Source organism: Dolichospermum sp. LEGE 00240, from assembly GCF_015207875.1.
Lineage (GTDB): Bacteria > Cyanobacteriota > Cyanobacteriia > Cyanobacteriales > Nostocaceae > Dolichospermum > Dolichospermum gracile.
Window position 1 is genome coordinate 1 of the sequence record NZ_JADEVZ010000014.1, and the last position, 57,671, is coordinate 57,671.

49 protein-coding genes and 2 pseudogenes (1 of these 51 running past the window's edge) are annotated in these 57,671 nt (G+C 36.8%); 20 read left to right on the forward strand and 31 right to left on the reverse strand.

Features of this window, described 5'->3' with window-relative positions:
- A partial coding sequence (locus IQ226_RS06695) for a transposase (protein WP_193893673.1) occupies positions 1-311 on the forward strand: 311 nt, incomplete at its 5' end.
- Positions 312-586: 275 nt separating this feature from the next.
- Here IQ226_RS06695 and IQ226_RS06700 read toward each other — a convergent pair.
- Both IQ226_RS06700 and IQ226_RS06705 read right to left on the reverse strand, forming a co-directional pair.
- Entirely contained in the window at positions 587-1,012 is a 426-nt protein-coding gene (locus tag IQ226_RS06700) for a type II toxin-antitoxin system VapC family toxin (RefSeq protein ID WP_193893676.1), read from the reverse strand.
- Positions 1,009-1,398 (reverse strand): type II toxin-antitoxin system HicB family antitoxin, encoded by a 390-nt coding sequence (locus tag IQ226_RS06705; RefSeq protein WP_193893679.1) that lies wholly within the window; start codon positions 1,396-1,398, stop codon positions 1,009-1,011. Before IQ226_RS06705 ends, IQ226_RS06700 begins: the two co-directional genes overlap by 4 nt.
- A gap of 127 nt (positions 1,399-1,525) precedes the next feature.
- On the opposite strand from IQ226_RS06705, the gene IQ226_RS06710 reads away from it, so the two are divergent.
- Complete coding sequence (locus IQ226_RS06710; RefSeq protein ID WP_193893682.1) at positions 1,526-1,960, forward strand: Imm30 family immunity protein; 435 nt, start codon at positions 1,526-1,528, stop codon at positions 1,958-1,960.
- 347 nt (positions 1,961-2,307) lie between these two features.
- On the opposite strand, the gene IQ226_RS06715 is transcribed toward IQ226_RS06710, so the two are convergent.
- From IQ226_RS06715 to IQ226_RS06750, 9 genes and pseudogenes are all read right to left on the reverse strand, one after another.
- The gene (locus tag IQ226_RS06715; RefSeq protein WP_193893685.1) at positions 2,308-2,649 is read right to left on the reverse strand and encodes a hypothetical protein; all 342 of its coding nucleotides are present in this window, start codon (positions 2,647-2,649) and stop codon (positions 2,308-2,310) included.
- Between the two features lie 205 nt (positions 2,650-2,854).
- Positions 2,855-2,992, reverse strand: a pseudogene (locus tag IQ226_RS24960) (recombination protein RecR); the annotation flags it as partial.
- Positions 2,993-3,000: 8 nt separating this feature from the next.
- A complete protein-coding gene (locus IQ226_RS25870) occupies positions 3,001-3,081 on the reverse strand; it encodes a hypothetical protein (protein ID WP_370567095.1) in 81 nt (26 codons plus the stop codon).
- Between the two features lie 63 nt (positions 3,082-3,144).
- Positions 3,145-3,744 carry a tRNA-(ms[2]io[6]A)-hydroxylase gene (locus IQ226_RS06725; protein ID WP_193893688.1) on the reverse strand — a complete coding sequence of 200 codons (600 nt, stop codon included), beginning with the start codon at positions 3,742-3,744 and terminating at the stop codon, positions 3,145-3,147.
- 205 nt (positions 3,745-3,949) lie between these two features.
- The gene (locus IQ226_RS06730) at positions 3,950-4,711 is read right to left on the reverse strand and encodes a sterol desaturase family protein (RefSeq protein ID WP_193893691.1); all 762 of its coding nucleotides are present in this window, start codon (positions 4,709-4,711) and stop codon (positions 3,950-3,952) included.
- A 148-nt stretch (positions 4,712-4,859) separates the two neighbouring features.
- The gene (locus IQ226_RS06735) at positions 4,860-6,407 is read right to left on the reverse strand and encodes a mercuric reductase (protein ID WP_193893694.1); all 1,548 of its coding nucleotides are present in this window, start codon (positions 6,405-6,407) and stop codon (positions 4,860-4,862) included.
- Positions 6,408-6,548: 141 nt separating this feature from the next.
- Positions 6,549-7,232 carry a TVP38/TMEM64 family protein gene (locus IQ226_RS06740; RefSeq protein WP_193893697.1) on the reverse strand — a complete coding sequence of 228 codons (684 nt, stop codon included), beginning with the start codon at positions 7,230-7,232 and terminating at the stop codon, positions 6,549-6,551.
- Positions 7,233-7,241: 9 nt separating this feature from the next.
- Positions 7,242-7,928: a TIGR04283 family arsenosugar biosynthesis glycosyltransferase gene (locus IQ226_RS06745; protein ID WP_193893700.1), complete on the reverse strand. Its 687-nt coding sequence runs from the start codon at positions 7,926-7,928 to the stop codon at positions 7,242-7,244.
- A gap of 249 nt (positions 7,929-8,177) precedes the next feature.
- Positions 8,178-8,408 (reverse strand): DUF6737 family protein, encoded by a 231-nt coding sequence (locus IQ226_RS06750; RefSeq protein ID WP_193893703.1) that lies wholly within the window; start codon positions 8,406-8,408, stop codon positions 8,178-8,180.
- Positions 8,409-8,608: 200 nt separating this feature from the next.
- Between IQ226_RS06750 and IQ226_RS06755 the strand changes: the two genes are divergently transcribed.
- A complete protein-coding gene (locus IQ226_RS06755; RefSeq protein ID WP_193893706.1) occupies positions 8,609-9,970 on the forward strand; it encodes an NAD(P)/FAD-dependent oxidoreductase in 1,362 nt (453 codons plus the stop codon).
- Between the two features lie 122 nt (positions 9,971-10,092).
- Here IQ226_RS06755 and IQ226_RS06760 read toward each other — a convergent pair whose 3' ends face one another.
- Both IQ226_RS06760 and IQ226_RS06765 read right to left on the reverse strand, forming a co-directional pair.
- On the reverse strand, positions 10,093-10,497 hold the full coding sequence (locus IQ226_RS06760) for a type II toxin-antitoxin system VapC family toxin (RefSeq protein WP_193893710.1): 405 nt from the start codon (positions 10,495-10,497) through the stop codon (positions 10,093-10,095).
- Between the two features lie 6 nt (positions 10,498-10,503).
- Positions 10,504-10,800 (reverse strand): hypothetical protein, encoded by a 297-nt coding sequence (locus IQ226_RS06765; RefSeq protein ID WP_193893713.1) that lies wholly within the window; start codon positions 10,798-10,800, stop codon positions 10,504-10,506.
- A 130-nt stretch (positions 10,801-10,930) separates the two neighbouring features.
- Between IQ226_RS06765 and IQ226_RS25875 the strand changes: the two are divergent.
- The 7 genes and pseudogenes from IQ226_RS25875 to IQ226_RS06790 all read left to right on the forward strand — a co-directional run.
- Positions 10,931-11,125, forward strand: a pseudogene (locus IQ226_RS25875) (tetratricopeptide repeat protein); the annotation flags it as partial.
- The gene (locus IQ226_RS06770) at positions 11,111-11,632 is read left to right on the forward strand and encodes a tetratricopeptide repeat protein (protein WP_370567096.1); all 522 of its coding nucleotides are present in this window, start codon (positions 11,111-11,113) and stop codon (positions 11,630-11,632) included. The pseudogene IQ226_RS25875 and the gene IQ226_RS06770, both read left to right, overlap by 15 nt.
- Positions 11,633-11,704: 72 nt before the next feature.
- On the forward strand, positions 11,705-12,064 hold the full coding sequence (locus IQ226_RS06775; RefSeq protein ID WP_193893716.1) for a DUF433 domain-containing protein: 360 nt from the start codon (positions 11,705-11,707) through the stop codon (positions 12,062-12,064).
- Between the two features lie 4 nt (positions 12,065-12,068).
- Positions 12,069-12,215 (forward strand): hypothetical protein, encoded by a 147-nt coding sequence (locus IQ226_RS24965; protein ID WP_228039289.1) that lies wholly within the window; start codon positions 12,069-12,071, stop codon positions 12,213-12,215.
- Positions 12,216-12,260: 45 nt separating this feature from the next.
- On the forward strand, positions 12,261-12,431 hold the full coding sequence (locus tag IQ226_RS24970) for a hypothetical protein (RefSeq protein ID WP_228039290.1): 171 nt from the start codon (positions 12,261-12,263) through the stop codon (positions 12,429-12,431).
- A gap of 116 nt (positions 12,432-12,547) precedes the next feature.
- Positions 12,548-13,357: an Rpn family recombination-promoting nuclease/putative transposase gene (locus tag IQ226_RS06785; RefSeq protein WP_193893719.1), complete on the forward strand. Its 810-nt coding sequence runs from the start codon at positions 12,548-12,550 to the stop codon at positions 13,355-13,357.
- Between the two features lie 280 nt (positions 13,358-13,637).
- The gene (locus tag IQ226_RS06790; protein WP_193893722.1) at positions 13,638-13,760 is read left to right on the forward strand and encodes a hypothetical protein; all 123 of its coding nucleotides are present in this window, start codon (positions 13,638-13,640) and stop codon (positions 13,758-13,760) included.
- A gap of 83 nt (positions 13,761-13,843) precedes the next feature.
- On the opposite strand, the gene IQ226_RS06795 is transcribed toward IQ226_RS06790, so the two are convergent.
- From IQ226_RS06795 to nifJ, 3 genes are all read right to left on the reverse strand, one after another.
- Positions 13,844-14,221: a hypothetical protein gene (locus tag IQ226_RS06795; RefSeq protein ID WP_193893725.1), complete on the reverse strand. Its 378-nt coding sequence runs from the start codon at positions 14,219-14,221 to the stop codon at positions 13,844-13,846.
- Between the two features lie 13 nt (positions 14,222-14,234).
- Entirely contained in the window at positions 14,235-14,663 is a 429-nt protein-coding gene (locus tag IQ226_RS06800) for a papain fold toxin domain-containing protein (RefSeq protein ID WP_370567097.1), read from the reverse strand.
- Positions 14,664-14,755: 92 nt separating this feature from the next.
- Entirely contained in the window at positions 14,756-18,313 is a 3,558-nt protein-coding gene (nifJ, locus tag IQ226_RS06805; protein WP_193893727.1) for a pyruvate:ferredoxin (flavodoxin) oxidoreductase, read from the reverse strand.
- A 448-nt stretch (positions 18,314-18,761) separates the two neighbouring features.
- On the opposite strand from nifJ, the gene IQ226_RS06810 reads away from it, so the two are divergent.
- Positions 18,762-19,664, forward strand: a complete 903-nt coding sequence (locus tag IQ226_RS06810) for an AAA family ATPase (RefSeq protein WP_193893729.1) — start codon at positions 18,762-18,764, stop codon at positions 19,662-19,664.
- A 709-nt stretch (positions 19,665-20,373) separates the two neighbouring features.
- The gene (locus IQ226_RS06815) at positions 20,374-20,670 is read left to right on the forward strand and encodes a hypothetical protein (RefSeq protein WP_193893731.1); all 297 of its coding nucleotides are present in this window, start codon (positions 20,374-20,376) and stop codon (positions 20,668-20,670) included.
- A gap of 32 nt (positions 20,671-20,702) precedes the next feature.
- Here IQ226_RS06815 and IQ226_RS06820 read toward each other — a convergent pair whose 3' ends face one another.
- The 11 genes from IQ226_RS06820 to IQ226_RS06870 all read right to left on the reverse strand — a co-directional run bounded on the left by IQ226_RS06820 (position 20,703) and on the right by IQ226_RS06870 (position 42,894).
- Positions 20,703-20,873: a hypothetical protein gene (locus IQ226_RS06820; RefSeq protein WP_228039291.1), complete on the reverse strand. Its 171-nt coding sequence runs from the start codon at positions 20,871-20,873 to the stop codon at positions 20,703-20,705.
- 121 nt (positions 20,874-20,994) lie between these two features.
- On the reverse strand, positions 20,995-22,215 hold the full coding sequence (gene chlP, locus IQ226_RS06825) for a geranylgeranyl reductase (protein ID WP_193893732.1): 1,221 nt from the start codon (positions 22,213-22,215) through the stop codon (positions 20,995-20,997).
- Between the two features lie 693 nt (positions 22,216-22,908).
- Positions 22,909-24,402, reverse strand: coding sequence for an N-6 DNA methylase (locus IQ226_RS06830; protein ID WP_193893734.1), 1,494 nt, complete (start codon positions 24,400-24,402; stop codon positions 22,909-22,911).
- Between the two features lie 1,000 nt (positions 24,403-25,402).
- Positions 25,403-25,993 (reverse strand): Uma2 family endonuclease, encoded by a 591-nt coding sequence (locus tag IQ226_RS06835; protein ID WP_193893736.1) that lies wholly within the window; start codon positions 25,991-25,993, stop codon positions 25,403-25,405.
- Positions 25,994-26,077: 84 nt separating this feature from the next.
- Entirely contained in the window at positions 26,078-26,869 is a 792-nt protein-coding gene (locus IQ226_RS06840) for an SDR family oxidoreductase (protein WP_193893738.1), read from the reverse strand.
- A 276-nt stretch (positions 26,870-27,145) separates the two neighbouring features.
- On the reverse strand, positions 27,146-28,660 hold the full coding sequence (locus IQ226_RS06845; RefSeq protein ID WP_193893741.1) for a thioester reductase domain-containing protein: 1,515 nt from the start codon (positions 28,658-28,660) through the stop codon (positions 27,146-27,148).
- Positions 28,661-28,662: 2 nt separating this feature from the next.
- Positions 28,663-30,333, reverse strand: a complete 1,671-nt coding sequence (locus IQ226_RS06850; RefSeq protein ID WP_193893744.1) for a PfaD family polyunsaturated fatty acid/polyketide biosynthesis protein — start codon at positions 30,331-30,333, stop codon at positions 28,663-28,665.
- Positions 30,334-30,561: 228 nt separating this feature from the next.
- Positions 30,562-33,876, reverse strand: a complete 3,315-nt coding sequence (locus IQ226_RS06855) for a type I polyketide synthase (protein ID WP_193893747.1) — start codon at positions 33,874-33,876, stop codon at positions 30,562-30,564.
- 4 nt (positions 33,877-33,880) lie between these two features.
- Positions 33,881-35,233 carry a polyketide synthase gene (locus IQ226_RS06860; protein ID WP_193893750.1) on the reverse strand — a complete coding sequence of 451 codons (1,353 nt, stop codon included), beginning with the start codon at positions 35,231-35,233 and terminating at the stop codon, positions 33,881-33,883.
- Between the two features lie 299 nt (positions 35,234-35,532).
- Positions 35,533-37,263 carry an SDR family NAD(P)-dependent oxidoreductase gene (locus IQ226_RS06865; RefSeq protein WP_193893752.1) on the reverse strand — a complete coding sequence of 577 codons (1,731 nt, stop codon included), beginning with the start codon at positions 37,261-37,263 and terminating at the stop codon, positions 35,533-35,535.
- 285 nt (positions 37,264-37,548) lie between these two features.
- Positions 37,549-42,894, reverse strand: a complete 5,346-nt coding sequence (locus IQ226_RS06870) for a type I polyketide synthase (RefSeq protein WP_193893755.1) — start codon at positions 42,892-42,894, stop codon at positions 37,549-37,551.
- A gap of 1,851 nt (positions 42,895-44,745) precedes the next feature.
- On the opposite strand from IQ226_RS06870, the gene IQ226_RS06875 reads away from it, so the two are divergent.
- The 7 genes from IQ226_RS06875 to IQ226_RS06905 all read left to right on the forward strand — a co-directional run bounded on the left by IQ226_RS06875 (position 44,746) and on the right by IQ226_RS06905 (position 52,853).
- On the forward strand, positions 44,746-45,957 hold the full coding sequence (locus IQ226_RS06875) for an ABC exporter membrane fusion protein (RefSeq protein WP_193893758.1): 1,212 nt from the start codon (positions 44,746-44,748) through the stop codon (positions 45,955-45,957).
- Between the two features lie 158 nt (positions 45,958-46,115).
- Positions 46,116-47,294: an ABC transporter permease DevC gene (gene devC, locus IQ226_RS06880; protein ID WP_193893761.1), complete on the forward strand. Its 1,179-nt coding sequence runs from the start codon at positions 46,116-46,118 to the stop codon at positions 47,292-47,294.
- Between the two features lie 195 nt (positions 47,295-47,489).
- Positions 47,490-48,494, forward strand: coding sequence for an NAD(P)-dependent oxidoreductase (locus IQ226_RS06885; RefSeq protein WP_193893763.1), 1,005 nt, complete (start codon positions 47,490-47,492; stop codon positions 48,492-48,494).
- Between the two features lie 24 nt (positions 48,495-48,518).
- Entirely contained in the window at positions 48,519-49,481 is a 963-nt protein-coding gene (locus tag IQ226_RS06890; protein ID WP_193893765.1) for a glycosyltransferase family 2 protein, read from the forward strand.
- Between the two features lie 101 nt (positions 49,482-49,582).
- A complete protein-coding gene (locus IQ226_RS06895) occupies positions 49,583-50,050 on the forward strand; it encodes a DUF2141 domain-containing protein (RefSeq protein ID WP_193893767.1) in 468 nt (155 codons plus the stop codon).
- A gap of 106 nt (positions 50,051-50,156) precedes the next feature.
- Positions 50,157-51,416 (forward strand): glycosyltransferase family 2 protein, encoded by a 1,260-nt coding sequence (locus IQ226_RS06900; RefSeq protein ID WP_193893769.1) that lies wholly within the window; start codon positions 50,157-50,159, stop codon positions 51,414-51,416.
- Positions 51,417-51,596: 180 nt separating this feature from the next.
- Positions 51,597-52,853 (forward strand): glycosyltransferase, encoded by a 1,257-nt coding sequence (locus IQ226_RS06905; RefSeq protein WP_193893771.1) that lies wholly within the window; start codon positions 51,597-51,599, stop codon positions 52,851-52,853.
- A gap of 603 nt (positions 52,854-53,456) precedes the next feature.
- Here the strand turns inward: IQ226_RS06905 and IQ226_RS06910 are convergent.
- From IQ226_RS06910 to IQ226_RS06925, 4 genes are all read right to left on the reverse strand, one after another.
- Positions 53,457-53,669, reverse strand: a complete 213-nt coding sequence (locus tag IQ226_RS06910) for a Uma2 family endonuclease (protein ID WP_228039293.1) — start codon at positions 53,667-53,669, stop codon at positions 53,457-53,459.
- A 129-nt stretch (positions 53,670-53,798) separates the two neighbouring features.
- Complete coding sequence (locus IQ226_RS06915) at positions 53,799-55,844, reverse strand: SPFH domain-containing protein (protein ID WP_193893773.1); 2,046 nt, start codon at positions 55,842-55,844, stop codon at positions 53,799-53,801.
- 83 nt (positions 55,845-55,927) lie between these two features.
- A complete protein-coding gene (locus tag IQ226_RS06920; RefSeq protein ID WP_193893775.1) occupies positions 55,928-56,293 on the reverse strand; it encodes an aspartyl protease in 366 nt (121 codons plus the stop codon).
- Positions 56,290-56,622 carry a hypothetical protein gene (locus IQ226_RS06925; protein WP_228039294.1) on the reverse strand — a complete coding sequence of 111 codons (333 nt, stop codon included), beginning with the start codon at positions 56,620-56,622 and terminating at the stop codon, positions 56,290-56,292. Before IQ226_RS06925 ends, IQ226_RS06920 begins: the two co-directional genes overlap by 4 nt.
- Before the next feature lie 696 nt (positions 56,623-57,318).
- On the opposite strand from IQ226_RS06925, the gene IQ226_RS06930 reads away from it, so the two are divergent.
- Positions 57,319-57,671, forward strand: partial view of a TaqI-like C-terminal specificity domain-containing protein gene (locus IQ226_RS06930; RefSeq protein WP_193893777.1) — the 5' portion only. The gene runs 3,430 nt beyond the window's last position; 353 of the gene's 3,783 nt are visible here — the first part of the coding sequence; the start codon lies at positions 57,319-57,321; its stop codon lies off the right edge, out of view.

Consider the following 57,671-nt stretch of genomic DNA (forward strand, 5'->3'; position numbering starts at 1 on the left):
CACTCAAGCGTGTCAAAGATATGGGCACTCAGGTTTCTCGATTGACGACTATTTGGGCTGACGGTGGGTTTGATGGTCCATCGTTTATGATGTGGGTGATGGACGTTTGCCGTTGGATTGTTCAGGTGGTGCTACGACCACAGCAAACTAAAAGTTTCGTGGTCCTCAAAAAGCGATGGGTTGTGGAACGTACTTTTGGCTGGCTGATGGGTTGTCGTCGATTAGTCAGAGACTACGAGTTACTACCTGAAACCTCTGAGACTTTTATCTATCTAGCTATGATCCGTATCATGATCAGGCGATTGGCATAAATTTTGACTCCTCAAAACTTTTCAAACATCCTCTTAGACAGGGAATTAATTCCCTGGCTTCTGGCTATTTGGAGATTGTTTATTGTGGTTGTCTGAATCAGGATTACCAGGATTTAAGGATGTACAGGATTGTTATTTATAGATTTTCTGTGAATATTTAATGCTTATAAATTATGATTTAGAGAAAAATATATTTTCTATCATTTACAAAAACCTATATTTTCTAAAAAACATCCTGAAAATCCTCTAATGCTGGATATCCTGATTCTGACAATCTAATTATTCCCTGGATTCCTTAATAAAGCCACAAAACCAGCTTGAACAAAATGAATATCAGCCGTTACAGCATAAATTAACCCCTGTTCCTGCATCACAATAAATGAGATACAATCTGTTAAACCCCAATTTTTATCTTGACGACTGTGATAAAGTTCCAGCGCACGCATGAGAAGCGATGTATCTACACTGACAACTTTGATATTATCTGTTTGATAACACTGATTAATAAACTGAACTGATGCTGTGCGGTTCACTGCACTTAAAGCATTACCAACTTCTATTAAAACTGCTTCTGTTACCCATACTTCAACGGCATTTTTCACCCTTGGTAATAATGCTTTTGCTTGAGTATGGTATTGATCATTCTTGTTTAATAAAGCCTGAATAAATACCGTATCTAAAAATAGTCTTTCCTGATTCATTCTCTGATCTCATTGTCATGTTTAGAATTACCATATAAATAGTGATTATGTTGACTTGACCAATCACTTGGTGCTTCAATAGTTCCTGTTAATGCCTCTAGCACATCCCAAGCATTACCTTCATTATTGCGTATTTCTGTAACTTCCACTAAAGGATTTTTAGTTTCATAACATTTAATTTCTAAAGTTACTATTTCTGGTTTTCGGGATTGAAAAAGTTGAATCAGATTATTTAATGCTTCTTCCTTATTCGCACCAAAACCTTGACATTCTAGTAAACTTAACAGCGTAGCTTTAACCGTACCATCCTCTTGATTTTCAATTAACACATCATAAGTTAACTTGGGTGCAATTGTGGAAAGAGCATTTTTAACAGCTAAAATCATGATATTTTTACTCTTCTAACTCTAAAATGATTATAACACAATACTTGAACAAAGTGAAAATTATCATCTAGATGATGTTAAGATTTATAGGACTTTATTAGCGATCGTCAATTTTATGGACAAAACAATGAATCAAAATAATTTATTAGCAACCTTGCAAGAAAATCGCTTAATGCAAACAGAAGAACAAGTTACAAATTTTGAAAATGCTTTAGCTGAAATAGCTGAAAATCCTGATGAAAATAAATTATCTGCCTATCATCTAATTTTAGATGATCAATGTCAACAGCCAGAAGTGATGTTTAGCTTAATTCATTTTCTGGAATCTTTTGATATGGAAAAACAAATTACAGCATTTATTGAAGTCGTTCCACAATTAATGGTAACAGCACCTGAATGGACAAGAATTATTCACAACCGGATTTTAAATGATGTATCAGCGTGTCGAGTTTATCAAAATCTATTACATTCAGCTAATTTAAACACTCCTCATTTTCTCTATCATCTCTTGGAAGAAAGTATTATCAATAAATTGGAAATTAAAGAAAGTGTACTAACGTGATTGTCAGAATCAGGATTACCAGGATTTAAGGATGTACAGGATTTGATTGACTTTTTACCTGATGAAGATAAATGTAATATTCCATCATTCCCAATAGTCGGTTTAAACCGACTTGAGCTTTTAGACAGGGAATTAATTCCCTGGCTTCTGGCTATTTGGAGATTGTTTATTGTGGTTGTCTGAATCAGGATTACCAGGATTTAAGGATGTACAGGATTGTAATTTATAGATTTTCTGTGAATGATTAAACATACTTAATCTTTGTCTGATCAATGTATTTCCTCTTTGCAATAATGACAGATGATCAGTGTCTAGTATTCTTAAATTATTCACTGCTTTACTTACCTTTATTCATTATTTGCATCTAATTCACGACGATATTCTTGTATATATTCCAACATTTGATCAAAGTGTGGATCATCTTTATACTTACCTGCTATTTTCATCCAAGGATTTTCAATTTGAGGAGATTTAATTTCTAAAGTGACAATCTTAGCATTTCCTAAACGAACTTGCAAAATCTTATCTAATTCTTCTATTGCTTCCGTTTCTGTATTCCCTAAACCTTGACATTCTGGTAAACTTAATAATGTCGCTTTCACAGTACCATCTGCTTGATTTTCAATCAACACATCATAAGTTAACTTAGGTGCAATAGTAGGAGAAGGATTTTTCACAGCTAAAATCATGATATTTCTACTCTTCTAATTCTGAATTGATTATAACATAATACTTGAAAATAGTTAAAATTATCATCTACAGGATTTTAAGATTTATAGAATTTTATTAGCGATCGCCTGATATTTTATCATCCTGTTAATCCTTTAATCTTGGACATCCTGATTCAGACAAAAAATATCCTGAAAATCCTCATGGTAATAAGATTTGCTACTTTTAATCTAGCTCTCTGCGTCCTTCTAATGCTCTAGCTAAAGTTAATTCATCAGCATATTCTAAATCACCACCTACAGGTAAACCAAAAGCAATGCGGGTGACTTTTGTAAATGGTTTTGGCAATTGACCTATGTATAATAAGGCTTCTACTCTGCTTCTGGTCTTTTTAAGATGTGCAAAGCTAAACGTTGGGCGCTTTTGGGACTAACTCCGGGTAGCCGTTGCAATTGTTCGATTAATTTGGCTCAAAATGAACTATGTTTCGTCCAACGGTAATTCGTGACAACTGACTAACTATGAATTCTCGGTTCTGGGTGTAAGGTTGATAATAATTGACTTTCCACCTCTGCTAATTCATCTAATCTGTCCATGACGATTTTGCGGTCATAATAGGTGTCAGCTAAAACCCAATAGGTGCCAAAATGTCTGGCTTCTGATGCCATTAAACTGCGGTAAAATTGAGCTAGTTCTGGTTCTGGACAGTTAGCAGCTAGGAGTCCTAAGCGTTCATGACTGCGAGCTTCGATTAAGCCGGTGACGAGTAAGGAGTCTAAAAATCTCTGGGGTTCTTGTCCCCTAACTTGGGATTTTAACCCTGCACCGTAGGGGGGTGCGGATAGGGCTGCTAGTTTGATCTGACGGCGTTCTAGCCATTGATTAACAAGTTCAAAGTGTTCGAGTTCTTCACGAGCGATCGCTGTTAACTCCCTGACCATTTTAGCATTAGAGGGATAGCGAAACATCATATTTAATGCTACTCCGGCAGCTTTGCGTTCACAGTGGGAGTGGTCTAATAAAATAATATCAAGGTTAGCGATCGCTTGCTCTACCCAAGCATCACTGGTAGGTTGTTTGAGGGCGTTGATTGTGGGTAAAGGTGAACTCAGCACAGCGAAGAAACTCCAAATTTGATAATTATTTTTAATCTAGGAAAAAGGACGTTTGCCGAATTATTTCTATAATACAATAAATTTGGGCGTTGCTGAATGAAAGTATCAATTTGTCTCACGCAGAGGCGCAAAGGCGCAAAGAGTAAGAGTTTGAGAAAGGGAATTTTCGATTTTCATACCGCCATTATTCAATGCCTAAATTTGATTATTTATTAACGGACACAAACGGTAGTTTTAATAAACTGATGACATTAAAATCTCTAGTTTCTTCGGGTACACCAAATTGGATGGTTTCTGGTTGGGGTGGATAATAACGGGATTGAAATATTATATCCCAGATAGTTAACAAACTGGTGTAATTACTATTTAAATATTTTGTTAGTTGACAATGGTGAGCGCGATGATAATTAGGTGTGACAATAAAATAACTCAGAAATTTATCTATTTTGAAGGGTAAAGCAAAATTACTATGATGAAAAACTAAGGATATAGCAAATAAAGATTCATATAATATCCACGCATTTGGGGTAATTCCCAATAGATAAATTAACCCAATTTTGGGGATGTTGGAGACAATTACTTCTCCTGGATGAAAGCGGTAAGCTGTGGATATATTCATCCATTTATCTGTATGATGGACTTTGTGAAACCGCCAAGCAAAATCCCAAGTGTGGATTAATCTATGCCACGTATACATATATAAATCCAGCAATAAAAAAGAGAGAATAAAGTGCAACCAGGGTGAATTTAGATCATAAAAAAATCCCAGTGACAAAGTTGGTTTCCAGAGAAATTTTAAGATTAAAATAATTGTGATGTTAACCACCAAAGAATTTACTAAACCTAAAATTAAATTGTGAATAACTCTTTTAAGTAAAGTTTGATGATATGGAAAAAAAGGAATTGAGGTTTCTAGGATTCCAAATATTACGATACTGCTGACAACAGCCAGAGATTTATATTCCATTTTGTTTGATGTCCTGATAATTCTGCCGTAGATGGGTCAATTTTTTCTCTCTATTTATAAATTTTACCATGAATATTTTCTTGAGTCTCAAGAACAAAGAACAAGATCCCCGACTTCTTTAAGAAGTCGGGGATCTGAAACTCTTAATTTAAGAAAATTTTGTTAAAAATCCCAATAATTGCTTAGTTTTTGGTGTGAGTAAAGTTTTGCGATAAGCGTCTGCGGCTTTTTTAATTGCTTCTGCTTGGGTGGGGTAAGGATGAATTACAGTGCTAAGTTTACTTAAACCAATATTGTTAACAATAGCTGTGGTAATTTCGGAAATCATCTCTCCTGCATGATTAGCAACTATGGTTGCACCCAGGATTTGATCTGAGCCTTTTTTGTGATGAATCTTTAAAAAACCAGATTCTTCATGATCGGCGATCGCTCGATCTATACGAATATAAGGAATCTTAATAGTTTCTATTTTTATACCCAATTTTTCCGCCTCCTTTGCATACATCCCCACATGGGCAATTTCCGGGCTGGTATATGTCACCCAAGGCATCACTAAACTACTGAGTTTAGATCGTCCCCAACCAAAGGGCGAAAACAGGGTATTTTTAATCACAATTCGCGCTGCTGCATCTGCCGCATGGGTGAATTTCCAATTCATGCAGATATCACCAGCAGCGTAAATTTTCGGATTTGTGGTTTGCAAATAATCATTTACTTTCACACCAAAGGTTTGATCATATTCTACACTCACTGCCTCTAAATTCAAATTTTCCACATTTGGCGCCCGTCCCGCACCAACTAATATTTCATCAACTGTCACCGAATCTCTTTCACTATTCACAGAAAAATAGAGGCGTTTTCCTTCCGTAACTGTAACTACTTCTTCCAATTGACAATTTAATACTAAACGAATCCCTTCATCAATTAAAACTTTTTGCAAAATTTCTGCTGCTTCTGGATCTTCCTGATTTAAAATATGTGAACCGCGATGAAATAATGTCACTTCACAACCCAAACGCCGGAATGTTTGTGCTAGTTCACAACCGACAGGCCCACCACCAATCACTGCTAATTTTTCGGGTTTTTGAGTCAGAGAAAAAACAGTTTCATTGGTTAAATAACCGGCTGCTTCAATTCCCCGAATTTTCGGTTTAACAGCCCTAGCACCTGTCGCAATCACAGCTTTTTTAAATTTTAATGTTTGCTGATCAACTTCTATAGTATTGTTACTTTTAAATTTACCAGCACCTAAAAAAACATCAATTCCTAAACTTTTAAATCTTTCCACAGAATCATGATGACTAATACTCGCCCGAATCCGCCGCATTCTCTCCATAACTGTGGCAAAGTCTACATCAAATTGCTGGGAAATATTAATCCCTAAATCTTTAGCTTTTTTGATTTCTTCAACTACACGAGCAGAACGAATTAAACATTTAGAGGGGATACAACCAAAATTTAAACAATCTCCTCCCATGAGATTTTTTTCAATTAAGGCTATTTTCAAACCCAAATCTAAACCCCCAGCCCCCGCAGCTACAACTAAACCCGCAGTTCCCCCACCAATAACTACCAAATCATAATCATCAGCCGGTTGGGGATTTAGCCAGTTATCGGGATGAACATTTTTGATTAGTTTTTGATTAAACTCATCCATTGGACGCATTGTGACTCTGGGAGATTCTGAATTTGACATTAGTATTACCTCTAAATGGTCAGGTATCAAGTATATTCTTGATTGGGCGATCTTTTTTATAGATACATCATTATCAAAAATTTGTCAGGTTTATATTTAACAAATTCCCTAAAATTGTCGCAGATAGAAAATAGAAAATTATCATAAAATCTCCTCTTCTAAAGCTTTTTTAGCGATCTTAGTTACATAAACTGTGACAGCAATTGTCGCTATAAATCCGATGATTTGAATTACCCAGTGAAGAATCGTATTATTGGGTTGATTCTTATTACCAATTAAGGCTAGATCTCCTACTAAATAACCAAAATAAACATACATAATTGTTCCAGGAATCATCCCCACTGAACCAATTAAATAGTCTTGAAAAGCAACACTAGTAATTCCAAAAGCATAGTTTAATAAGTTGAAGGGAAAAAGGGGAGAAAGTCGGACTAATAGGACGATTTTTAATCCTTCTTTACTAACGGCTTTATCAATGATGGCAAATTTTTTATAACTAGATATTTTCTTTTTTACCCAACCTTGAGCTAAATAACGTCCTACTAAAAATGCAGCTACAGCACCCAAAGTAGCACCAATAAACACATACAAAGAACCCCAGATTACCCCAAAAATTATCCCAGCACCTAAGGTGAGAATTGCGGCTGGTAAAAAGGCTAAAGTAGCAATAATGTAGATACCAATAAATACTATTCCCCCCACAGCACCAAGACTATTAATCCATTGTAAAGTATTTTGTAAAAATGACAGGAAACCGAGAGAAGATACACTAATAGATTCCTGTAATAAAGCTAAATCTATTGCTGATAAAAATGTCATGACCATAAGAATTATTTACAATTTTGAAGAAGAGTACCAATTACGAATTCGATGGGGGGATATCCCTAGTAAATAAGCGATGACGATAATTTGATTCCAAAGAGTAGTTCGGATAATTCCTTTTTTTAACCATCTGCGAGGTGAGGTAATTACAGGTGTTGGTAATAGATAAATTTTCCCCAGTTTTTTTAATTTTCTCATAAGTTCAAAGTCTTCCATAATTGGAATTTGGGGGAAATTACCAACTTGCCCAAATACATCTTTGGTGAGAAAAATTGCTTGATCACCATAGGGCATTTGCCAAAGATGCGATCGCCATTTTACCCCAAATTCGACCAAACGCAAGCCCCAATCGGGGGCATTTATTCGTAAAGCAAACGCACCAGCGACAATTCCCGGTTTTACTAAGGTTGTACGAATCATCTGCTCGAAATTAGTCGGTAACCGAGTATCAGCATGGAGAAACAGCAAAATCTCCCCACTAGCAGCCATAGCACCCGCATTCATTTGATTAGCACGTCCGGGAGGAGAAATAATCACCTGAACATTTAAGGATTTGGCTATTAATAATGTTTGATCTTTTGAATCACCATCAACCACAATTATTTCTACATTATTATTGGATTGGCTGCTAATGATTGCTTCTTTAATATTACCCGCTTCATTAAGTGTGGGAATAATAATAGAAATTTGAGGATTCATATAGGAGTCAGGAGTCAGGAGTCAGGAGTCAGAAGGAGGAAGAATTGGAGGATTGATTTATTAGGGTTTTCGGTTTATATAGCTAACGCTACGCTATCAGCAAGTTATATTGATCAAGATATTTAGGCGTTGCTGATAGCCATATTGAGGTATGAAACTCAAACATTCTATTTCTCAATCTCTTACTCTTTGCGCCTCTGCGTGAAAAAAAATCATTCTTTCATTCACCAATGCCGATATTTAAATTAGTTATTCTGTGATTTTGTTTAAAACTCCACTACGAATCATCATTTGTGGCCAAATTAACAGAAAAAATCCCATCCAAATTAATAATGGAATAGCTACTAAAATTGTTACCCAAATAATTTTAAATATTAACCAACTGCCGCTAATTAATGTGACAGCAGTGAGGATAATTGACCAAGGCTGACACCACCAAGGTTTATATTTCCAAGGGCTAATTGTTTGTTCTTCAGACATTTTTGGATCAAAAAACTGGAATTTGCTAGGAATATTATATCAGCATTTATCCTCATATTTTTTGATCATCATTTATTCGTAACTTTGACTACTTTTAGTCTTTTTGCAAGAGTTCTCAATAGACGGCAAAATATATTATAATATTGTTACATATTTGTTAAGAAAGGTTACATTACTCTTAACAAAAGGAAATATTGTTTATGGTTGTTCCCCGTGAGAAGAATGCACCACATGAGGTTGTTATCGTTGGTGGTGGTTTTGGTGGACTGTATGCAGCCAAGGCGCTTGCGAACACGAAGGTAAATGTTACTCTGATTGATAAACGTAATTTTCACCTATTTCAGCCGCTTTTATATCAAGTTGCCACAGGTACGCTATCACCGTCGGACATTTCCGCACCACTACGATCTGTATTCAGCAAAAGCAAAAATACAAAGGTGTTGTTAGGAGAAGTAACTGATATTAATCCTAAAGCGCAACGAGTTATTTTTGGTGATGAATCCATACCTTATGATACATTAATTCTAGCCACTGGTGCTAATCATTCCTACTTTGGGAAGGATAATTGGAAAGAATTTGCTCCTGGCTTGAAAACGGTGGAAGATGCGATAGAAATGCGCCGGCAGATATTTTCAGCATTTGAAGCCGCAGAAAAAGAAAGTGATCCGGTAAAACGGCGGGCTTTGTTAACTTTTGTGATTGTGGGGGGAGGTCCAACTGGTGTAGAATTGTCAGGTGCGATCGCCGAGTTGGCATACCAAACTCTCAAAGAAGATTTTCGTAACATTGACACCGCAGAAACGAAAATTTTATTATTACAAGGTGGCGATCGCATTCTCCCACACATTGCCCCAGAATTATCGCAAGTAGCAATAGAATCTTTACAAAAGTTGGGTGTGGTTATTCACACTCAAACCAGAGTCACAAATATTGAAAATGACATTGTTACTTTCAAGCAAAACGGTGAATTGACAGAAATTCCCTCAAAAACTATCTTGTGGGCAGCGGGTGTGCAAGGTTCAGCTTTGGGGAAAATCCTTGCAGAACGGACAGATGTAGAGTGCGATTTCTCTGCCAGAGTAGTTGTAGAACCTGACTTGACTATCAAGGATTATAAAAACATTTTCGTAATTGGAGACTTAGCTAATTTCTCCCATCAAAATGGTAAACCCTTACCCGGTGTTGCCCCCGTAGCCAAACAACAAGGAGAGTATGTAGGTAAACTCATCAAACGACGGCTGCAAGATCGGACTTTGCCAGAATTTAAATACAATGATGTGGGTAGTTTGGCAATGATTGGGCAAAATTTAGCCGTTGTAGATTTAGGCTTCATCAAACTCACAGGTTTCATTGCTTGGGTATTTTGGCTAGTAATTCACATCTATTTCTTGATTGAGTTTGACACTAAACTAGTAGTAGTAATTCAGTGGGCATGGAATTATATTACTCGGAATCGGCGCTCTCGATTGATTACAGGTAAAGAGGCTTTTTTAGCAACACAACCTGTTAACAATAGTGGCGATTCCCAACCCAACAAAAATAAGCAGCCAGTCAATCTCTAGTATTTGTGGTTGACATGAAGTAGCTCAACTAAAAACACTTAAAACCCAAATCCTTGACTACTTAGAGAAGTCGGGGATTTATTTTTTTGCATTGAGTTATTCTCATCAAATACCCAGAAAAATCATTCCTGTAACCAATTTTCTAAACTTAATCCCTCAACTCTCAATAAATCGCTATCATTAGAAACCAGAATAAATCCTTTAACGATAGCAGTTGCGGCAATTAAAATATCTTCTGTTTGAATTGGTAATCCTCTTAATCTAAGATTTGCATAAATTTCTGACGCTTTTTCTAAAATTGCTAAATCATCCAAGAAAATAATTTGATAATCCTTACAGAAATTATCAAATCTTTCTAATTGTTTAATTGCGTTGACTGCAAATAAACCTCTTTTAATTTCAAAGTAAGTAACGCAACTGATACTTAATGATCCTTCTTGAGATTGAAATTCTTTTAATCTTTGCTTAATTTTGGAATTATTTTTTAGTTCTAAGGAGACAATATTGGTATCTAATAAATATGCCATATTTTTTTATTTCCGTTTAATCATTTCATCAAAAATTGCTATTTGTTCGGAAGTTAATTCATTTAAAGTTCCTGCTACTGCTTCTGTCACCATGATTCCGCTACAACGGGTTTTTAAGTCCTGATCTTGCATACTATTAAACTCATCAATAGGTAAGTTTTGCTGAAATAGATTATATAACTCGTGAATCATTTCCTCTGCATTCAGTTCTTCCTTAAATAAAGGACGTTCTTCCATCAAAATATTAACTATTTTCTCAATTCTGCTGATCATGGACTCTTGTTGAAGTTCTGTTGATAACATAATATTTCCTCCAGAGATATGTAAATGATATTCATAGATGTTATATATTGTAGCATTTTTTAGTTTTGTGATGTCTGTTTATTACACCAGTGTTAATTTTTGACTAACGAGTGAATAATTAAACAATTTAGGCAATGCTTACAACTCCCTGGGACAGTCCGAAAGGGCGATCACATTCTACCAGCAGTCTTTGGATATATTTAAGGAGATAGGGGATATTCAGGGGGAAAGTAATTCCTTAATCGGTTTAGGCAATGCTTACTACTCCCTGGGACAGTACCAAAAGGCGATCGCTTTCCACCAGCAGTCTTTGGATATAGCTAAGGAGATAGGGGATATTCGGGGGGAAAGTCGTTCCTTAAACAATTTAGGCAATGCTTACTACTCCCTGGGACAGTACCAAAAGGCGATCGCCTTCCACCAGCAGTCTTTGGATATATTTAAGGAGATAGGGGATATTCGGGGGGAAAGTAATTCCTTAATCGGTTTAGGCAATGCTTACAACTCCCTGGGACAGTACGAAAGGGCGATCGCTTTCTACCAGCAGTCTTTGGATATAGCTAAGGAGATAGGGGATATTCGGGGAGAAGCAAATGCTTGGTTTAATTTAGGTCTGTCCTTAGAAAAAGTGGATAGGGAACAAGATGCACTGGGTGCTTATCGCAATGCGCGGGAACTGTATCAGACAATGGGACTTGATGATAAGGTGCAAAATTGTAACAATGCAATTGAGGATCTTTCTCAACCACAAAAGCCTGTAGTTTTCCGTACTAGGTTTTGGGGTTGGTTGCGTCGGTTATGGCGTTGGTTACGCGGTTGGTTTCGGCGATAAATAAAATCTGTTAAGTTATAATTAATCTAATGTGTTAATCCCCAAATCTTTGAAAATTATAGTTTCAAATTTATGAACAGCCAAACTATTCCTCAAATTATTCCTAAGAAGGATATTACTGAATATTTCAACTTCCTTTTTCCTGAAGATATTAGACTAAAAAACTCTAGAATAGGAATTGAAACAATACTTTATGAATACATTGATTGTGGACGTTCTCCAGAAGAGATTGCTCAAATATATCAATCACTTTCTTTAGAACAAGTCTATGCGACTATCCTTTACTATTTGCAAAACAGAGAAACTATCAGCGATTACATGAAGAATTGGATAGAACATGGTCATAGAATGAGAGAACAACAGCGACTTAATCCCCCACCAGTATCAGAAAAACTTCGTCAACTGAGAATAGAAAGACAAGCAAAAGTATAAGGAAATGACCATTAAATATTTGATTGATGAAAATATCAATCCTTTATATCCAAAACAAATTAAACTCAAAGAACCTGATATTGTTGTTCAGGTGGTAGGAGAAACAGGAATACCACAGAAAGGGACACTTGATCCTGAAATTCTCTGTTAGTGTGAGGAGAATAATTTCGTATTAGTCACAAATAACCGTACTTCTATGCCTGTACATTTAGCTGATCACATGGCTGTGAATCGTCACATACCAGGAATTTTCATTCTCAATCCTAATTTAAGTGTTGGTGAAAATATAGAAGAATTAATCTTAGTTGCTTTAGCTTCAGAAGATGGTGAATATCAAGATCGTATAGTTTATTTACCCTTACCATAGCTGTTAAAAATATTCAAGAGAAAGTTATTCCTTGGAAAATTTAGGCAATGCTTAGAACTCGCTAGTATAATATAAAAGAGCGCGTAATTAATAAACTGTTAAAGTTGTAAAATTCAATGTATGACAACATCTGTAAATATCTCGCCGAAAACTTCCAAGCCGACTTAGCCACATGGTTACTAGGTTCACCAGTCGAATTAACAGAACTGAGTCCAACAGAATTATCAAACGAACCAATTCGCGCTGATTCGTTGATTTTATTACAATCAGAGAACTTAATATTACATATTGAGTTTCAGACCGATGGTAATAAAAATATACCCTTTAGGATGTTAGATTATCGAGTTAGAGGTTATCGGCGTTTTCCTGACAAAGAGATGCGCCAAGTAGTGATTTATTTGAGAAAAACAGATTCTGAATTAGTCCATGAGAATAGTTTCAGATTAAACAAAACCCACCATAAGTTTGAAGTAATCCGTCTATGGGAACAACCAACAGAACAATTTATGACCGCGCCCGGTTTATTGCCATTTGCCGTGCTAAGTCAGACAGAAGATCCTACAATGGTATTGAGCCAGGTAGCAGAAGCAGTCGAAAAAATTAAAGATCAACAACAACAAAGGGATATAGCTGCTGCCAGCAGTATTTTAGCTGGGTTGGTGTTAAATAGAAATGTAATCAAGAAAATTTTCAGGAGTGAGATTATGCGCGAATCAGTAATTTATCAAGACATCCTTGAAGAAGGTGAAGCTAAAGGTGAAGCCAGAGGCAAAGCTGAAGGTGAAGCGAAAGGTAAGGCTGAAACAACAAGAAAATTGGCTATAAATTTATTACGAATTGGTATGAATTTAGAGCAAATTGCTGAAGTCACTGAATTATCTGTTGAACAAGTTCGAGCTTTACAACAAGAAATTCAATCATTGTAAAACTGAGTATTTGTAGTGATTTTTCAGTAAAGAGTACGATTCCTACGGAGCGCTTCGCTATCGCTCTCCGTAGGCATCATGTATACCTCACAACTAACGAAGATGAGCGATCGGCTTTCACAAGGTAACACCAGTATAATCATAAAAATGGGAGGATATCAATGAGCTTAGTCATTTCCGAAGATATTGTCCAAGCAAGTGGATTATCAGAAAAAGAATTAGTTTTAGAATTGATTATTCTATTATTTCAAAGGAAAAAAATTAGTAAGAAAAAGGAACTTTGAATAATAAATTGACAGAGTTATTAGAAATATTTCAAACTGATGAATTGTCATTAGAAGAAATTACAGAAGAAGTTGAAATTGTCCGTTCTCAAATTTATGACAGAAAACACAACATTTAAGATAATTATTGATGTTGGTAATGTTGGGTTTCCTTGCGTCAACCCAACCTACTTAAATCTTATATTATTTTAGATGACATTGATTAAGAAACAGTCAAATAATTGTTATTTGCTGTAATTTTAACTTCTAAACCTCTATCATTTGTTTTTGTATGAGAAAATTCTTCAAATAGCTTGAAAAAGTTATAAAAAGCTCCTTGTTCATCCGTAGAATTTAAAAGAATAATACTATCCCATCCTTTACTATCACTAATATTATATTTACGCTGTATCCATTCTTGAAATTGATCAAACTCTTTTTCTTGTTCTGTACGTGGTAATCCTAATTCCATTCTCGCTTGACTATAGCCAACCAATAACATATTTAATCGAGTAATGGAACAATTTCCTAAATACATTCCTGGTCTTTGCTTAATTCTGTCTAATAGATGATGAAGGTATTCATTTTTTACGTCTAACATTACTTTCAATCTCCTAAAATTCTAATTCTGTAATTTGAAATTTTTGACCAAAATGCAATAGCCCTTGAAATAAGAGATTTGCCATCCATTCTTCTCTGTCAATTCCTATAGAATGATGGTTATCAAAAACTGTTTCTATACCATTAATAATAATCACAACTCCTTGATGACGACCATTAGTAGAGATAGCTTCTTCAGGAAATGTCTCATCATAAATAAAACTGTTTGCTCCTGTAGATGCTCCTGTATATAATTTAATCAACTTCCCATGAATTCCTTGAGAAATTAAGTAACTTTTAATTGCTTCAGTACATTCAACACATTTAAAGTTTTCATAACTGCTGGCAATGGCTTGAATTTGATGAATTTGTTCAGCGTTAATGGAAATGGAACTAACTCCTTTGGTAGTGCAATAGTTTAGAACAATAAAATCTGGGTAAATACTACTAAGATATTAACACATATTTATTTCATATTCAAAATCTATGGTAAACCGAAAAATCCCCGACTTCTCAAAGAAATCGGGGATCTAAATTACCTATTCGCCAAATATTGATACATTTCCCATCTAGCATTAACTTCAGCTTGCGCTTGTTCTAGCAACAACTTCGCAACCTCCGGTTTACTCTTCGTCAACATCTTAAAGCGATTCTCCTGATACATGGATTTTTCTACCGATTCAGAAGGCGCTTTCATGTCCAATTGTAGGGGGTTCTTACCCTCATTTTGTAATGCCGGATTATAGCGATATAACAACCATCTTCCTGAGTCCACTAACGCCTTTTGCTGTTGTAAACCAGTGGTCATATCAATACCGTGAGCAATACAATGACTGTAGGCAATAATGATTGATGGACCATCAAAAGCTTCCGCTTCTAAAAATGCTTTGAGTGTATGTTCATCTTTCGCACCTAACGCCACACTCGCCACATAAACATTACCATAAGTCATCGCCATTAAACCCAAATCTTTCTTAGGTGCAGGTTTTCCACCAGTCGCATATTTCGCAACTGCGGCTTTTGGTGTGGCTTTAGAAGATTGTCCTCCGGTGTTAGAATAAACTTCTGTATCCATGACCAAAATATTCACATTGCGTCCTGTAGAAATCACATGATCAATACCACCAAAATCTATATCATACGCCCAACCATCACCCCCAACTATCCACACACTTTTCTTGACTAAATAATCAGCGAGGGATTTGAGATTTTGGATTTGAGATTTGAGATTTGCGTCTTTTATGGTTTCCGCAATCTCATCTAATTTGTGTTGAAGAATAACAATTCTTTCCCGTTGATCCCAAATATCCGCTTCAGTTTTTTGTTCAGCTTTGAGAATGGCATTAACTAAATTATCGCCAATTTCATTACTTAATTGTGACAATAATTCTCCTGCAAATTCCGCTTGTTTGTCTATAGATAAACGATAACCAAAACCAAATTCAGCGTTATCTTCAAATAAACTATTAGACCAGGCTGGACCTCTTCCGTCAGCGTTTTGACTCCAAGGAGTTGTGGGGAGATTTCCCCCGTAAATGGAAGAACAACCGGTGGCGTTGGCAATGAGTGAGCGATCGCCAAACAATTGTGTTAATAATTTAAGGTAGGGCGTTTCTCCGCAACCAGCACAAGCACCGGAAAATTCAAACAACGGTTCTTGTAATTGCTGCTGACGAATTTGGTTTACTTTCAACTTTGTGCGATCGGGATTTGGTAAACTCAAAAAGAAATTCCAGTTTTCCCGTTCTTGTTCCCGCAAAGGTAACTGGGGACTCATATTAATCGCCTTGCGGGTGGGTTCTGCCTTGTTTTTGGCAGGGCAGACACTCACACAAATTTCACAGCCTGTACAGTCTTCTGGCGCTACCTGAATGGTGAATTTCTGGTTAGCAAAGCTCTTATCTTTGGCATTAGTGGACTTAAAAGATATGGGTGCGTTGACTAACTCACTGGATTGATAAGCTTTGGCGCGAATAGCAGCGTGAGGACAAACCATCACACATTTACCACATTGAACGCAGACATCAGCCTCCCAAACGGGGATTTCCTCCGCAACGTTGCGTTTTTCCCATTTTGCAGTTCCACTGGGGAAAGTTCCGTCAGCAGGTAACGCACTTACAGGTAAATCATCACCTTCCCAGACCATGATTTTGCTAAGAACATTCTCCACAAATTTGGGTGCATTATTTTGCAGAAATCTTGCGTTATTTTGTAGAGACGTTCCATGGAACGTCTCTACATTTACAGAATGCAGATTTTCTAGGGTGTTGTCTACGGCTTTTAAATTCATCTTGACAACTTCCGCGCCTTTTTTACCGTATGTTTTTTCTATGGCTTGTTTGATTTTACTAATAGCTTCTCTTTCTGGCAATACCCCTGCTAAAGCAAAGAAACACACCTGCATGATAGTGTTAATTCTGTGTCCCATACCACTATCTTTTGCCACTTGACTAGCATTAATAGTATAAACTTTCAGGTTCTTGTCAATAATTTGCTGTTGAACTTTTGAAGGTAGATTTTCCCAAACCTGATCAGCATCATAAGGACTATTTAACAACAAAGTTGCTCCCGGTGCAGCAGCTTTTAAAATATCAATAGTTTCCACAAATCCCCAATGATGACAACCGATAAAATTAGCCTTGTCTATCAGGTAAGTTGAGCGAATTGTTCCAGTTCCGAACCGTAAATGAGAAACTGTCATAGAACCGGACTTTTTAGAATCATAAACAAAGTAACCTTGGGCGTTATTTTCTGTACCTTCCCCGATGATTTTGATGGAGTTTTTATTTGCCCCTACTGTACCATCTGAACCTAAACCATAGAACATTGCCCGAACCACATGATCTGGTTCTGTAGAGAAATTGGCATCAAAATTCAAAGAAGTGAAAGTGACATCATCATTAATCCCAATTGTGAAATGATTTTTGGGTTTAATTTGAGTCAGATTATCAAAAATACTCTTCACCATTGCGGGAGTAAATTCCTTAGAAGACAGTCCATATCTGCCCCCAACAATTTTGGGGAACGTAGTTTTTTTCCACCCTTCATAAATAGCTGTCACCACATCTAAATATAAAGGTTCTCCCGCACTTCCAGCTTCTTTAGTTCTATCAAGAACAGCAATAGATTTAACACTATTCGGTAATGCTTCTATAAATCTGGCAACATCAAAAGGACGGAAAAGCCGCACTTTGATAACTCCGACTTTTTCCCCTTGATTGTTGAGATAATCTACGGTTTCATGGACAGTTTCACAACCAGAACCCATAATTACAATTACTCTTTCTGCCTTGGGTGCGCCATGATATTCATAGAGTTTGTAATATCTGCCTGTGCGTTCTCCAAATTTATCCATTATTGTTTGAACAATATCAGCACAACCATCATAATAAGGGTTTGCACTTTCACGAGATTGAAAATAAACATCAGGATTTTGTGCCGTTCCTCGTAATACTGGTTTATCTGGAGTTAAGCACCGTTGACGATGTGCAAATACTAAAGATTGGGGAATGAAAGCTTGTAAATCCTCATCAGATAACAACTCAACTTTCTGCACTTCATGGGAAGTTCTAAACCCATCAAAAAAGTGCATAAATGACACTCTTGCTGCTAAAGTTGCCGCATGAGAAATTAAAGCAAAATCATGACTTTCTTGGACAGAAGCCGAACACAAAAAAGCGAAGCCAGTCGCCCTTGCAGCCATAACATCACTATGATCACCGAAAATAGATAAAGCGTGGGTAGCTAAAGAACGGGCAGAAACATGAATAACAAAACTGGTTAATTCTCCGGCAATTTTGTACAAGTTAGGAATCATTAATAATAATCCCTGAGAAGCGGTGAAAGTTGTACTTAATGCCCCTGTTTGTAATGCCCCATGGACAGCAGCAGCAGCCCCTCCTTCGCTTTGCATTTGGGTGACACTGGGAACTGTTCCCCATAAATTGGGTTTATTTTCCGACATCCAAGCATCAGCCCATTCACCCATATTTGAAGATGGGGTAATCGGATAAATAGCAATTACTTCATTCAATTTGTAAGCTACACGGGCAACAGCTTCGTTACCATCAATTGTGGCATAAGATTTGGGCATGATTTTCCTTCTGTGTGTCTCTTTTGGTGGTTGTTTCAATTTTTCCGTAGGGTGCGTCAGATTGATAAATAGTCGAATTTAAGTATGATTTAACGTCTGACGCACCTTACTAATCTATGCAGAGAAACCAAAAAGATAAGCATTGAAAACAGCTAAAGTCAGGAAGTTAATTTGTGATATTTTCTACAGTTTTATTAATTATCAATTATTACTCATGAATTATTCTGACTTTTAGCCAATATTTTGATTATAGCAAATAGTAAATCTTCTAGATATATCAATATTAATGTTGTACTCAATAGCTATAATCTTTGATTTATCAAAGTTAAATGATTGTCATGGGGTGGAGGTGCGGGAAGTTTTTGGGCAAGATAGTTGACAGTTATCCAAGGTTTTACAGTATAATTTAAAGTTAATCACCTGTATTAACACTCAATCAATATCAATTATGACTTATCGAGATCCTGAAATTGAAATTGAACTATTACGCCTAAAGAGTGAGTTAAATATATCTGGAAAGAATAACAGTCAACGTAATTCTCAATCTCAAAGTTTAGATGATGTTATCACTAAGTTAAATCACCTTGTGGGAATGGAAAATGTCAAAAATGACATTAATACTTTTATCAATTTTCTCAAAGTTCAGAAAATGCGTCAGGAACAAGGTTTACCAAATATTTCTATTTCCCTACATTCAGTATTTTGTGGACCTCCGGGAACTGGTAAAACCACAGTTGCACGTTTAATGGGTGAAATATATAGAGAACTAGGTATACTTGCTAAAGGCCATGTTGTAGAAACTGATAGATCAGGGTTGGTTGCAGGTTATGTTGGACAAACAGCTTTAAAAGTAGATGAAGTTGTAAATTCAGCATTAGATGGAGTATTATTTATTGATGAAGCTTATGCACTAGCACCAGCAGATTCAGGGAAAGATTTTGGACAAGAAGCGATAGATACTTTACTCAAAAGAATGGAAGACTATCGAGATAGGGTGGTTGTGATTGTCGCTGGTTATAGTGATGAGATGTCAATATTTATTAATGCTAATCCAGGGTTACAGTCGAGATTTAATAGATATTTTTATTTTGAAGATTATAAACCAGAAGAACTATTAAATATTTTTGAGGGAATATGTAAGCAACAACATTATAGAATAACCCCAAGAGGTAAAGAAAAACTTCTGAAACACTTCACAAAGTTATATTTTGAAAAAAACAAAAGTTTTGGAAATGCTAGACTTGTCAGGAATATTTTTGAAAAAACGATTGAAAGACAAGCTAATAGATTAGTTAAAATAACCGATGTTAATAAGGAAATGATGATGACAATTACCTGGGAGGATATTTAATAACTATATATCAATCATCTTTTTGACGTTATTAGCTGATCTTGTAGGGTGCGTTAATGAAATGTAACGCACCCTATTGATGGGGTATTTGTTTAAAAATGGGAATCTTAACCCACTATCACCATATTCGGTGCGTTACGCTATCGCTCTAAGCGAAGCCATGCCCGCAAGGACTTTACACACCCTACTTGATAAATAACTTTGGCATTTCTGAAATTTCCTAAAATTGCGATCGCTCCCGATGCTTTCGCATAAGTTACTATCGTACTATTATATCATTTACATCAATTAAAAAACTTAAATAGCGCGATATTATCGGTTAATCTTAGGGAACACCAAAAAATAAATTACCCAACTTTGTGGGATGGGCATCCTGCCCGTCCTTGATGATTAGCGGGCTTTTCGTCCCGCACCACAAGGAATTTTTGGGGATTTTATTTCTTGGAAGTCCCTTAGATAACAGAACCCAAGATTATGAAAAAAAATTAAATAAAACTACTCATTATCTCTAATAACTTGTTGTATTGGTTCATTTGATGACGAAATTATTACATTTCGCCGATATTTTAGGGGAAGTTAATGAAATGTAACGCACCATTCATCTGTTTGAAATTAAAAACATCTCTTTAAGTGCGATTATTTATTTTCTCGGTTGAGTTAAGAGGCTATGCTATAATAACGTATACTGTCAAAAATATCTCACAAAAATATGAACAACACATCGCTAAAAGAAAAAACTGCCTTTAACCGCATCTCAGCAATCATAAAATATTTGATCGCTAATAACAGTGTGTATCAAGAAAGATTGGAACAAGATAAAATGATTCAGAAAATATACGAACTTTTTACTAAACCAAATTCTGGTGATGATATAGATACAATTGCTGAAGATGACTTAACAGAAAGAATTAGTAAAATGTTAGCTGTAGAAGCAATCAGTGGTTTATTAAATGATTTTACACCAGAAGAAATGGCAATATTTGATGAAGCAGTGAAACGGAAATAAGTCAATGGGATATCTACTAGATACTAATATGGTTACAGCATATCAATAAATGAAATAGGTAATAAAAGAATATCTGAAGATTCCAGTCGAACGCCAATAGTTTCGTAGCTTCGTTGTAGTGATAACTTACCAAGATTCAACTTAATAGCAATTTCCCAGAGACTAGCAATACTAAGATAAACTCTATCTGCTATATTAATCATTTCTCTGAGGTTATTAGACTTTCTCCGCGCCTTTGCGTTTGGGGGTGAAACAAAAATAATATGTAATTCACCCAAAAACAAGAAGTCCAGAAACGAATTTCTGGCTTCTGATTTCCTATATTTAGGGTGCAAGGGCGCTACCACGAATTAAACTACCAAGGGTTTTGGCAGTAATTTTTAACTGGGTAAAGGGGTTAGCGGGAACTACAGTTTTATAGAGATAACTATCAAAAGTTAGCTTTTGTACATCCATGTCATCACACATTTCTACAAATGCTTCACGGGTAGCATCGGAACGATAGAAGACGTTTTGAAGAATGTCTAATACTTTGTAGGTGAGTCCGTATTTCTGATCCCAACGCTTGATGTACACTTTGAGGTCTCGTTCCGTGGGAATCCGCGCCCCACCGTTAGCGGCTTCCACAATGGCTTCAGCGCACATTCTGCCAGATTTAGCAGCGAAGTATATACCTTCCCCGGAGGACTTGGTAACATAACCAGCCGCATCTCCTACCAAGGCTATGCGACCGACAACGCGACGGGGGCGGGGATGTTCAGGGATGGGGTGTGCCTCGATTTTGATGATTTCACCGCCGGCGAGTTTTTCTGAAGCCCGGGCGCGAATACCAGCTTGGAATTGTTTGATTTTGGCTTTGTTAATGTGCATTGTGCCAGTACCTACCGCTACGTGATCATATTTGGGGAATACCCAAGCGTAGAAGTCGGTGGAAACATCATCGCCAACGTACATTTCGGCGAGGTCGTTGTAATAGTCCATTTTGTCTTGGGGAAGACGAATGCGTTCTTGGAAGGCGATCGCATAATTGTAATCTCCAGCACCCATATCCTTGGCAATGCGGGAATTTGCCCCGTCAGCGCCCACGATTAAATCCACCTTTAGGGTTTTGGTAACGCCTTGCGCCCCGTCCCCTGTATGGTCAACGTAGTGAATGGTATAGGGGTCGGTATTGTTCCCAGGGATATCAACTTTATGAACAGTGGCGTTAATTAAATTTGCCCCTAATTTTGCCGCCCGGTCTCGCAAGAAACCATCCAGCACTTCGCGGCGGCACATTCCTATATATTCTTCTTCATTTATCAGATTGATATCAACTTCACGATTAGAAGGAGAAATCATTTTCATCTTCCGTACCCGACGGTCAATAATTGCCGGTGGTAAGTCAAACTCACTCACCATACAGAGGGGAATAGCACCCCCACAAGGTTTGGCGTTATCTAACTTGCGCTCAAACAAATAGGTTTCAATCCCAGCTTTAGCTAGGGTTTCGGCAGCGCATGAACCCGCAGGTCCCGAACCCACAACAGCAACCCGTAGTGTCAAAGGTTTTCTCCTAATTATGAATATTTTCCCAAAGTATCCTATCACGGACTTTTGGCTGAATTTCCTTTGTATCTCCAGGTTTTGATATAAATACAATATTCCTTAATATTTCGACATGAAACCCGTGTTTTTTATATCTTATGAGTAAATATTAGTCAATGATAACTAGAAGAACAACTAATCATTAAATATGGACCTTGCTGAATTGAGGTATAAAAATCAAACATTCTATTTCTCAAACTCTTACTCTCTGCGCCTCTGCGTGTTAGCGAAGCGGGGCGAAGCCTGAAAAATCATACCTTCACCCACCAAAGCCTCATTAAATATGCAAATTTCTCTATTTGATAGGTTTTCCCGCCGTATATGTGTAACAGCAATTACAGGATATGAAAGAGAAAACAAACAAAGCAATTAAATGCGCCTATGGAACAATAAAGGAGGTCTTACTTATTAAATACGCACAATTAAAAATCAAGGTAATGCTATTTATTTATTAAATTTGGCTCTTCGGTACTTGTTATGGTAAGTTACCAGTCGGTAATAGGGAACAGGGAACAGGGCAAAGAGAAAAAATTTTGCCATAATATTCAAAAATATGGCTTATTTCTTCTACACAGCAAGCTTTATGAGATTTCTTTGTTCAGATTTTGCATATTATGTACTCAAGAGCCTTAAATTTATCTGTGTAACAGCTTAAAACAGTTCAAGTTGCTGACTTTTAGTTTTATATTTTTGTCGGCTTAAGTTATATTTATCTACTATATGTTCTGGAATAGGAACTTTATCAAGATTACGAGGCTCAACTTTAATTGCTCCAGAACCATAGCTTTTGCCTACCAGTCTAAGATTTTTAATTGTCTCAGGATCATTTAAAGCCTCACAAAGATTAGCGATATATAGTTCATCATCATAAATAGGATAAATACACAAAAAACTTGTTAATGGAACAACACCAGCCTCATTTTTAATAAACCGGGAATTGCGTGTACCAAGATAAGCAAATAATATGGGTGGCACTTCTCTATATTCTATTTTATACCACAATTTACGTTGTTTAATCAGGGGACGGTCAGGCAAACCTAATTTTTCACCTTCTTCAAGATAGTTAGCAACTGATTCAGGGATATTATCATTACTATTTATTGAAAGTAAAATTGTGGGACGATTATTTTCTTCTAATTTTTTGATATCTTCAATAGTTAATTTATCTCCTGTTACATCTTTTGTCCGTCCAATTGCGAGTTTAAGAAATTCTTCAGGAATTGCCAGTTCTTGAACCTGCTGTGTTGTTAAAAAAAAGAAATCATTCGCTCCTGTGGCAATACCACGCATCACCTTTGCAAAGTCATTGAGGTGATACTTAAAATCACAATGATTTTGTTTGGGTCTTGATAAACCTGTTGCTAATCCTTCTTTTAACTCTCGATTATTAATTTCCAGAGTTATATAATTTGTATCTTTAAAGTCTGATTTAACAAAATTAAAAAGTTCCTCATTGGCTTCATTTGCCTTTATCCATTTAATTATCTGGACAGGTTCAGATTTCTTAATAAAAAAAATGATTGCATTGGTATCAACCTTGGGAAAAGGTGTCGCATTTTCATGAAATGTAACAACACATTCAAGACAATAATTTTTAGTAATCCATTGCCACAGTTTTTGAGCAAAAATTCCTTCACAAGTATCAGCAGGCATGATAAAAGCTAATCTACCATTTTTATCAAGTAAATTTAACGCCTGCACAAAAAAGTAAATATGATAACCTGCTCTACCATCAATTGTAAAACCTGTAATTTTTATAAAAAGCTCTTTGAGAAATTGTTTCATCTTTTCATCAATTCGGTGATGTCTGATGTAAGGTGGATTAGCTATAATTGCGTTAAACTTTTTCTGTGGAGGATTTTTGATAAAATCACGTAATTCTACAAAGCAACTATTTTTTTGATAAATTTCATCTTCTAAAACATATTTATCTATATCAATTCCATAATAATTAATAGAGGGATTTATTTGTAATAAAGCATTTAAAAAAGCTCCTTTTCCAGCAGCAGGATCAAACACCAAATCCGTGTCTTTTACTATATACGAAATCATCGCTTTTGTCACCCATTCTGGTGTCCAGAATTGACCTTTATCACGTAATTTTTCTCTTTCTTGCCAGTTATTAGGTAGTTTTTGATGAATCATAATTTATTAAAGGTTATTGAGTATTTTTAAGGCGTTCTGGGCAATCTTAAGTGAGCCTCCTACAAATTTTACATAAGGCAAAATATGTCCATTTTTATCTTCGATATAATCAGGTACTAAAGTAGGTTTCTCTGTGGAAATCCCTAGAGGATAAGCATAATGGTAATAAAATTTGTAAATAGCTTTTGTAGTTGTTGCTCCACCTGGAGCTTGAAAGGTTTGAATTGTTAGCTCAATTAAACCTTCTTTTATAAGTTGTTCTTCGTCAAATTTAAGTAGGTGGGCGGAGGAAAATCAAAATATATTTCGTTTTTTGAAATGGCTAAAACTCAACAACAATAACGCATTGATCTGAATTTACATATCGTTACACATTTTGGTTATTTCACGTCTACCTACTTAGATGCTTTTAATGAGATATGTTATACCTAAATAAGGTGCGTTAGGAAACGCACCCTACAAAACGAAAACAGCTTTTCTGCTCACCTGCTTACTTGTCTTCCTGGATACTTCTGACAATTTTTATGACGAGTTTTCTAGGAATAAACCGGACACATTTTGACATCATTTTATTCATAAACCCAGGAATAACAATTGTTTTTTCTCGCATTAACCCATCATAACCCATCCTACTTACAGATTAGGAAAAACCTAGCCTTGATTCGTCGGTTGGGTTGTTCGCGTTAGCGTTGCGGAGCAATTAGCATGAAACCCAACATAAGCGTTGGGTTGCGCTGTCGCTTAACCCAACCTAGAAAAAACGGACAAGGTATTGATTAAATATGCAAAATTCGGCGTTGCTGATTAAGGGTATGAATTTTAGTCTCACGCCAAGGCGCAAAGACGTAAAGGTAAAAGTTTTAAAGGTTCAATTTGGGAATTTCATACCTCAATTCAGCAATGCCATATGCAAAATTCTATATTTAATAGTTTTTCCCGGTAAATCAGTGTAACAGCAATTACAGGATATCAAATACAGGATATCAAAGATACATTATGATTATTCTTGATTTTCATTGCTTTGGGTAAAATTTACCTGTTCATATATTTCACTTAAAGCAATATGAAAATCTATAGTTTGTAATGTTAAAATGTCTGATTCCGATTCTAACTCTGTGAATATCCATTTACCATCATTTGTTTTCACATATTGCATGACATGATATTGATATTGATTGATTAAAATATATTCTTTAAATTCAGGTATAGAACGATAATACATGAATTTATCACTTTGGTCATAATTACTAGTTGATTTAGATGAAACTTCAGCAATTAATAAAGGATTCATCACAGTGGTAGTATTTTCAGTAGCATAAATAGGTTCTCCTTGAATTATCATCACATCAGGGTATGTATGTTGACGATAACGCGGTATCCACAAGCGGACATCACCAATATAAACGGCATAGTTTTTCTTTCTTAATCCGTATTTTAAGGAAGCGGCGAAATTAAGAGCTATTTTATTATGATTTGTTGTTCCTCCAGTCATAGCTATAATTTCTCCATCTCGATATTCGCTTTTATACTCTGCTTGTTCTTCGAGTTCTAAGTATTCTTCTGGTGTGTAGTATCGTGTTTGTGTTCGCATAATATCAACACAGAGTTAATAATTGTGATATTAATAAGATTCTATCATGATCTAATTTTGTGACGGTTCAGCAGTCCTAAACCCCTACTTCTCTTCCTGCATACTTCTGACAATTTTTGTGACAATTTTTCTCGGAATAAACCTCACACATTTTGACATCATTTTATTCATAAACCCAGGAATAACAATTGTCTTTCCTCTCATTAACGCATCATAGCCCATCTGAGCCACAGTTTCCGCATCCATCATATTTTTCCCCTTCAGCATTTTAGAATCTGCCATGCCGGTTCTTTCATGAAAAGCAGATGCCGTTGAACCTGGACAAAGAACTGTGACGGTGACACCTGTACCTTCCAATTCATTAGCGATCGCTTCTGAAAATGATAAAATATAAGCCTTAGTGGCAAAATACACTGCCATTAACGGACCTGGTTGAAATGCAGCCGCAGAAGCAACATTTAATATCTTGCCATGACCTTGTTTAACCATTTCTTTGAGAAACAACTTAGTTAAATGGGTCAGACAAACTAAATTTACCTGCAACATTTCCAATTCAGTCTTGAGGTTAGTTTCATTAAATAACCCATAAGTACCAAACCCGGCATTATTTACCAGAATATCAACTTTAATACCAGATTCTTGTAATTCTGTGAAAATTTCTTCAGGAGATGTAGATATAGATAAATCTTTAATAATAGGTTTAACAGAAATTCTAAACTCTTCTGCAAAATCAACAGCTATTTTTGTGATTTTTTCTGCTAGTCTATCTACCAAGACTAGATGATAATTATTATCAGCAAAAATACGAGCTAATTGATAACCAATACCATTAGCTGCACCCGTAATCAAAACTGTTCCCTGACATTTTATGTTCATTTTAAGAAAGTTGAGTTAGCTGAAATTGGCACTAACTAATTCTGCCAATATCCCTATATTATAACAAATTAAAATCAAGCTGCATATAATTAATATTTCCAGAATAATTGACCGCAGATGAAGGGGGATAAACTCTGGATTTAATAATTATGTGCAGCTTCACCTAAAATTGATAAGCTGTTGTGCATTTAGTTTGTATAATTCTAGCGGGCAAGATGCCCGCACTACAAAGTTCAAGTAAATTATGGTTATCAAATTTAGCTGCGTAACAGCTTATTAAGCAAGACTTAGGAAACCAGTTTGTACTAAGTAAGATGTGTAAGTCATTAACAATTGAGAATCAATGGTCGGACAAACAATGGAACTACCTTTTAATGCTGCTAGAGTTGCTTCACAACTGATAATTGGTCTTCTTGCTTGTAAATACAAATCAGGAATTGTGATTTGTTCATCAGACCAACGTTCTAGCAAGAATGGCCGCAAAGTATATAAAGGATTGTCTTGAGATGTGACATTATTAATTAACTCTGCTTGCCACTCTTCGTAGGGAATCATCTTCAGTGAAAATCCAAAAGAACGCACCCAATCAACTAAAGATTTTAAAGAAGCAGGTTGAGGATGTTGTAAATGGAAAGCTTTACCTAGAGATGTTTCTTGTCGAGAAAGATAAACAACAGATTTGCTGACATAATCAACAGGAGACATATCTAACATATAATCTACATCAGGGAAAGAACCCATTTCTAGACAACCTTTAATCATCAAATTGATGAAATCATGGGTATTACAAATTCCAGTTTGGCTATCTCCAGAAATTAAAGGAGGTCTATGAATAGTGATGGGTAATCCTCGACTACCAGCAATTTTCACTAATTTTTCTGCCACCCATTTAGTTTGGGAATAACCGAGAAAAATACCTTCCCAATCATGAAAATCATCATCTTCTTTAACTAGTTTACCAGCATAAGCACTGGATTCAAAAACAGCCACACTAGAAACATAATGCAATGGCTTAACTTTAGTTTGACAAGCCAAACGCAAAACTTCTTGTGTACCCAAAACATTTGCTGTTTTTAATGCTGAGTAAGGATAAACATAATTCAGTAAAGCTGCACTATGATAAATGACATCAATATCAGCCGCTAGATTTTGAAATTGTTCTCCATTAATTCCTAAATGTGGCTGTGCTAAATCCCCAATAATGGGGATAATTCTGGCACTATATTCATCTTGCCAAATGCCATATTGTTGCAAATTATTTTCTAATTTGCTCTTACCTTCTTCCACATTACTGGCACGCACCAAACAATAAAGAGTTGCTGCCGATACTTCTAGTAATTCCTTGATAATAAAAGCCCCTAAATAACCTGTTCCCCCGGTTAAAAAGATGTTTTTAGGGTTAGTAATAGCAACAGCAGTGCCTATGGGTTGAATAGTGGGGTCTAGAACAGCTTCCGCAGCCAAATCTAGAAGAGGAGGAGCAAAACCAACAGGGGAATTTGTGCTTGAACCTGCATCTTGTAGCTGAGAACCATCACCAGATTCTTCTGACAAGCGTTGGGAAAGTGCCGCAATATTGGGATAATGCCAAAGTAAAATAGCAGAAGGTTTAAAACCTAGCAATTCTTCTAATTTACTAATAATCATCATGGCTTGAGCAGAATCCAAACCATAATTTTCTAAGTTTTCATTAACATCAATTTCTGAAGTTTCAACTCCCACAACTTCTGCGAGATGAGAAACTAGAAATGCTTGAATACTTTCAGCACTATGAGACTGTTTTAAATTCATTTTTACTTCTCCAATGTAGAAGGAATTGGCTGATATTGACTGTAATAAGTAGGCATTTGCAAACCCTGCATTTTTAAACTATGGCTGCGATATAAAAATGCTGTCCCCTTCATAATTTGGTCAGCAACATCAACCACATGACGCTGATTAGGTTCTGACAAATATGAACCACGCACCCAGTCATTGAAACCACCCATAGCTGGACCACACCATATTTGATAATCAACTTCCCGACCTTTTTCACCAGTGCTAGACCACCGAGAAGATAATCCTAAATACCAACGAAAGATGACAGCCATTTTCAATTTAGGGTTATTAACAGCTTTACCCAATTTTTCAGGATTCTTTTGGGATAAATAAGCCGCTGCACCTTCCCAAACTTCCGCAAGACTTTTACGGAAAATTTGTTTTTCTAGCTTCTCTTTTTCTGCTGCGGGAATCTGTTCAATAGAGTCGTAAGTGCGATACAATTCATATAGTTTTTGCGATCGCATGGGAAACATCGTCCCCCGTTTGAGAACTTGTAATTTGACTCCCATTTCAAACATATCGGCGGCGGGAGCCATTGTCATATCTGCCATTTCTGCTTGTGCTAACAACTTTTTAGTATGTTCACAAGCACCAGATTCCACACAAGATTGATTAATTGAACCAGTCACAATATAAGCAGCACCCATGATAAAACCAGCTAATGCTGCTTCTGGTGTACCAATACCTCCAGCCACGCCAACTCTAATCGGAACTGAGTAATTATATTGCCCTTGAATTTCATCTCGGAGGGAAATAATTGAAGGTAATAAACATACTAAAGGACGATTATCTGTATGACCACCAGAATCAGCTTCAACAGTAATATCATCAGCCATTGGCACTTGTCTAGCCAAATTAGCTTGCAGTTCCGTGATTAGTCCTTGTTCAAGTAATTCTTTGAGGATTCTTTCTGGTGCGGGTTGCAAAAATTTAGTGGCAACTTCCCGACGAGAAATTTTAGCAATGACCTTATTTCTGATATCAATTTGATTAGCGGCATTTAATCTTAACCCAGCAACTCGATAATAAACGATGTTAGGAGTTAAGTCTAAAAATGCTGATGCTTCTACAGTTCTGACACCATATTTCAGATATAAATCTACAGCGCGGCGTTCAATAGCTGGTTCGTTAGGACTGTGAATTAAATTGAAAGCATAAGGACCATTAGGTAACGCTTTTTGAATAGTATTAATCGCAGTTTCTAACCGTTCTGGAAGTAAACCACCTGCACCAAAGGAACTTAAAATTTTCTCTTTTCCAAGGGCAATTACCATTTCTTCAGAAGCAATACCCCCAGCCATTGCTCCGGTCATATAGGCATATTTTACACCATAAGCGGCGAGAAAACTAGGGTCGCCAAGTTGTTGTAAACGTAGGGGTGGAAGTGAGATTAAAAGTTCTGCTTGTCCAGATGAACCATTATCAGCAAGTGCTAAATAACCATCATTAGTAGCACCAATTCTTCCTGCTATTTTAATAATATAGCAAGGTTTATCTGATGTTAATAGTTTATCTTTGATGGCACTTTTTTCAAAGCTCACACAATCTAATGAACCTTTCCAAATTTGGTTTTGATGATGATTACAGGTGAAAAATCCCAGTCCATTATCGTGTTTATTTAGTACCGTCTCGATTGTTGTCAAGGTAATTATTCCTCAATTTATAAGCAAAGGATGTGAAATGAAGAATTTGGCTCATGCAGAGGCGCAGAGGCGCAGAGGTACAGAGAAAGAGCGTTAATCTTTTTACGTCTTAGTGTAATTTTCAGGCTATTTCTGAATACAGTTCAGTTCAGCATTTTTTCTTCCCTCTGTGTCCTCTGTGCCTCTGTGGTTAGTTAAAAAAGAGTTTTACACTTAACACTAGGTGAATTATTTCTCTTCCTTGAGTAAGTTTTGAGCGCAAGCTAGTTGCAATTGAATAATTTCGCTCATTTGCTGACTGAAATCCTGTCTAGCTGCTAAGAAGTTTGTGTGGGTTTTGGTTAATTTAGCAGTATTGTTACTCAAGTTTTGATACTGAGCTTTTTTTAAATCATTCATGCTAATTTTTTCACCAGATTCTTGATTTATGTTGGGCTTTAAGATTTTTGTTGACTCAAAGAATTTTAGTTTCTTTGACAATTCCAAACCGTTCTCCATGATCGTTTTCATGGTATTTTTCTGTAGCTTGGGTTGGGGTTTGGAGTAAATCTCTGTGGGTGCTATTTTTTCCGTTGTCTGTAGGGAATTGGTGATTTTATACTCTGGCTGAGTAAAAATTGTTTGCTTCTGGTTATTAGCAAAAATTTTCCGATTTTCTGCATTTAAAATTGCAGAAGTCATGGAATTACCACCTAATGTAACTTTCCTCAGTGCAGCTTTTTTCTGTTGGGTATTTTCTGAGGATAGGTTATATAAAGGAGCGAGATTCAAGTTTACTTGATGACTCAATAGTTTTGCTAATGCTTTAATTAGGGAGGTATGATCATCTGTACCCCGTCGGTTTAGGGATACGGTAAGATGTTCTTGATTAGCTAGATTTTTATCTATCCAACGTGAACAAATACCACCAGCACCGGCTTCAATAAATATTTTTGCACCGTCACTATAGACGCGATTAACTAAGCGGGGAAAGTCGAGTTGTTGACATAATCCTTTGGCAATCTTGTGAGCAATTTCTTGGCTGTCAAGTTCAATTGATTGATATTCAGCCGCAGAATAAAACTTAATTCCCGGTATTTTTCGCGCTGGTATAGTGTATAACTTTTCCAATTCTTGAGATTCTGATTGCATTGCTTGACAATGAATTACATGATCAAAAGGAGCAGGAAAGGAATTACAACCCAGGGTTTTAATTACTCGTTCACACGCGGCTGGTTCTCCGGCAATTAATACTTCTTCTGCTGTATTAATCTGTGTCAAATAAACGTGAGTTTCATTTTTTAAACATTCTCTAACTTGGTCTGGAGTAGCCATGAGAACGTAGTTAGCCCATAACTTATTTTCTGGAAATATGTCAGTTTTTGGTAGTCCCCAATACTCACGGACAGCATTTTTAGGACCTGATAATCTATCTCCAAATAAAGCTGATGAGTTAAATGTGTGACTGACTTCATAAAAATTGCTCCATACTCCTTGAGCAACCATCATGCTAGTTTCACCTAAGCTATATCCGAAGATATATTTAGGTTTAATGTTAAAATCCTCGGTGATAATGGTGGAGATTAATCTGGTAAAAAGCACTTCTGCTTCAAACATTGCCCAGGAATCATCCAACAATTTCTTTTCTAGAGTTTCTAATTGTCGAGTTGACAATTTACTCAAACTTCTCGGAAATACCAATTTTTCCACATCCGCAGCCCGTTCATAAAGACTTTTGATAATGGCATCATCTAAGACTTTAGGAAATAAACGGAAAAGACTCCGACCAATACCCAGGTAAGTATTAACAGCAGCGGGATAAACAAAGGCAATTTCTCCATCTTTACCCAGGGGTTTTGGTGTAAAATAACTACCTATGGGGGTTTGCCAATCCTTACCATTTGCAAAGGCATTAGTTACACCTTTTTTCGCAGAATTAATTTCTTTGATTAATTCTTTTTGATTGCGTCCAGTTAGAGATAAGGTGTATTTACTTTGAGAATGCTGTTGAAATTTAACAAAGGTTTGACTCGCAATATTTTTGAGAGAATCCGTATTTTCAATTGTTGCTTGCAAATGATCTAATGCTGTTAATAAGCTAGATTGATCATCTGCGACAATGGGTAATAAATACAAAGGTCTGGATTCTAAATATTTGCTGGTGCGTTCTGGTTGTTGGGTTTCTTCTGATAAAATAACATGAGCAAAAGAACCGTCACAACCCATACTATTAATTGCAGAAATTCGAGATTTGACTTCTTTTTGCAAAAACCAAGGTCTAGACTCAGTAGCAACATAGAAAGGACTACCTTCCCATACTTGCGGTGTTTTGACACCTGACCAATTGGGTGTTCCAGGAATATATCTGTGATAAATACTCAGTGCAGTTTTAATTAAACTGGCAATTCCAGACGCAACGAAGGTATGACCAATATTGGATTTAACGCTACCTATAGCGCAGTGTAACCCATTGCCAACGGCAGGATAAGCTTGGAGGATACCGTTAATTTCAGCTTCGTCTTCTGCGGGAATACCACTAGCGCAGACTTCCAAATAATTGACTTTTGTGGGTTCAATGCCAGCTTGTTGAAAAGCTTGTTGACAGACTTGGGTAATGGTATGGCTATCTATAGCCATTGAGGAAGATTGACCAATGCTAATACCATCAATTACTGCATAGATACGTTCATTGTTTGCTAATGCCGTATCATGACGTTTAAGAACTACTGCACCTGCACCTTCTCCCACATTCCAACCATTGGCTTTTTCGTCAAAACTTAAAGTATTGACTCCTGTATTAATTTTGCCAAATTGACTTCGCAATAAGACATTTTCTACACCTCCTGCTAAGTCAACAGCACCCACAACTACAGCATCTACTTCATGAGTATCTAGCAGCATTTGCGCTAATTCTAAGGCTTTAAAAGCGGCTGTTTCAACGGCACTAATTGTAAAAGATGGACCAGATAAATTCCATAAAGAGGAAATTCGACTAGCCATAATATTGGTAACGTGACTGAGATATTCACTCAGTTCGACTTGATTGTGAATACTATCTTGAACGATGCCTTCTAATTGATTAATTTTTGCTGGTGATAAGGCAATTTCTGCCCCATTTAAACCATCTTTAAGTTGCCAAGATGAATTCCATCTTTGCTGGAGTTGGTGTACGGATAATTCTGTATCTGCGGCAATGATTACCGCTACGTTACTATTAGGTGAAATTCCCGCATCTTTGAGGGCATGGTCAGCAACTCTTAATAATAAAAGTTGTTGTGAGTTGATTTTTTCAACTTCATTAGGAGGGATTTTGTAAGCTAAGGTATCAATTTCAAAATTATCAATATACGCTCCTTGGGGGACTTTGCCAGCTTCTAAACCATACTCTCGCAGTAAGGTTTCTTGCTCATTAATACCATGCCATCTTGATTCTGGTAGAGGAATAAAATGTTGTTTTCCGTCGTAAATACTGCTTTCAAAGGCATCTAATTCTCGACATTCTCCAAAAAAGGCATCCATGCCGACAATTACCATTTTTGTGGTCTTGTTTTGCTGAATATTCATTTGCTTACTTCCCCTGTTCTAGAATGATATGAGAGTTTGTTCCACCAAAACCAAACGCACTTAAAGCTACTCTTTTAGTTCCTTGACTCGGCCATTTCGTAGGCGTTCTAACAATGTTTTTTGGAGAGATAACATTGTTTTCTGAACCTATAGGTTGAGTCACATTAATAGTTGGAGGAATAGCGCCATGAGACATACTTAAAATTGTCTTGGTTATGCCTACCATGCCGGCAGCTACAAGTAAATGACCAACATTTGTTTTGGTTGAACCTACTAATGGTGCTGCTTGATATGGACTAAAAAAATCTTCAATTGAATTGCATTCTGTGGTATCTCCCAATGGAGTACCAGTGGCATGGCACTCTAAATAATCAATAGTTTGGGGGTTGAGTTTAGCTTCAGAATAAGCTCTTTGATATGCTAGAGTTTGCCCTTGGGGATTAGGACTGAGAAGATGTTTTCCTTTACCATCATTAGATAGTCCATTACCACAAATTGTTGCCAGTATTTTGTCTCCGTCTCTAATAGCATCACTATATCTTTTGAGCATTACCATGCCAATTCCTTCGGAGGTAATTAACCCGCGTGATGATTTATCAAGAGGACGACTAATGCCATTATCTGGATATCCTTGAATACCAGAAAATAACATTCTAATAAATAATGGATCTGAACAACTAATAGCACCAGCTAACATCAAATCTGCTTTACCAGATTGCAGATAATGAGATGCTAATTTAATGGCATAAAATGATGAGGAACAAGCAGCATCTATACAGAAATTGGTAGCAGATAGAGAAAATGCTTTGGAAACTATGGCAGCGGGTAAACCGGAAACCATAGCATTGTATGGAGAGACTTTTGTAGAGGTTGATAAACCTCCTAAATGAAAGTCTTTTTCCTGTAATAGTTCACCAATTGCAGGTTGAATATTTTGCTGATAAATAGGAGCAAATAATTGATTAGAAGCTTTGGTTGGTAATCCTAAAGCTCCTAAAATTACGCCACATTTGGCAAGTGCAGTTTGATTTCCCCAATAGCCACTTTGAATGATGGCTTGTTTGGCAGCGTACAATGACCATTTAAAGGTATTATCTAAGCTTTCAAGAAATGCCGCAGGTAAGTTATACTCGTTAGCATCAAATTTAAAGTCGCGGATAAATCCACCTTTTTGAAAGTAGAATTTTTCCGGTTTACCTTTATTTGGATCGTAGAATATAGCGGGATTTATTCCCAAATCCGCTACAGTTATGGATGATGTGGAATCTTTTTCTGCGGTGAGATTCTGCCAAAATTCTTCAGGATTATTCGCATCGGGAAATAGGCAAGATAACCCGATGATTGCTATTTTTTCCACTTTTGAAATCCTCATTGGGGGATGAGGGAAGGAGATATTATTTACTCTTTTCCCTATGTTATTTAGGATTTACGCGATTCCCCAATGTTTACGGATTTATGACGCAGGAAGATAATTAAGAGAAATTAACCACGAAGGAGCGAAGAACACGAAGGAAGAAGAAAGAAGAAAGAAGAAAGAAAGTAAATTGTAGGTTGGGTTGACGGAAGGAAACCCAAAAAAGGTTTAGAAATGTTGGGTTATGCCTTCGGCACGCTACGCGAACACTTCGTTCTACTCAACCTACTGGATTTAGATTCTTACTTTTTATTTAACATTTTCATTGGCCAAATTACGGCTTTTGCTCCTAAGATTTTGGAGTAGATTTTTCCTTCACGATTGTGAATAATGAAGTTGACTGTTGCACCTGTGTCGGTTTTGGCTATGATTTCACAGGAAACATAAAAGGGGACGTTAAATGGTACTGCTGCATACTGTTCACAGTATGTTAATTGTCCTGGTAAACAAACTTCTTTATGGATGTAGTTTAACCACAACCATAATGTTTGGGTACTCAAATCAATGATATAAGGATTGTGCCATTTTACGGGGAATTGTCCTTGTTCCTTGGCTGTGATTTCTTGCCAACAACATTCGGCTGTGAGTTTTTTTGGACTAATATTTAAAACTTTGGTAATTTTCTGGAATGCAGGACCATGAAAGAGGGATAAGTCACTATTTTGATAAAACTCTCTGGCTGTATCAGTGACTATATTATCTTCTCTGAGATCCATTGCTTCATAAATGGGTGCTTCTGGCATATTTTTTACCAGTCTTATCAAAGAACTAAAGTGATAATGAGTTTTACCTTCGGGGGTTTTACTCAATATTTTGGTCTGAAATTCGACAAAATCACCATCAACTTTGGCAACTTCTTTTAGTTCTAAAATATGTTCTTCAGCTAAGGTAGAATTAAAGGTGATGCCTTTTAAAACTTTGAAGTCTTGGCAACTAAAATATGTGTACCCTGGATAAAGTTCTTCACAGCCATTTACCATCCATGATTTAGCACAGGTGGCTGGTAATACTGGTGAACCGGCAATTGTATGATCGTGTAAAAAAGGGTTTTCTGCTAATGTCATTCGTCTGCGAATGCGATAGCTGCGGAGTTCTGAACCTAAAGGAGCAGGTGGTAGTTTCATGGGACTACCAATGACAACTTGTGGATAATCTTGATAGGCTGGATGCAGTTCATTAACTAACATTTGTGTGCCAATTTCTACGGGAATAATATCAATTCCTCTTTCGGCAAATGCTTTTTTTAATTGTGGTGTCACCATGCCACTATCCCAACCACCCCAGTTAATTGCGACTACATGACAATTGGGGTTATATTGTTTCATCAAATGGGCTGATTTACTGAGAATTTCGTTAGCGATCGCATAATCACTTTGACCGATATTACCATAAAATCCAGTCACGGAAGAAAACAATACTAAATGTTGTAATTGCTGGGGATTAACACAATTGAGGAGATTTTCTAAACCCTGAACTTTGGCTGTGTAAACTTTCTCAAAATCATCTTCTGTCTTTTTTTCAATTAACTTATCGGCTAAGTTACCAGCACCGTGAATAATGCCAGTAATTTGACCAACTTTTTGAGAAATTTCCTGGAGTTTGGCTTGCAATTTTACAGTATCAGTGACATCAACACTAATATATTCAGCCGTTCCTCCGGTGGCTTCAATAGCTGCTAAGTTTTTTTTAATTTCTCGACTAGAATTAATTTGATTAAATATCTTTTGTACCATCATGGGTGTTGGTTTCTCACCTTGAGAAATCAAATTTTCCATAATGCGCTTTTTCAAAGCCGAATCTTCAAAATAATCACTAACATATTCCGGTTCTGCGGTAATTTCAGAACGACCTAAAAGAATGAATTTACAAGGTTGTTGTTGAGCTAATTTAATAGTACATTGAGCAGTGATTCCCTTTGCGCCACCACTGACAACAAAGACAGAAGATGGACTAACTTGAACTGTTGCAGTCATAAACCCTCACGTAAAAATCAAAATATCAAACAGAATCTAAATCGAAAAAATCATCCCTCTCTTCTTCTTTTCTTCCTTCGTGTTCTTCATCCCTTCGTGGTTCATTTAATCCAGATTCTTCTAAAAAGAAGAGAATAATTGTTGAAATATAGCAATCCTATTTGAGTTATGAACTAGTTTTTTAACGAACCACAGAGGCACAGAGGACACAGAGGTAAGAAAATAAGAGATGTTCACATTTTATTTAGGATTGGTATAGTGGGTAATTAATACCCACTATATAAATTATTCAGCTTTAGCAACTAGGGTTACTCTTCCTTGATTACCATAACCAACTTCCCCAATGTAGCGATTAGAATCGTGCAATTCAGCAACGATATATTGGGCAGATTCGTGAGGATCTAAAGTGGGATTGAGGTCAATTGCTCGGAAGAAGACTTGTGGCCATTCCCAGCGCAAACTTTTTGTTAAACCAAACAAACCGGCAGCGATCGCACTAAAATTAGTTTGATGTCCTAAGCCAAATTCACCGTCAAGATGGGCAACTGTACAAAAACTGGTTCTTCCTGGTAAAGATGCGGCATTATTCAAAGTTGCTTTCAGATGTTTTGCCATTAAAAACACTTGTTTAAGAATCGCCTTTTCTGCTTCGGGATAGGAAATATGTCCAGGTTTTTCCGGTGTAAATTGAGGGTGGAGGTGAATAAATGCCCCAATCGGTCCGTGTTTAGTAGTTACACTTTGCAATAATAATTGCAGATGTTGTTCACTCATATTTGCCAAGGTAACGCGGGTAACACCTGCTGGTAATGGCAATTGTTCGGGAACTAATGATTGGGGGAAACTCAAAACTACTACTTTCCAACCTTGTTCTATCAGTGCATGGGCGAGTTTAGTGGTAGTTAAAGAACCATCATCTGTAATTAAACCAATGTGTCCTTCGGGTAGCTGCGCTTCTAAAAAATCCGGTCTGGGTAAGGTTTTAAGTTGAGCAGGACGACGGGGAAGATTAGGATCTACGATAGGTGGTGGGGTTAAATCAACCACTTCAGGAGAGCCTGGGCGGGGAGACCCCGCCCCTACGGTGGGTGGGATGAGGTCAACTATCGAGTTAACATCAATGTGCGGCTTTTTTTTTTCACCTCCCACCAGTGATTGGAGGTAGTTAACAATTTGTCCGATTGTCCGTAGGTCGCCTAATTCTTCTATATTGGGTTTGGGTAAGTCAGGATACGCTTCCTGCATTGCTCCCAGTATTTCTACCCGTTTGATGGAATCTATCCCTAAGTCGGCTTCCATGTCCATGTCTAGTTCCAGCATTTCCACCGGATAACCTGTTTTTTCACTGGTGATGTTTAACAGGGTTTGTCCTAAATCTGCATATTCGTTACTGTCACCTGTCACCTGTAACCTGTCACCTGTTACCTCTAAACTGTCACCTGTCACCTGTAACCTGTCACCTGTTCCCTGTCCTTGCAGATATTCGACAACTTGACCAATGGTACGTTTTTCTGCCAGTTCTTCGAGGTTGGGTTTAGGTAAGTTTGGGTATAATTCCTGCAATCCTCCCAGAATTTCTACCCGTTTAATGGAGTCAATTCCTAAGTCCGCTTCCATGTCCATATCGAGTTCTAGCATTTCGATAGGATAACCAGTTTTTTCGCTGGTGATGCTTAAGAGGTTGTTAGCTAGATCATCCAGATTTAAGTTGCTGCTTACAGGTGCGGGTTCTGGGACAAATGCAACTGGGGACTGGGGAATAATAATTGGTTCAGGTTCAATGACTGGCGCTGCAATTACAGGTTCTGCAACTTTAATTACTGTGGGAATAGGTGCTTCTAATTGAATTTTCGGCTCAATTACTGGTACTGGTTGGGGGGGGATAATATTAACGGTGGGGGTAGGGCGGGGAGACCCCGCCCCTACAGAGGGGGCTGCTTGGGTGTCAGAAATAAGTTGAGAATATTCTTCTTGAATGAGTTGGAAAAAGTGTTTGGTATATTCTATCTGTTCCCGCAAATATTGTTCATGAATACGGAGGGTTTCACCTTGTTGGGAATGAAACTGAATCATACTCCGCTCTAAGCTTTCCATGATTACTTGCTTAATTTGAGCGGCTTCAGCGGATGATTTAGCATTAGCAAATAAGGTGTTTTGCTGCTGCATTAATTGAAAGAAGGTTTTGGCGTATTCTATTTGATGGTTGAGATAGGTGCTGTGAACTTCTAAATTCTCGCTTTGGTTGTGTTGGAACTGGCTCAGAAGTTGTTCTAAGCTGGTGAGAATTTGTTGGCAATTTATCAGTTTATCTGGTGTTTGCATCTTCTCGCTGGATTGGGGTGCGAACAGTTGTGGATTGGATTGTTTTTGAATGGTTGCAGTGGTAGTCATCTGATGCTGTAGCTGGAACTGGGTTTCAATGAGGGGTTGTTTTTTATGTCCGTTACCGTTACCGTTGCCGTTATGTCCGTTGGTTGAGGGAATTTTGGCAATTACAGGAGTTTGTATTTCTAAACTCTTGAATTCCTGAACTTCTTCCAAATTGGGCGCGGAGACCGCGCCCCTACGTTCCTGAACTCCTGAAATTTTGTGTCCGTCCTGTAAGGCTTCTTTGAAGGCGTTTTTGGTTTTGTCGGAAATGTAGTTAATGCCAGTTAATTTGACGCTGAGGGTCTTTTTGGTAGAAATGGGGGGAAGTACGGCAGGGAGTTTGTAGGGGTCAAGATTGCCCAAATTCATGCCAATGACGCGCAATTGGACGGCGGCTTCTCGGAGGGAGCGATCGCTGTTTTTGGAAGCACTGGGATTAAGAGATATGGTAAGATGGGGGCGATCGCCTAAAATATCTTTTACCAAGTTACTCAACACCCGTTTGGGTCCAAATTCTACGAAGCAATAACCACCAGCGGCATAGATATTTTCAATCTCCTGTTTAAACAGTACCGAACTAGCCAAATGGCTTTCTAAATTCTTTTGAATCGCCGCTGCATTTTGCGGATAATGTTTACCAGTGACATTACTAAAAACCGGAATTTGCGGACTTTGGAAAGTTACCGATTTAGTGGCGATCGCAAAGGACTTTTGTGCGAAAGCAATCAACGGAGTATGGAACGCCGCAGACACAGGTAATAAAACCGCACTGTATCCTAATTTTTGGCAAGCAGCTTGGATTTTCTCAATTTCCAGCTTTGGACCCGCTAAAACAATTTGCGTAGGAGAATTAAAATTAGCAACACTCACCTTGGGAAACTGCTTCAACAGCGGTTCAATCTTGCTAATATCTTCCTTCACCGCCAACATACTACCAGCATCATGATCTGGGTCTTTGGGTGCAGCCATAGCCTGTCCTCTAGCTTTTACTAGGAACAAATAATCAGCCTCACTCAACACTCCAGCAGCCCACAAAGCCGTTAATTCCCCAAAACTATGACCAGCGGCGAAATCTGCCTTAAAACCAGCCTGTTGCAAAATTCCATACAAACCAGCACTAAACACCCCAATTGCCGGTTGTGCATATTCCGTTCTTTGCAAAGTTGCAACTTGGGCTTTTTTCTCAACTTCATCAAAGCTAGAACGAGGGAAAACCACTTCAGAAACAGGTTGCAAATTACCCTGCTTGAACAGATGATCCATCTTCCCATACAACTGTCGCAAGCTAGGGAAATTCATCACCGCTTCTCGTCCCATTTCCAAGTATTGAGAACCTTGTCCAGAGAATAAAGCGACAACCTTTCCACCTAAATCCATGCCAGTAGCACGGTAATAAATACCTTGAGGATGTTCCCAAGAAATTGCATCAGGCTTACTTTTTAATAAACCAATTCCCACTTCCAGCAACTTACAAGCCTCTTGTAAATTCTCGGATACAAATCCAATTCTGAGCGCAGTTTTAGGAATAGTTAGAGATTGACAATCTAGAACTAATTGGGAATAAAATCTTTCCCCATCATCAGCTTGCAAATTATTTAAAGTCGCTTCTAACTTGCTAATTAATTCCCCGTGAGTAGCACCAAACAACAGCACCTCACCCGCAGCACCATGTAAACGATAGGAACTTTGTTGTTCCGGTTCGTATTCTTCCAAAACAACGTGGTAATTTGTGCCACCAAAACCAAAGGCACTCACACCCGCCCGTCGAGGAGTTTCACCTTCTGCCTTTATCCAAGGTCTAGTTTGAGTATTTAGATAAAAGGAAGAATTTTCAATATCTAATTTGGGATTTGGTTCAGTAATATTGATAGTTGCTGGCAATACTTTATGATGCAATGCTAGGGCAGTTTTAATTAAACTAGCAGTACCCGCAGCGGCTTTTGTATGTCCAATTTGGGACTTCACACTTCCCAAAGCAATATGTTGTTTTTGGCTGTCATATTTGCCAAAGAAATCCTGCAAAGAACTAAATTCTATCGGATCTCCAGCCATTGTTCCTGTACCATGTGCCTCCATTAAACCCACAGTAGCCGGAGAAAAACCAGCATCATCATAAGCCCGTTCTAAAGCCTTAACTTGTCCTTCTTTTCGAGGGGCATAAATACTCTTATAACGCCCATCACTAGAAGTACCAATTCCCTTGATTACCGCATAGACTTTATCCCCATCTTTTTGGGCATCTTCTAAGCGTTTGAGGAGAATCATCCCAATCCCTTCACCTAACATCATCCCATCGGATTTAGCATCAAATGGTTTGACATTATCGCTAGGAGTAACCGCAGGAGTTTTGCTGAAGGAAATGTAAGCCATGATTGTGTTATCGGTGTCTACCCCACCAGTTAACATCATATTGCTACGATGTTCAACTAATTCACTAATGGCCATTTTTAATGCCCCAAAGGAACTAGCACAGGCAGCATCAACTACACAGTTTGTCCCACCAAAGTTGAGACGGTTAGCAATTCTGCCAGCAACCACATTTGCTAACATTCCAGGGAAAGCATTTTCATCCCATTTCACATAGGCAGATTTGATTTTATCAACGATTTTTTTAGTATCTTCGTCAGACAAACCACTGCTTTTTAGCACCTTTTCCCAAATCGGATATTCTAATCTGGCAGCTAATGGCATTCCCAATTGTTTGCCCATAGCCACACCCAAAATCACGCCGATATTTTCGCGGCTAAATTCACGGGAGTCACCATAGCCAGCATCTTCCATTGTTTCTTTAGCAACTACCAAACTTAATAGTTGCGAAACATCTGTAACTTCTAAAATGCTGGGGGGAATCCCAAATTCCATCGGGTTAAAATCAACTTCAGGAATAAACCCACCACGTTTACAATAAGTTTTATCTTCTGCTGTTCTCGGATTAGGATCATAGTAATCTTCTACACTCCAATGGCTAGAAGGAACATCCGTAATACAGTCAATTTTATTAACAATATTTTGCCAGTAATCTCTTAATGTTCTCGACTGAGGCATTAAGGAACTCATGCCAATAATAGCTATAGGAGTTGTGTGCAGTTTTCTATTAATTTCCTTATTTGACATGGAATTCATTGAGTTTTCTAAGTTTTCTGAATTCATTTTTCCTTCCTCTATAAACTTCAGCACAGCCTGTTCAAAACTATTAATTTGGGCTTCTAATTCCGTCAAAGAACTTTTTATGGTGTCTATCTTTTGAGGGGAGCAAGACATAGGACATAGACTAATTTTGAGTACCGTGAATTGTGCAGCAGACTATTGACAGATAGTTATCCAATCTGCATTTATGCGTGCCGCAGGTAAGTTTAAATGCTTGACTTAACAAAATTTTGAGTATTTTTTGGATATTTTTCCACAATTTTAGAACCTTGTATTCGTGAATAAATACTAGAAAATACTCAACTTGTGAATAATGAAATCCAGTCAGCAAATTGTAAAGTTTCTAGGGGCGCAGGGCTTGCGCCCTCGATTATATTGCACCAAGCGTGATTACCGCTATAAAAAGTGTCAATTACATTGTGTTAATAACTGGCAAAAGGACATACTTAAACTGGAAGTGGTTTTATCTCTTAATCATTGAATGTTTTACCTATTGGATAACAATGTTGTGTATGTTGATATATAGTAATCCTATTTGAGTTATGAACTAGTTTTTTTAACGAACCACTCCAGACACAGAGGACACAGAGGTAGGAAAATAAGAGATGTTCACATTTCATTTAGGATTGCTATAGAAATTGCCAGTTGTGAAAGTCCAGGATAACCTATTTTAGATGATTAGACTCATCAAAGTTGCCAAAATCGTTACAAAAATAATAAACACTCTGTGGAGAATTTTGTAAATAGTGAAAAAATACTCAAACAGTTTTCAATTATTTAGTAGTTGCTAACTTAGTGAGATCCAAAACACCGGTTTATTCAGGGATAGGTTTTGTTTCTTTAGGCAATCCTACTGTAAAAAACTGCATGGATTTTAGTATTTCTTCTGTGAATGGAAATCAAATCAACAATTTATTTTTTATCTATAAATGTTGAATGTTGAATTAATAAAAAGACTAGCATAATTTATGAAAGCGGAATAGTTCATTTTTGCTAATTTTTGGGAAAAAATATTTGTCAGATTACCCCATTGTTCATAAAACATAACTAGGCAAGTATAATCTAGAACTATATTTATCCATAGCATATCCCAAGTAATTACGGATTTAATATCAATCTTAGCTTGACTATTCAAGAGTTGTAGTTAAATTGTCTTACAAGCAACTAATCAACAAATACACACAGGAAACATTTGAACATAATTGGGTCTTTTTTGAGGAAACTATCATAATCAAGTCTTTGTTTTTGATGAATTTATAAGATAACTTACCTTTTCTAGATAATTGGTTATTTATAAACCAAACATTAATTTATGGGATGTTGATCATTAACCTGTAAACATATCAATTGTGATGAAATATGGACAATTGACATTTATTTACGATAATTTGCTAAAAAAAGTACAGATTTTTAAATTAATTTATGAGTAATTAAATATAGTATATAGTCAACGATTTTATTAATTCAAACAACTGAGTTTAGTTGACAATATCAAAGTTATTTGGCATAATTATAGGTAAGTTTATTGATTTACCTAAGTTATTAGCATCATCACAACTTGGGCGGTGCAGATTTTTGTTTCTCCTTAAAGATATCGTATTTTAGGCTACTTAATTAAATGGCAACTCAACATAAAATTGATAGCATAGCGTGGCATTAGCCATAGATAATTGTAAGTAAAAAACCGCTAATTTGGGTATTTAGAACAGCTCAGATGCTGGCAACAATTCATACATAAATAATCAGACATATCTCTTCCCTAAAAAGAACAGAGAATCAGTCTGTAAACATCACTGGGAATTTTAGATTTTAGATTAAAAAAATTTGGTACAAGTCCCCCTCATTCAGGACGGAAAAATCGTCAATCCTAAATCTAAAATTTTCGAGCTTCTACACTTTAGGGTGGAGTCAATCCAAAATCGAGTGACAAGTATTTTTCCGAAATAATACCATGGGAATAACAATATGGCAGTAAATAAAGAACGCCAACTATTCAACCTGACTGCATTAAAATGGAGAATAATTCTGGCAACTTCTCTAACTTTCTCTACAGGTTTAGTATGTTTATACATTTTCCATCAATTAAAGACCAATTCTCAAACTCAAACTCCTGCTGTTAGTTCTGTTATTAAATCTCAATCTATTCCTGTTAAAGTTGCCGTAACTGCTTTAGGAAGATTACAACCACAAGATGAAATTACTTATTTATCTGCTCCTAATTCTATCAATGGTGTCCGCGTAGAAAAACTATTGGTCAAAGAAGGGGATAATGTAAAAAAAGGACAAGTATTAGCTTATCTAGAAAACTATGCTCGTTCTCAAGCAGCTATCCAACAAGCATTTGATAAATTATTAATTGCCAGAACCAAACTTGCACAGGTACAAGCTGGCGCAAAAACTGGAGATATCAATGCTCAAAAAGCCACAATTACCAGATTAAATTCCCAATTAAAAGGGGACATTGCGGCTCAAGCAGCCACAATAAACCGCATTCGGGCTGAAGTCGAAAATGCACAAAAAGAGAGCAACAGATATCAACAATTATCAAAAGCTGGTGCTGTTTCTGCGTCTGTTGCTGATAGTAAAAAGTTAGTTCTCAAAACCACACAACAGCAGTTAAAAGAAGCCGAAGCTACTCTCAAACGCACCCAGGACACATTACAAGATCAACTTAAAGAAGGAAGATTCAAACTTAATAGTATCAAAGAAGTCAGGACTGTAGATGTAGAGTTAGCAAAAAGTGAAGTTAAAAGTGCAGAAACTGCAATTAAACAAGCAAAAGCTGACCATGATTTAACTTATATTACTTCTACTATAGACGGCACAATTTTAAGAATTCACACCAAAAATGGCGAAGTAATTGGTACTTCTGGTTTTGCTGAAATTGGTAATACATCAAAAATGCAGGTTTTAGCAGAAGTATATCAAACCGATATTCAAAATGTTCGAGTTGGACAAAAAGCTATCATTACCAGCACTACATTTCCTGGCAAATTACAAGGAACTGTGAGAGAAGTTGGTTGGCAAGTTGATAAACAAGGCATCTTTAGTATTAATCCTAATTCTGACGCAGACCGGAGAGTAATTGAAGTCGAAATATCTATTGATAATCCCACCGATAGTCAAAAAATATCTCGCTTAACTAATTTACAAGTTGATGTTGCTATCCAGATTTAGTTATTGGTCATTGGTCATTGGTCATTAGTCATTGGTCATTGGTCATTGGTTATTAGTCATTGGTTATTTTCTAAAATTAACAACTGACAACTAACAACTGACAACTGACAACTGACAACTAACAACTAACAACTAACAACTAACAACTAACAAATAATATGAATATCAAAATTCCTTTAGGGTGGCTACAGCTTGCCCAACAGAAACTTCGTTTTGTGATAGCTGTAGCCGGAATTGGCTTCATTGTCCTGTTAATGTTCATCCAGCTTGGTTTCCAAGATGCACTATATTCTAGCGCCACAGCACTACATCAACGATTGCACGGTGATTTATTTTTAGTTAGTTCTCAATATAAATCTTTGACAGCAATTCAAAGTTTTTCTCGCACTCGATTATACCAAACTTTAGGTTTTGATGGCGTGGATTCCGTTAGTTCAATTTATTTGCAATTTGCAAAATTAAAAAATCCTGTCAGCGGCGAGAAATATTCAATTTATGTCATTGGTTTTGACCCTGGAAAATCCGTGCTAGATATTCCAGAAGTTGAACAAAATTTGGATAAACTCAAAATTCCTGATGTTATGCTCTTTGATAGAGATGCCCGTCCAGAATTTGGACCAATAGCAGAATTATTTAATCAAGGAAATATTAAACAAGCAATTGAAATCTTTCCCTTTGATGCTGTCAAAGGTTATCGAGTGAGAGTCGGTGGTTTATTTAGTCTAGGACCTTCCTTTGGTGTTGATGGTAATTTAATTGTGAGTGATTCGACTTTTCTCAGAATTAACCCTAATAGCCGTCCAGTTGAAAAAATAGATATGGGAGTGATTAAACTTAAAGATGGTGCGGATATAAACCGGGTTTTAGCAAGTTTGAAAGCCAATTTACCAAAAGATGTACAAATATTTACTCGCCAAGAATTTGTCGCTTTTGAAAGACAATATTGGTCAGTTAGAACCCCCATTGGTTTTATTCTGAACCTGATGCTGATCATGGCTTCTGTTGTGGGAGTGGTAATTGTTTATCAAATTCTGTATAGCAATATTGCTACTCAATTTATTGCCTATGCCACTTTAAAAGCTATTGGTTATGCTAATGGATATTTATTGAATGTGGTTTTTCAACAAGCAATAATCTTGGCATTATTGGGTTACATTCCTGGTTTTATTGTTTCTATTGGTTTATATGATTTTGCTATGAGGGCAACTAAATTACCCATCATGATGACAAGTAATAATGCCTTACTTGTTCTAGTATCTACAGTCTTAATTTGCATTACCTCTGGAGCGTTAGCTATTAATAAACTCCGTTCTGCTGATCCAGCTGATAGTTTCTAGGAATTGGTTGCATCTCAAATTAATCAAGTTCTGCTAAATATTTACCAAATTAACACCAACCAAAGATAGAAGTTTAATGTTATTTACAAAGATAAAATGCTTTTGCAAATACAACAGTTCGTAGTTGCATTTAATCGCAATTTTTCAACTTAGATTGTATAACTTTTTCATTACCGAACACTTATCTACATCCCCATGAACTTACAAAATAAAACTCTGCTAATTACTGGAATTGATGAATTTATTGGCTTACGTGCAGCGGAATTAGCTGTAGCGCAAGGCATGAAAGTTAAAGGTATTCAAAGTTCTCCAATTAAAGATCAAACAGTCCAAAAATTAGGTGTAGAAATTTTTGTTGGTAATATCACTGACCCAGCAGTTTGCTCGAAAGCTTGCCAGGGAGTAGATATAGTTTTGCATAACGCTCAATTTGCCGAAGAAGCCGGGGATATTAAGCATTTTCGAGAAATAAATGTCAGTGGTACTATAAGTATTGCTAAGGCTGCTAAACAAGCTGGTGTGAAGACATTTGTGCATCTTTCGACTGCCTTAGTATATGGATTTGATTACTCAGATAAAGTCACAGAATCAGGTGTATTGTCTGGGGAAAATAATGCTTATTGTCAAACAAAAATTGAAGCGGAAATCGAAGTTCTAAAACTCAATAATGCTCCAGAATTTGGAGTAATTGTGATTCGGGCTGGTGATGTTTATGGTCCAGGAAGTCTACCTTGGATTGTCCGTCCAATTCAGATGATGAGACAAAAATTATTTGCCTATGCCAATGAAGGCAAGGGTGTAATGAATCATCTATATGTAGATAACTTAATTGATGCCATCTTTTTAGCAATAGAAAAATCGGCTTATGGAGAGGTTTTTAATATTACCGATGGTAAAGAAACTTCTTGGAAGGAGTATTTTATTCATTTAGCCTCATTGGAAAATTTACCAGCGCCAATGTCTTTACCTAAAGAGGAAATGAAATTATTTCTAAAAGTGCGTCTTCAGGGGCAAAAACTATTTCGGAAAAAGGCGGATATTCTCCCTGAATCAGTTGATTTTATGAGTCGTCCTTATGCCTATTCTATTGCTAAAGCAGAAAGTGTTTTGAATTATCAAGCTAGGGTTGATTTAGCAGAAGGAATGCGCCGCACTCATGAATGGTTGCAAAAAACTGACATTCAAAAACTAATGAAATAACGGCTAGATTTCAGGAATTTGTGTATGAATAACTCTCAACCAAAGTTAAACATTGGATTACCTGTATATAATGGGGAGAAATTTCTCAGAAAATGCCTAGATTCGCTTTTAGTTCAGACATTTTCCGATTTTGAGTTAATTATCTCCGATAACGCATCTACAGATAATACTGAGGCTATTTGTAGGACTTATGCAGCCCAAGATCAACGGATTCGTTACTATCGTAATCAAACTAATATTGGTTGTGCTTGTAACTTCAATCGTGTTTTTGAATTATCTCACAGTGAGTATTTTAAATGGGCTGCTTATGATGATTTGCACGCCCCCGATTTTATTGAGAAATGTATGGATGTATTGGAAAAAGATCCAACATACATTTTATGTCACTCCCACACATATTTTATTGATGAGCAGGGAGAATTTATCCAAAATTATGACATTAAACTCAATACTAATTCCCTAAAAGCTCATCAAAGATTTCATGAATTACTAACTAAACATTTGTGTTATCAAATTTATGGAGTTATTCGCAGTAGTGCATTAAGACAAATACCTCCTATGGGTGGTTATGGGAATGCGGATGGAATTTTATTATTAAGGCTAGGGATGCTGGGAAAATTTTATGAAATTCCCGAATATCTATTCTTTGCGAGAATCCATCCGCAACAATCCCTGAGTATGTTTTTTCCTGATTACTTGTCATTTAATCAAAATAATCCCCAGTATTCATTGAATATGTTGCCTAATTTTTATGATTATGCAGTCTGGTTTGATTCAACGAATAAGGGAAAAATTTTGTTACCTCATTGGCGAATTTTACAGGAATACTGGGTTTCTATTCATCATAGTAAACTTAGTTGGTATGAGCAAGTTTTGTGCCATATCAGCATCGCTAAAAAGCTATCAGGTACAGAATGGCTATTAGTGAAAGATTTGTTAATGGCTGCCAAAATGTTGTTTTTGCGTAAGTTTGGTTATCAAACCTAAACTATAGCAATATTAGCAATTAATCGGAGAACAAATTAGTTTTAGTAGTAAAAAGCTGCTATTAAATTACTCCAAACTTATTACGGGTGAAATATTGATCTATGTTGAAAATATTCCAAGTTAGTAATTTCTTGCTTGCTACTTTACTAACTGTTAGCTTCACAGATATAGCCCATGGTGAATCAACAGCATCTTTAACTGTGGTTGTTAATGGTATTACTAACAAAACTGGGGAAATTTGTATGAGAGTTTATAACTCTGAAAAAGGATTTCCCGATCATGCTAAAAGTGAAGTTAAAAGTGGTTGCACTAAAATTACAGGTAGTTCTATAAAGCGGGTATTTTCTGGATTAAAACCGGGAACTTATGCTGTAGCTGTAGTTGATGATCAAAATGGCGATCGCCAACTCAATAAAGACTTTTTTGGCATTCCTAAAGAAGGTTTTGGAATTTCTAAAAATCCTCCTGTTTCTATCAGCACTGGCTCACCTAAGTTCAATAATTCCAGCTTCAAAGTTGACAAGAATACTACCATTAACATCTTTCTCAAGTATTCTCTTGATCCCTAATTGAGAATTTGAATATTGGGCGGGGAAACCCCGCCCCTACTGACTCCTTTCTTCTTTCTTCTTTCTTCTTTCTGACTCCTGACTCCTTTCTAAGACTATAGAAATAATGCCAGATTTTATGATATTTCTATCTAAGTCTTTGTTCGGTTGGCTGGTAATTCAAACTTGTTTAACGTTAGTATTTTTATGGTATTTACGTTCACACAAACCCAAGTCATTACCAGATGAACAATTACCAAAAACGGCAGTAATCCTCTGTTTACGGGGTGCTGATCCTTTTTTACCTAATTGTTTGCGATCGCTCTTACAACAAAATTACCCAGAATACGATTTAAAGCTGATCATTGATAGTAAAGAAGATCCAGCTTTGAAAATTGCCACCGAAACCATCAATCAACTGGGTGCAACCAATATCGAAATTAGCACATTAAGAGCAGTTCGTCACAGTTGTAGCCTTAAATGCAGTTCTTTAGTTCAAGCTGTTGCTGATTTGGATAATGCCTATCCAATTATAGCTTTTATAGATGCTGATACCGTAGCTCATCCTAATTGGTTACGGGAATTAGTTACCCCCCTCCTTGATGATAAAGTTGGACTCACCACCGGAAATCGTTGGTATATTCCTACAGGTAATTATTGGGGTTCATTAGTTCGTTACTCCGGTAATATTTCCAGCGTAGTGCAAATGTTTCTCTTTCAAATTCCCTGGGGTGGAACATTAGCAATCAAAACAGAAGTATTAAACCGCATCAACCTTTTAGATAAGTGGGGAGAAGTATTAACAGATGATATGCTCCTCCATAAACTTATCAAGCAAGAAAAGTTACAAATCAAATTTATTCCTTCTTTATTGATGCTAAATCGGGAAGAAAGTAGTCTACGTAACTTACTAGAACCATTAAAAAGGTTAATAATTAGTTCTAAACTTTATCATCCCCGGTGGTTAGCCATAATCAGTGAAGCATATTCTAGTATCATCGTCCCCAATTTAGTCATCATCGTTACTTTTCAGCTATTGATTGAGGCTAAATGGGACGCAGCTACCTTGTTATTTTCCGCCTATATTTCCTACACCATTGGCTTAGTATTACTAATGCTATTAATGGAATTTGGCATACATAAAGTCCTGCACGATCAAGGTGAAAAAATACCCAAATTGTCGCCTTTAACCATCCTGAAAATGTTGATAGTTATTCCCCTAACACAATGGGTTTATGGTTTAACAATATTATCTTCTTTGTGGGTATCAACAATTACTTGGCGTGGACTTACTTATCGGATTAAAGGGCGTGAAAATATTCGGTTAATTGAATATCGTCCTTACCAATGGCTAGATCAACCAATTGATCCCAAAGCATCTCTTTAAGTAATATTGCTCGGTTAACTAAATGTATGTTGGATTGAGAAAACCCAACATATTTATTTAAGAGAATAGGGAAATTTTAGATTTTTTATTTCACTTCAACATCTAAAATTCCCAATTCAACAATTATTATAAACCAGCGCATCAGTAATCTATTTTAGCAGAAAATATTTCCTCAAAATCATGAAAAATAAACCTCTTCGTATCGCCTTATTTACAGGATTATATGCCCCATTTTTAACCGGAGTTTCTGTCGCCGTTCATCAACGAGTTCACTGGCTATTAAAACAAGGACATGAAGTTTTTCTAGTTCACCCGGAAATCAATAATAAATATCCTAAACAAGTGGGAAATCGTCCGATGTCGGGAATAGAAGAACTAGAAACATTTATTAATTTTTCCTCCTATTCATTTCCGACAGAACCACTGGTATTTTATAAATCTTTACCCCAACCATTAAACCATCGTCATTGGAGTGATACAAAACTACTTAATCACTTTCAACCCGATATTATCGTTGTTGAAGAAGCCCCACAAATGAGGGGTTTATATTCTGGCTTCCTACAAGGTTATGGGCGTTCTGTGGGAGTACAATATGCCAAAAAAACCAAAACACCCATTATTTCAATTTTCCATACAGATATCATTGCCTATATCCAATATTATTTTGGGAATACATTCTTTAACCTAGTTCGTCCTCTCCTGCCACTTTTAGTTAAACAATTTAGTGAAACTTATGATTTAAGTTTATTCTCTTCCCGCGAACAATTAACTAAATACCAAAAACTCAAAGCGCAACGCAGCGAATATTTACCCTATCAAGGAATTGATTGCGAAAAATTTCACCCTCGCAATATTTGTTATGATCCAATTCCTGATGATAAACGTCCAACTATTTTATTTGTGGGCCGCATTACCCCAGAAAAAAATGTCAATCAACTTTTAGATATTTATCCCCTCATTGCTGCCAAAATTCCCGATGTTCATTTAGTAATTGTCGGTAGCGGTCCCCTAGATGCAGAAATTCGCCGTCGTGCCGAAAAATTCCCCAATGGTGTGACAATTTGGGGTGAATCTCATGGGCAAGAACTTTTAGGTTGGTTTGCAAAAGCAGATATATTTGTCAACCCTTCCGTCACCGAAAATTTCTGTACCACAACCAACGAAGCCTTAGCTTCTGGAACTCCCGTAGTGGCTGTTGTTGCCCCTTCAACTGCTGAACAGGTTATTTCTGGAGTAAATGGATTTTTAGCCGCACCTAATAGCCCTGAAGACTTTGCCCAAAAGGTAATTACCATACTGGAAGATCCTGATCTTAAAAATCAATTGACTGCACAAGCACGTCCCTCGATTCTAGAATTTGATTGGTCAGCTTGTACCCAAAAGTTTGAAAATAAGCTTTATGAATTGGTTAATATCCGTCGCAAGATAGATATCTAATTGAGGGTTGAAAAAATGCCAACTTGGCTACTGAGATAAAAAGACCTCTGCTAGAGTATTTAAGTAGTTGACCTGTGGGCTTTTAGGTTCTTAGTTTGAGATGCTGACAAGGCTATTTTGTGATCAGTCTAAAGATTGCCTACTCCAACTGATCACAACATTGCTATTGTTCTCAATCGTTCCTAAAACTCTTTATACCTCAGAAGTTTCACTTCTGGGGTTTTTGTTATTAAGTGGTTTAAACCTTTGATTTTTAGGCGTTGCTGATTAAGGGTATGAATTTTAGTCTCACGCAAAGGCGCAAAGACGCAAAGGTAAGATTTTTAAAGGTTCAATTTGGAAATTTCATACCTTGATTCAGCAACGCCGATTTTTATTTACAGGACTTACGCAACTGGCACATTAGTAGGGTGCATCAGATATCAACAATCTGTTTATTTGCAGGATTTATGCAGTAGTAAAGCACCCTACAACAGATTTTTGGTGTGACACTTGCGTAAGTCCTAATTTAGTCCGCGCAGAGGACTTTGTTCCTGTAGCCGCAACTTCTAGTTACCGGAACTTGATATTTACCTCTTTCTTTGCAACCAAGAAAATACTTCCTCAACTACAGCGCATTTCTGGAAATGCTTCATAGTCATTGGTTGCTGTGTCAATAACTGCAACTAATTTTTTTTGTAATAAACTGTGTTTACCCCCACCCATTGGTTTTTGAATTACTTCTGACTTAATATATTCCCAGGCTGGTGATTCGTCAATAAAACCCAGCTTTAAAAATTCTGCTATGGTCATGATTTTTGCAACTGTTGTTGTCATTTATTTAAACCCAGAATTTAATCTTAATTTTATCACTACTCTCAATAAAAACATTCACAAGAACAAGATCCCCGACTTCTTAGAGAAGTCGGGGATCTGAAACTTTTGACCTTCAAAAATCGCAAAAGCTTAACTATTGTGATTAGGAAGAGGTGGAGGTGTAGGAATTTTCGGTTCTAGATGGGTTTTGCTATTAGTTTGATTCAAAAGAATCATAGATAATAAACCATCTGCTAAACCATTATTACTACCATTATTACCACCAACAATGATATCAGGAATAATGCGGACATTGCGATCGCCCACAATTTGCATTAACTGCATCGCTGTGTAACCTTGTAAACCCAAAGCTTGTACCCCTGTCCGATAGGTTTCTGCTTTCGCGTTACCTGTCGCCCGGATACCTTCAGCTTCCGCTATGGCTTTGAGTTTAGTGGCTTCAGCTTCACCTGTTGCTTGCTGAATTTGTGCGTTAGCTTGCAACTCGGCAATTGTGACACCTTGTTCCGATTTTACCAAATCTTGCTGAATATCTGCGATCGCTGTTTCCCGGACTAACATTTGTCGTTGGGTTTCTGCCATTTGCTGAACTTCGTAAGTTTTGCGTTGTTCCTCAGCAATTTTCCGGTCTGTCAGCGTGTGCATTAATTCATTCGGTGGCGTAATCAAACCAATCAACGAATCCACTGCTTGCACATCATAAGCACGTAAGGCAGATTTAACGTATTCAGAGGCTTCAACTTGACGCTCACTTCTGGCAATCAAGAAATCCAGGATAGTATATTCTTGAGCCGAGTTGCGGAAATAATTCCCCACAATGGGACGCAAAACCTGATCAATGACATTTTGCATCGAACCCAAGCGGGAAATCACTTTCGGAGCATCTGACGCACCAATGTGAATAATTTGGAATATCTCCAAATCAAAGCTAAAACCATCAAATGACAGCAGTTTCAGCGCCGTTAAATTCGTATCATACCCATGCTGACCGCTAATTCTATCAGTAAAGTTTAAGACAATGTTTGTTGTCGGCACTAGCTCAACTTTCATCACTTTAGTATTGAGCGGGTGCTTCCCAGGATATAAAGGCTCAACCCAAACACCCTTATGTCCTTGATTGACCAAATTTCCGTGAGTGAAAGATGCCCCGCTCACATCTTCTTGTTCTTCACCAACAAAAGAAATCACCACACCCACATAGCCGATAGGGATTTGAGTCATCGGTACTTGTTCAATACTTACCAACCAAGGATTGAGATTCCACGAACCCGATAATAACACCTGTTCTTGTAAACCCCGTTGTCCTCCAGCGTCAATAAATTTTTGACCATTCTGAAAATTATTATGTCCGGTAATAGCACGCCCAGCAATTTCACCTGCGGCAATTGGTGAACCATCCAAAGTAGTCACAATCCCAACTTTTTCCGCTGCTATTTCATAGATTTGTAACTGTTCTGGACGCATACCCTCTTTACTAGCATTTGCTACTGTAATCACTTTAAACAGCGCTGTATTGATGCGGTAAGTACCTGCGGTGATAAAGGCAATTTGCCGTCCTTTCTCCCCACCTTTGGTTAAGAATTTCCGAGCATCTTGAAAATTATCACATTCGACAATTTTGCCCAAAATCCGTTCTGGAGGGTTAGAAGCCCCATCAGCGGCGACAATCAGAGCGATTTGTCCTTGGGGGACAACAATTACCGACTCTTTTTTCACTGCATATTGCCAAGGCCAATAACCCCAGTGCCAACCAGGTGCGAGAGTATCTGCTTGCAAACCCGCTTCACCATTGAGGGCAATTAATCTACCAGGAGGTAATCCTTTACCTGACAGGGTGAACTTTTTCACCACAATTCCTACTTCCCGTTCACCGATAACCACCAGTCCACCAAAGAAGAAACAACCACCAATAATAATCACGGGAATAATGATCAACGGTTCAATTCCCATTGCTTGATAGGGGATTGGACGAGTTACTGATTGAGTAACTACGGGTTGAGTTTGGGTAGAGGGAATAGAAACAGAAGTAAATTCTTTTGCTGTCAGTGTTTTTATGGGAGTGGCATTAACAGCATTAACACCACCTGCTAAAGCTAAGGCTGCAATTGCAGATGTAGCCAAGCAGACAAATTTATTTTGCTTACTTTTACCAAGAGAAAATGGAAAGCTTTTCATATATCTGCCTCTTTGGGCAATTAATCATTCAAGGTATCACTACATCAGGATGGAATGATTTTTCTTAAACTTAATGTAATTTTTTAACCCAATGTTAGTACCCCTGCTGGAAAATCTGCTACTAGCCGCTTACTTTGTAGCCAATGTACACCTAAAAGAATATCTTGCAGTTCATTTCCACCCAACACTGGAATTATTAACTCTTCTTCATCTAAAAATACAGTTCCTTGATAAAGATTAAACTGAGCTTCCCCGTATGCTGTCTGCATATCTTCTTTTTGATTTTCCTGTAACCATCCTAATGTTATCGCATCCTGATCATCAATTGCTAACCAACCTGTAAAACCCGTATCTAGTAATGCTTGTACTGGAATAATTTCGCCATCAGCAGTAACTAAACCAATTTTTAAAATGAGTTCTCCTCTACTATTAAAATCTCCTAAGATCATATTTTACCACAGTTACCAATCTCATTAATTCTCATCATCAAACGCATAGTAGTACCAAATTTTTCCCGCGCTTTCTGTCTGGCAATTGTTTCATCTGGATCAATTACATAATTACCACTTACTGGTTCAATAACTATAAACCAATCATAATGATCCTGAATTAATTCAGGTTGGACTTTATTGAATATGACCCGACAACGCTGATAAAATAAGCTATCTTCAGCATTTCTTCTAGCTTTTTCCTCATGAGAAATTTGCTTTTCTGGAAATACTCTTCCTCGACGTGGTTGGTAATCAGACGATAATTGTGTTATTTTTGAAATATCCATAATCCACTCTACGTAATATTATATTAAAACTTGATTTACATCTCTATATGATTGTAACCTATATATAGGGATAATATTTGATTCATGAAAAGATACGTAGGGTGCGTCAGACTGCATAAATTCTATCAATAAACAGATTTGTAATATCTGACGCACCCTACAATATCTAATTTTTTTCACAAATCAAATATGAGTTCTATAGTAATACTATTTAATGTGTGAACATTGTCAGAGTCATATCCCCAATTTTTTTAAGAAGTCAGATATTTTATGGCTTAAGTTTTGTCATAAAATATTACAATATATTTCTTGATTTTAATTTGATGCTATAATATCAGGCTGAATAGGGCTTGCTGATAGCGTAGCGTGGCGTAAGCCATATAAAGCTAAAACTTGATATATCAAGAGTTTGAAGGTAAAAAAGGTGAATCAGGTGCAAGGAATCAGGATGGAAATTAGCAAAAACCTATCACTTGGATTCCAGACTATTCTTCTCTTCTTCTAATTCTTCCTCCTGACTCCTGACTCCTAGCCCATGACTTACGTCACGCTGCGCTATCACAGATAACTTTTTCAGCAAACCCTAAATATTAAGGCGTTGGTAAATTGGGGTATGAAAGTCGAAAATTCCATCTCTCAAACTCTTACTCTCTGCGCCTCTGCGTGAAATAAAATGATAATTTTTAGTAATTCAATATGATTAACAATAAAATTAAACCTAGACAAGCATTAGGCAAAGCATTTCTGAGAATTAAACCAATTAGAAATGAGTTTGAGATATTTAAAAGGAATCTGATTACACTGCTTAATCAAATTGATGAAAACGAAAGAGAGGAATTTCATAAAAATATTCTGACTGATTTTTTGAAAAATACCTATTACGGTGCTGATTACTTAATAAATATTAAAGCGAGTAATGATCTAGTAATTTATAATGGCAAAGATACTAAAAGTAGTGTTGGAGTGATTTTAGAAGCGAAAAAGGTAAATAACAATGAAATGCTCAAGGTTGATAATTTAAATACTAAAGCATTGCAACAGTTAGTTTT

Excerpts from the sequence above, each read along its gene's own strand:
- IQ226_RS06760 (WP_193893710.1), bottom strand. The coding sequence starts at position 10,497 with ATGGCATATTTATTAGATACCAATATTGTCTCCTTAGAACTAAAAAAT.
- IQ226_RS06815 (WP_193893731.1), top strand. The coding sequence starts at position 20,374 with ATGAACAACACATCGCTAAAAGAAAAAACTGCCTTTAACCGCATCTCA.
- IQ226_RS06875 (WP_193893758.1), top strand. The coding sequence starts at position 44,746 with ATGGCAGTAAATAAAGAACGCCAACTATTCAACCTGACTGCATTAAAA.
- IQ226_RS06820 (WP_228039291.1), bottom strand. The coding sequence starts at position 20,873 with ATGATTAATATAGCAGATAGAGTTTATCTTAGTATTGCTAGTCTCTGG.
- IQ226_RS06745 (WP_193893700.1), bottom strand. The coding sequence starts at position 7,928 with ATGAATCCTCAAATTTCTATTATTATTCCCACACTTAATGAAGCGGGT.
- IQ226_RS06900 (WP_193893769.1), top strand. The coding sequence starts at position 50,157 with ATGCCAGATTTTATGATATTTCTATCTAAGTCTTTGTTCGGTTGGCTG.
- IQ226_RS06895 (WP_193893767.1), top strand. The coding sequence starts at position 49,583 with ATGTTGAAAATATTCCAAGTTAGTAATTTCTTGCTTGCTACTTTACTA.
- IQ226_RS06700 (WP_193893676.1), bottom strand. The coding sequence starts at position 1,012 with ATGAATCAGGAAAGACTATTTTTAGATACGGTATTTATTCAGGCTTTA.
- IQ226_RS06715 (WP_193893685.1), bottom strand. The coding sequence starts at position 2,649 with ATGATTTTAGCTGTGAAAAATCCTTCTCCTACTATTGCACCTAAGTTA.
- IQ226_RS24965 (WP_228039289.1), top strand. The coding sequence starts at position 12,069 with ATGACCATTAAATATTTGATTGATGAAAATATCAATCCTTTATATCCA.
- IQ226_RS06755 (WP_193893706.1), top strand. The coding sequence starts at position 8,609 with ATGGTTGTTCCCCGTGAGAAGAATGCACCACATGAGGTTGTTATCGTT.
- IQ226_RS06855 (WP_193893747.1), bottom strand. The coding sequence starts at position 33,876 with ATGAATATTCAGCAAAACAAGACCACAAAAATGGTAATTGTCGGCATG.
- IQ226_RS06910 (WP_228039293.1), bottom strand. The coding sequence starts at position 53,669 with ATGACAACAACAGTTGCAAAAATCATGACCATAGCAGAATTTTTAAAG.
- IQ226_RS06890 (WP_193893765.1), top strand. The coding sequence starts at position 48,519 with ATGAATAACTCTCAACCAAAGTTAAACATTGGATTACCTGTATATAAT.
- IQ226_RS06845 (WP_193893741.1), bottom strand. The coding sequence starts at position 28,660 with ATGAATTTAAAACAGTCTCATAGTGCTGAAAGTATTCAAGCATTTCTA.
- IQ226_RS06735 (WP_193893694.1), bottom strand. The coding sequence starts at position 6,407 with ATGTCAAATTCAGAATCTCCCAGAGTCACAATGCGTCCAATGGATGAG.
- IQ226_RS06810 (WP_193893729.1), top strand. The coding sequence starts at position 18,762 with ATGACTTATCGAGATCCTGAAATTGAAATTGAACTATTACGCCTAAAG.
- IQ226_RS24970 (WP_228039290.1), top strand. The coding sequence starts at position 12,261 with ATGCCTGTACATTTAGCTGATCACATGGCTGTGAATCGTCACATACCA.
- IQ226_RS06750 (WP_193893703.1), bottom strand. The coding sequence starts at position 8,408 with ATGTCTGAAGAACAAACAATTAGCCCTTGGAAATATAAACCTTGGTGG.
- IQ226_RS06765 (WP_193893713.1), bottom strand. The coding sequence starts at position 10,800 with ATGTTATCAACAGAACTTCAACAAGAGTCCATGATCAGCAGAATTGAG.
- IQ226_RS06705 (WP_193893679.1), bottom strand. The coding sequence starts at position 1,398 with ATGATTTTAGCTGTTAAAAATGCTCTTTCCACAATTGCACCCAAGTTA.
- devC (WP_193893761.1), top strand. The coding sequence starts at position 46,116 with ATGAATATCAAAATTCCTTTAGGGTGGCTACAGCTTGCCCAACAGAAA.
- IQ226_RS06870 (WP_193893755.1), bottom strand. The coding sequence starts at position 42,894 with ATGTCTTGCTCCCCTCAAAAGATAGACACCATAAAAAGTTCTTTGACG.
- IQ226_RS06795 (WP_193893725.1), bottom strand. The coding sequence starts at position 14,221 with ATGTTAGACGTAAAAAATGAATACCTTCATCATCTATTAGACAGAATT.
- IQ226_RS06740 (WP_193893697.1), bottom strand. The coding sequence starts at position 7,232 with ATGGTCATGACATTTTTATCAGCAATAGATTTAGCTTTATTACAGGAA.
- IQ226_RS06840 (WP_193893738.1), bottom strand. The coding sequence starts at position 26,869 with ATGAACATAAAATGTCAGGGAACAGTTTTGATTACGGGTGCAGCTAAT.
- IQ226_RS06865 (WP_193893752.1), bottom strand. The coding sequence starts at position 37,263 with ATGACTGCAACAGTTCAAGTTAGTCCATCTTCTGTCTTTGTTGTCAGT.
- IQ226_RS06835 (WP_193893736.1), bottom strand. The coding sequence starts at position 25,993 with ATGCGAACACAAACACGATACTACACACCAGAAGAATACTTAGAACTC.
- IQ226_RS06920 (WP_193893775.1), bottom strand. The coding sequence starts at position 56,293 with ATGATCTTAGGAGATTTTAATAGTAGAGGAGAACTCATTTTAAAAATT.
- IQ226_RS06785 (WP_193893719.1), top strand. The coding sequence starts at position 12,548 with ATGTATGACAACATCTGTAAATATCTCGCCGAAAACTTCCAAGCCGAC.
- IQ226_RS06710 (WP_193893682.1), top strand. The coding sequence starts at position 1,526 with ATGAATCAAAATAATTTATTAGCAACCTTGCAAGAAAATCGCTTAATG.
- nifJ (WP_193893727.1), bottom strand. The coding sequence starts at position 18,313 with ATGCCCAAATCTTATGCCACAATTGATGGTAACGAAGCTGTTGCCCGT.
- IQ226_RS06885 (WP_193893763.1), top strand. The coding sequence starts at position 47,490 with ATGAACTTACAAAATAAAACTCTGCTAATTACTGGAATTGATGAATTT.
- IQ226_RS06925 (WP_228039294.1), bottom strand. The coding sequence starts at position 56,622 with ATGGATATTTCAAAAATAACACAATTATCGTCTGATTACCAACCACGT.
- IQ226_RS06730 (WP_193893691.1), bottom strand. The coding sequence starts at position 4,711 with ATGGAATATAAATCTCTGGCTGTTGTCAGCAGTATCGTAATATTTGGA.
- IQ226_RS06915 (WP_193893773.1), bottom strand. The coding sequence starts at position 55,844 with ATGAAAAGCTTTCCATTTTCTCTTGGTAAAAGTAAGCAAAATAAATTT.
- IQ226_RS06905 (WP_193893771.1), top strand. The coding sequence starts at position 51,597 with ATGAAAAATAAACCTCTTCGTATCGCCTTATTTACAGGATTATATGCC.
- IQ226_RS06830 (WP_193893734.1), bottom strand. The coding sequence starts at position 24,402 with ATGATTCATCAAAAACTACCTAATAACTGGCAAGAAAGAGAAAAATTA.
- IQ226_RS06775 (WP_193893716.1), top strand. The coding sequence starts at position 11,705 with ATGAACAGCCAAACTATTCCTCAAATTATTCCTAAGAAGGATATTACT.